This window comes from Roseivivax lentus (assembly GCF_900156805.1).
Taxonomy (GTDB): Bacteria; Pseudomonadota; Alphaproteobacteria; order Rhodobacterales; family Rhodobacteraceae; genus Roseivivax; species Roseivivax lentus.
Map to the genome: position 1 here is coordinate 615,797 of NZ_FTOQ01000002.1, position 54,868 is coordinate 670,664.

Below are 54,868 nucleotides of genomic sequence, written 5' to 3' on the forward strand. Positions count from 1 at the left end.
CGCGGGACGGCCCGGCTGGGATACGACCTTGCCCGAAAGCATGCTGGTCTCCAATGTCTTTGGAGAACCAGTTACGCCTCAGAGGGTTAATGAGCGCTTAACGTTAACCGGGTTTTAAGCCGTCGCGGCCTTGCGCGCGGCCATGCCCTCGGCGAAGCGCTCGAACAGGTAGTAGCTGTCCATCGGGCCGGGGCTCGCCTCGGGGTGCTGCTGCACCGAGAAGACCGGCTTGCCCTCGACCCGCAGGCCGCAATTGGACCCGTCGAAGAGCGAGACATGCGTCTCGAGCACGCCCTTGGGCAGGGTCTGGCTGTCCACCGCGAAGCCGTGATTCATCGAGGTGATCTCGACCTTGCCGGTTTCGGTGTCCTTCACCGGGTGGTTGGCACCGTGATGCCCGTGGTTCATCTTGACCGTCTTCGCACCGAGCGCGAGGGCCAGCATCTGGTGGCCGAGGCAGATGCCGAAGACCGGCAGGTCGCGGGCCAGCACCTCTCGGATCATCGGCACCGCATATTCCCCGGTCGCCGCCGGATCGCCGGGCCCGTTCGACAGGAAGACCCCGTCGGGGTTGAGCGCGAGCACGTCCTCGGCGGTGGCGGTCGCGGGCAGCACGGTCACGTCGCACCCCGCCGAGGCGAGGCAGCGCAGGATGTTGCGCTTGGCGCCGTAATCGATGGCGACGACTTTGTGCACCGGGTCCGTCTGCCGGGTATAGCCCTCGGGCCAGGCCCAACGCATCTCGTCCCAGCGGTAGCTCTGCGCGCAGGTGACGTCCTTGGCGAGGTCGAGCCCTTCGAGCCCGGCGAAGTCGCGCGCCTTGGCGACCAATGCCGCGGTGTCGAACACGCCGTCCGGGGCATGGGCGAGGGCGGCGTGCGGCGCGCCCTGCTGGCGGATCGCGCGGGTCAGGCGCCGCGTGTCGATGCCGCCGATGGCGATGCGGCCCCGGCTCGCCAGCCAATCCGACAGTTCAGAGACCGCGCGCCAGTTCGAGCTTTGCGTCGGCATCCACTTGACGACCATGCCCGCGGCGACCGGATCCTGCGTCTCGTCGTCCTCCGGGTTCACCCCGGTATTGCCGATATGCGGAAAGGTGAAGGTCACGATCTGGCCCGCATAGGAGGGGTCGGTCATGATCTCCTGGTAGCCGGTCATCGCGGTGTTGAAGCAAAGCTCGGCCACCGTCTCTCCGGTGGCGCCGAAGCCCATGCCGTAGAACAACGTGCCGTCGGCCAGGGCGAGGCATGCGGTAGGGGCGGTCATGGGCGAGCCTCCGGTGTTTTCGGGTGTCGCGCCTGTCTAAGTCCGGCGGCTTTCCGGGTCAAGACCGGCTGATTTTGGAAATTCGTATGTATATCAATGCCTTGACGGATTCTCGTCAAGGCTTGCGCCCGTCCCGGCAACGCCCTACCTATCGGTCTCTATCCAATCGAGGGATGAGAGGCCATGGAATTGCGCTCGCGGATCACCACCGCCATGAAACAGGCGATGAAAGACAAGGATGCCGACCGGCTGTCGACGCTCCGTCTGATCAACGCCGCCATCAAGGATCGCGACATCGCCGCACGGGGCGAAGGCCGCGAAGACGGCGTCGGCGACGACGAAGTGCTGGCCATCCTGTCGAAGATGGTCAAGCAGCGGATCGAGAGCGTGAAGACCTACGAAGAGGGTGGACGGCTCGACCTCGCCGCGCGGGAAGAGGCCGAGATCGCGGTGATCGAGGAATACCTGCCCAAGAAGCTGTCCGATGCCGAGGTGACCCAAGCCATCGACAAGGCCGTGGCCGAGGTCGGCGCGGATTCGATCCGCGACATGGGCCGGGTCATGGGCGTGCTGAAGTCGAGATACCAGGGCCAGATGGATTTCGGCGCCGCCGGCGCACGGGTGAAGGACCGCCTCGCAGGCTAGGGCCCGGTCGCTGCGACCGAAGGATGAAAGGTCATCCTCGGGCGCGACCCGAGGACCTCCAGCCAGATGCGCATCCCCTGAGGGCCTTGTGCTGACCCGCGGAGCAATCGCGGTGCTTTAGATCCCGCGCCAGCGCCGCCCCGCTGCATGCACCCTTGAACACCCCGGGCCTTCGCGCCGCGCGCGTCAGCAGGAAATCACAACCGCCCGTCGTGCAAAGAACCCGCAGCGCGGAAAAAGGCTGCCCGCGGCCGCCGCGCTCCACGCATCCTGCGCGCGGGCGAAACGAGAAGGCACTTCCCGACGCCCACCGCCAGCGCCCTTCCGCAGACAGGGGCTGCACCGCGTGGCGCATGTGGTTCCGCCGCATGCGCGTGGTTCAACCCGGGTGAGCGCCGCCGCAAACCTAACCCGGAAACTCCCGCGCCACCTCTTCCAGCACCTGCGCATTCGTCACCCGGAACCGTTCCACGAAGCGGGTCTTGAACGACACCCGCCCGCGCCGGGCGCCGAAATTCTCGCCGTGGTTCAGCTCGTACATGACCGACGGCCGGGGCAGGGCGCGCAATCGCAGCCCGGCGAGACGGGCGAGATAGGGAAACATCCGGTGCTCGTGCTGGGTCATCTCGCGCAGGAAGGCGGCACTTTCGGGCAAGGTCGGGTCGTGCCGCACCGCCATGCAGGAGCCGCAGAGCTTCCAGAACGCCCGCTGCCGCGGCGCGCTGAGCGATGCGGGGGCCGCCAGCGCCACCTGCCCGGTCGCGACGTCCCGCACGAAGCCGCGCTCGACCAGCCAGCCATCGCCGCCGCCCACCAGCATCTCGGCCACGACGCCCTGCCGCAGCAGGTCATCGGCGTCGAAGGACATCACGTAGGCGGGCGGGCCGTCCCGCGCCGCGAGGTCGTCGCAAAGTGCCGCCAGCTTGCGCCACTTGTCGTTGCCGGGGGCAGGATCGTCGAAGGGCAGGTGCCGGATGCGCGCATCCTGCGGCAGCGGCGGGGCCGCCTGGCAGCAGATCACCGCCTCCCAGTTCGGGTTGTCCTGCGCGCGGAAGCTTTCGAGCGTGCGGGCAAGCCGGGCCGTGACCGCCTCCCAGTCGCCCACATGGTCGGGCGAGACGAGCGGCATGAGAAAGACGACCTTTTCCGCCGCTGGACCGGGCCCGCGCCGCGCCGCCCGCAAGGCCAGTGCCGCTGTTTCGGAGCGCTGCAGATCCGCCCGTGCCGAGGCCCGGTCCGAGCCGAGAAGGGCCGCCCGCAGAAGATGCGCCCAGCGGCGAGGCTTCGGCGTGGCGGGAACCTGCGCCATCAGGCGGGGCTGTGCCGTGCCAGCCGGTCGCACAATTCCCCGTAGAGCGCCTTGCGCTCGTCCTCGGACAGGAAGGCGCCGATCTCGACCTCGCGGCCCGATCCGTTCAGGGTGACGTAATTCGGCACGGGGCCTCCGGTCTGGTGCAGGGCGACCTTGGCCCAGTAGGGATTGCAATGCCAGTCCTGCGCGTCGCCCTTGGGGTTGTAGCGCGTCAGGTGCACGTCCTCGGGGCCGATCTTCAGGATCTCGAGGATCCGGCGATCCGCCTCGTTCTTGCGCAAGGCCGCGTACATGCCGCCGAGCGCCAGCAGCAGGAAGGGCAGCATCCCCCACAGAAGCGCCGTGCCGAGCAACCCGTATAGCGGGATCGTCGCAAGGGTGAAGGTGCCGAGGATGAAGGCGGCGAAGCCCTTCGGCGGCAGCGAATTATGCGGCCAGAGCGTCAGCTCCTGATCGGGGCGGGTCGGGTCGTCGGGGGTCCAGCGGTAGGGCATGGGATGGGTCCGGTCGTCACTCTGTTCAGGCGGGTCGGGATCGGTCGATGATGCGCCGCGGGACTCGTGCCGCCGGCGCGTGTCTTGTCTCAATGCAAAAGGCCCCGGACGCTGATCCGGGGCCTCTCGTCATGTCAGGTCGGAAACCCGGGGATCAATGGGCGTGGCCCTTGTCCCAATCCTCGCGCTTCGGCAGCTGCTCGAACGTGTGCTCGGGCGGCGGCGAGGGCAGGGTCCATTCCAGGGTGTCCGCATATTCGTTCCAGGGGTTCTCGCGGGTCTCGGGCTTGCCCTTGAACAGCGCGTAGAACATCACGCCGAAGAAGAACAGGAACGAGGCGAAGGAGATGAACGCACCCCAGCTCGACACGTAGTTCCAGAGGGCATAGGCCTCGGGATAGTCGATATAGCGGCGCGGCATGCCCTGACGGCCCAGGAAGTGCTGCGGGAAGAAGGTGATGTTGGCCCCGATGAAGAAGGTCCAGAAATGCACCTTGCCGGCCCATTCGGGATACATCTTGCCGGTCATCTTGGGGAAGTAGAAGTAGATCCCCGCGAAGATGGCGAAGACGGCGCCGAGCGACATCACGTAGTGGAAATGCGCGACCACGTAATAGGTGTCATGGTAGGCGCGGTCCACGGCGGCCTGGCTCAGCACGATCCCGGTGACGCCACCGAGGGTGAAGAGGAACAGGAAGCCGAAGGCCCAGAGCATCGGCGTCTTGAACTCGATCGAGCCGCCCCACATCGTCGCGATCCAGGAGAAGATCTTCACGCCCGTCGGCACCGCGATGACCATCGTGGCCAGCATGAAGTAGCTCTGCTGGGTCAGCGACATGCCCACCGTGTACATGTGGTGCGCCCAGACGACGAAGCCGAGGGCCCCGATCGCGATGATCGCCCAGACCATCGGCAGGTAGCCGAAGACCGGCTTGCGCGAGAAGGTCGCGATCACATGGCTGATGATGCCGAAGCCCGGGAGGACCACGATGTAGACTTCCGGATGCCCGAAGAACCACAAGATGTGCTGGTAGAGCACAGGGTCCCCGCCACCGGCCGGATCGAAGAAGGTCGTGCCGAAGTTGCGGTCGGTCAGCAGCATGGTGATCGCGCCCGCCAGAACCGGCAGCGCCAGGAGGATCAGCCAGGCGGTGACGAAGATCGACCAGGCGAAAAGCGGCACCTTGAAGAGCGTCATGCCCGGGGCGCGCATGTTGAGGAACGTCGTGATGACGTTGATCGCACCGAGGATCGACGAGGCACCCGAGACGTGGACCGCGAAGATCGCGAGGTCCATCGACAGGCCGCCTTCCCGCACCGAGAGCGGCGGATACAGCACCCAGCCCACACCGGAGCCCAACTGACCGTTGCCGCCCGGCGAATAGACCGAGCAGATCGCGAGCGTCGTGCCCGCCACATACAGCCAGTAGGACAGGTTGTTCAGGCGCGGGAACGCCATGTCCGGCGCACCGATCTGCAGCGGCATGAAATAGTTGCCGAAGCCGCCGAAGAGCGCCGGAATGACCACGAAGAACATCATCAGGATGCCGTGGCCGGTGATCAGAACGTTCCAGAGATGGCCGTTCGGGGTACATTCGCCCGGGGCCGCGGCGAACATCCGCGCGCCTTCCAGACACATGTACTGAACGCCCGGCTCCATGAGCTCGAGACGCATGTAAACGGTGAAGGCGACCGAGATGAAACCTGCCAGGGCCGACGTGACCAGGTACAGGATCCCGATATCCTTGTGGTTGGTGGACATGAACCACCGGGTGAAGAACCCCCGGTTGTCTTCGTGCTCATGGCCGTGGATGGCGGCGTCTGCCATGTAAGCCTCCTCAAGGTGTTATCCGATCGGACGGGACAGACTCGCCCGCCGCGTCAAAGGCCTGTTTAGGCAAAGCGATCCGCACGGGCAATGACCGCTTTCGTCGCAGGCCGGTCATTTTTGTCGCAGATGTCCGGTTTCCCGGAAAGCTGTCACTCTCGCCTGACAGTTTCGGGCCGCGCGCTGTCAAGGCCGCCCGGCCGGGCCGGGGCAGATTGCGCGAAACCCCGGGGCGCGCCCGCCGCGCGCTTCCGGCCCGCCGCTTCGTCGCGCCAACGCCCCGACCGCGCCGCCCGGGGTGTCCCGAACCCGGCAGGGCGCGCCCCCTGTCACGATCGGACCGAAAATACCTCCGGAGGTCTGGAGGCAGCGCCTCCAGCGGATCGGCGCGGGCAGGGCCCGCGTCGATCCGATCAGCTTTCGAGAATGCGCGCGCCAAGCGAGGTCAGCCCAGCGACAACCGCCCCGCCCCCGGCGCCAGCGGCCCGTCCTCCACGTCGTCGGTGGCCAGCACCACCGAGCCGGGCAGGGGCGCGTCCACCGGTGCGTCGCCCCAGTTGATCGCCACATGGGCGATCTCCTCGCCCGCGCGGCGGGAATAGTAAAGCACGCCGTCCTCGGCGCGCAGGCCCTCCAGATCGCCCCGGCGCAAGGCGTCGCGTTCGCGGCGCAGCGCCAGAAGCCGGCGGTAGAAGGCCAGCATGGAGCCCGGGTCGTTGCTTTGCCGGGCGACGATCCGTTCCGGCGCGAGGTCCATGGGCAGCCAGGGCGTCACGTCCGAGAAGCCGCCATGGGGGGCGTCTTCCCAGGCGATGGGCGTGCGCACCGGATCGCGGCCAAGCCCTTGCCCGGGCACGTTCTTTTCCCAGGGGTCCTGCACGCGGTCGGCGGGGACGGGGACGTTCTCCATGCCCAGCTCCTCGCCCTGGTAGATGGTGGGCGTGCCGCGCAGGGTCAGCAGCATGAGCGCGGCGGCGCGGGCGCGGTCGGGGCCGATGCGGCTGGCGATGCGCGCGCGGTCATGGTTGCCGAGCACCCAGTTGGGCCAGGCGCCCTCGGGCAGGGCGGCCTCGTATTCGGCGATCAGCGTGGCGAGGTTGTCGGCCTCCCATTCGGTCTCGATCAGCATGAAGTTGAAGGGCTGCTGGAAGGCGTCGAGCTTCTCGCCGTAATAGCGCATGACCTGTTCGGTCTCGCCGTAGGCTTCGCCCACCAACAGGCGCGGCGGGTCGTATTCCTCGGCCACTTCGCGCATTTCGCGGGCGATCTCGAAGATCTCCGGCTGGTGCTTGGTGTTCGTGCCGAGATGGCTGCGCGCCGGTCCCATGCTCTCCACCCATTCGGGATTGGGCGGATTGTCCCCGGCCTCGGGGTTCGGGACCATGTTCTCCACCGCATCGACGCGGAACCCGTCCACACCCCGGTCGAACCAGGTGCGCATCACGTCGTACATGGCCGCGCGCAGCTCGGGATTGTGCCAGTTGAGGCTCGGCTGCTCGGTCAGGAAGATATGCATGTAAAATTGCCCGGTCGCCTCGTGAAAGGTCCAGGCGGGGCCGGCGAACTCGCTGATCCAGTTGGTGGGCGGGCTGCCGTCGGGCTTCGGGTCGCGCCAGACATACCAGTCGCGCTTGGGGCTGTCCTTCGACGCGCAGGCATCGAGGAACCAGGGATGCTGGTCCGAGGTGTGGCTCGGCACGAAATCCAGGAGCACCTTGAGTCCGCGCCCATGGGCGGCGGCGATCAGGTCCTCGAAATCCTCGAGCGTGCCGAAGGTCGGGTCGATGCCGGTGTAATCCGACACGTCGTAGCCCGCATCCTTCATCGGCGAGGGGTAGATGGGCGAGATCCAGGCCGCATCGACGCCCAGATCGACGAGGTGGTCGAGCCGCGCTGCGATGCCCTTCAGATCGCCGACGCCGTCGCCGTTCGTGTCCTGGAAGCTGCGCGGATAGATCTGGTAGATGACGCCGTCTTTCCACCATTCGGACATCGGACTCTCCTTGGTCGCCGGGGGGTCGTTCGCGCTAACATGCGGCTCGATGCTGCGGGTGCAAGGTGAAATCCGTGCATGACCGGGGTTTCGTGCCTGGAACGAAGGCAGGTGCAGGACCAGGTGTCGCATTTTGCGGCGCGCGGCGCGCTAGTCCGGGGGCGCGTCCCCGAAGACCGCGTCGAAGGATCGCCGCAGCGCCACGTCCACATCGTCCATCGTTACCGGCAGGCCCAGATCGACGAGGCTCGTCACGCCGTATTCGGTGATGCCGCAGGGAACGATGCCGTCGAAATGGCTCAAGTCCGGCTCCACGTTGATCGACACGCCGTGAAAGCTGACCCAGCGGCGCAGGCGGATGCCGATGGCCGCGATCTTGTCCTCTGCCAGAGCGCCGGTGACGGTCCGGGGCTTTTCTGGCCGCTCGATCCAGACGCCGACGCGGCCCTCGCGGATATGGCCCGTGAGCCCGAACTCGCCCAGAGCACCGATCACCCAGGCCTCGAGATCGGCCACGAAGCGGCGCACGTCGCGGCCCCGGCGGCCCACATCGAGCATGGTATAGGCCACGCGCTGGCCCGGCCCGTGATAGGTGTATTGCCCGCCGCGCTTGCTCTCATAGACCGGAAAGCGGTCGGCATCCTTCAGGTCTTCGCGCCGCGCGGAGGTGCCCGCGGTGTAGAGCGGGGGGTGTTCGACGAGCCAGACCAGCTCCTCGGCCTCACCCGCCGCGATGGCTTCGGCGCGGGCTTCCATGAAAGCCACGGCCTCGGCATACCCGGTCAGTCCATCCGCGATGCGCCACTCCACCATGGCCGTCTCCCTGCCTGCTGGCCCGCTCATATCCTGCCGCGCGGGCGGAGGAAAGCCGCCCCCCGGGCCCGCCGTCCCCTCCGCATCCAAGCCCGTCCGGCGGCTGTCCGGGAGGCCCCGAAAAAATCGCCAAAAGACCCCTTCACAAGGTCAGACGCCTCATCTATACGCACGCCACCAAGTCACAGACAGTGCGGTCGTGGCGGAATTGGTAGACGCGCAGCGTTGAGGTCGCTGTGGGGTAACTCCCGTGGAAGTTCGAGTCTTCTCGACCGCACCATTCTTTCCCTGAGCCCGAGACGGGCGGCGCTTCGGCAGATGGGATCGGACTGGGTTTTCGTTTGAAATCATCAGGCTAAAAGCCGCTTCGGTATGCGCGTGCGGCAGCTGTGCGCGCGTCGCACGCCCCGGCAGATGACCCCGCGTCCGCGCATGAAAAAACCGCCGGAGCGCAGGCTCCGGCGGTCGTCGTCTTGTCAGTTCCAGCTGAGATTATTCGCGATTGCCGAACAGCTGCAGCAGGAACATGAACATGTTGATGAAGTCGAGGTAGAGACGCAGCGCGCCCATGATCGCCGACTTGCCGAGCCATTCCTGATCGGCGTGGCGGGCATGCTCGACATACTCGTTCTTGATCGACTGCGTGTCATACGCGGTCAGACCCGCGAAAATCAGCACGCCGAGGATCGAGACCGCGAACATGATCGCCGGGCTCTGCAGGAAGATGTTGATGATCGAGGCCACGACGAGGCCGATCACGCCCATCATCAGGAAGGTGCCCCAACCTGACAGATCCTTCTTGGTGGTGTAGCCGAAGAGCGACAGACCCGCGAAGGAGATCGAGGTCACCAGGAACACCTGCGCGATCGAGACGCCGGTGAAGGCCACGAAGATCCACGACAGCGACAGACCCATCACCGCGGCGAAGACGTAGAAGAAGGTCTGCGCACCGGCTGCGGAGAGCCGGTTGATCGCGGCACCGAAGGCGAACACCATGATGAGGGGTGCGAACATCACGATCCAGCCCAGGATATTGGGCTGCAGGGTGGCGGGGTCGCGGAAGATACCCAGCAATTGCGGGCTGGAGCCGACGGCCCAAGCCACAAGGAAGGTCAGGAACATGCCCACGGACATGGTGCCGTAGACCTTGTTCATATGGGCGCGAAGGCCCTCATCAATCTGAGCCGTACGCGCGCCGGCGGCGGCGCCAGTCCGAACGGTTCCGTATTCAGCCATTCTTTCCTCCGAATTGTGCATATCCGGCAGGGCGCCGGAACTCTGACGAAATATCGGGGCTCCAAACAGGCTTTTCAAGAATTTCCGGTGCATTTGCGGGAAACAATCGTGTCATTGCCCGCGCGGTCAGCCGAAACGGTCAGCCGTGCCAATGCGCGGGCGCATCCCAGGGCAGGCGCGCAGCCTCTTCGAGCGCCTCGTCGCGGCTCACGCCGATATCGCGCAGCAGATGCGGATCGAGATCGCCCAGGGCGCGGCGCTGGCGGGCCAGCGCGGTCATCCGCGCAAGGCGTTCGCCCAGCGGACGGGGACGGCGGGACAGGGCGCGGGGCAGGATATCGGTGAGGGCCATGGGGCAACCTTTCAGGATTCGTGATCGGATCGTATCTATTGATCTGTATGGGTGATATATGAGGGTCCGGTGTTCATTTGTGAAACGAATGTTTTTGAGGTATTGCATCACGAAACGTGATGAATTGGAGGGGTCATGCGCAATCTCGATCTGACCGCCCTGCGCTCCTTCGCGGCCGTGGCCGATCATGGCGGCGTCACCCGGGCCGCGCGGATGCTCAACCTGACGCAATCGGCAGTGTCGATGCAGCTCAAGCGCCTCGAGGAGACGCTGAATGTCCCGCTGCTGGAGCGCGCCGGGCGGGGCGTGGCACTGACCGCGGCGGGCGAGCAGCTTCTGAGTTACGCGCGGCGCATGATCGGCCTCAATGACGAGGTCTACGCGCTCTTGACCGCCGATGCGCTGGAAGGCGAGATCACCCTCGGCGTGCCCGAGGACATTCTCTATCCGGTGGTGCCCCGCGCCATGCAGGATTTCGCAGTCCGCTTCCCGCGCATGCGCCTGCAGCTCGTCACGCATCCGACGGTCAAGCTGCTGGACATGTACGACAAAGGTGAGCTCGATCTGATTCTCACCACCCAGGAAGAGCGGCGCGCCGAGACGCTGACCGAGGCGCCGCTGCGATGGTACGGCGCGCCGGGGGGCAATGCCTGGCGCCAGCGCCCCTTGCCCTATGCGCAGACCCGGAACTGCGCCTTCCGCGGCACGGTGATCCGCGCCCTCGACGCCTCGGAGATTGCGTGGTTTCAGGTGATCGAAAGCGAAAGCGACCGCTCGATCGAGGCGGCGGTGTCCGCCGATCTGGGGGTCGTCGCGCTGATCGAGGGGCATGCGCCCCCGCAACTGGCCGAAATCGAGGCGGGCGGCGCGCTGCCCGATCTCGGCACGACCAAGATCAACCTCTATGCCGAGCGCGCGGTCGAGGCGCCCGCCGCCGCCCTCGCGGAACTGCTGCGCGCGGGCTTCGCCGCGCTCTAGCCCGCGATCTTCAGGGCGCGCGCCTTCATGCGCGTATAATAGGGCATCGCCGCCTCCGCGACCGCATCATAGGGTGGCGCGAGCACCGGCAGGGCCGCTTCACCGCGCTGAAACCCGGTGGAGCGATGGACCTGCCCGTACCAGACCGGCGCCCAGACCCCGTCATAGGGTTTCGCACCGGCGGGCCAGCGCAGCATGGACTTGCTGTATTCGATCCCCAGCGCGCCACAAAGCGCGCGCAGGCTCGCATCAGGATCTGCCAGTATGTCGCTGGAATCGATGACGATTGGCGCTTCGCGCCCCATCTCCGCCGCGGCATCGTAAAGCGCGTCCTGTTGCACGAATCCGATATCGTCGAGCCGCGCCGCCTCGTATTTCGACGCAAAGCTCGCCAGCACCCGGGCAGGATGGCGGATCAGAAAGACGTTGCGCACCGCTCCGAGCCAGTCCCGTGGCACGCCCGGCACCATGTGCTGACACATATGTTTTTGATAAAACAATGGCTTGTCGGACGTATTTCGCGTGCAGTCCCGCGCCACGACCTCGGCATCCGTCTCGCCCGCGGCGATGATCGCGTCGCGCATCGGATGATCCAGCCCGGTGCAGGCGAGGTAGGCGGCGTAGAACGGCTCGTCCCAGACCGCGCAATCGCCCCGCGCCGCGAAGGCGTACATCAGCGCCGTCGAGAGGTTGCGCGGCCCCGACCACATCGCGATGTTCATGCGCCGACCCGCTGCATGTAGGCCGCGCGGATACGCGCGGTCACCGGGCCGAGCGTGCCGTCGCCGATCCGCCGCCCGTCGATTTCGGAGACCGGGGTCTGGGCGCCGAAAGAGCCGGTGAGAAAGGCCTCTTCCGCGCTGTAAGTCTCTGTCAGGGAATAATTCTTCTCGAATACCGGGATGCCTTCGCTGCGGCAGATATCGATCACCTGCGCCCGCGTGATGCCGTTCATGCAATAATCTCCGGTCGAGGTCCAAACCTCGCCCCGGCGCACGATGAAGAAATTGCAGGCATTGGTGGTGTTCACGAAGCCATGCACGTCGAGCATCAGCGCCTCGTCCGCGCCCGCCTTCTCGGCGGCGATGCAGGCGAGGACGCAGTTGAGCTTGGAATGGGAATTGAGCTTGGGGTCCTGGCTCATTGGCAGGCCGCGGATATGCGGCACGGTGGCCAGCCGGATGGGACGCGGCAGATGCGGGCGCGAATGCTCCATGATGATCGCGACGGTGGGGCCGGAACGCGACAGCCCGGGATGCTGGAACGGCCGCGCCTTCACCCCGCGGGTCACCATCAGCCGCGCATGAGCATCGGTCTGCATCTCGTTGGCAATGCGCGTCTTTTCCAGCGCGTCGACGATGCCCTCCGCGGTCAGCCCGATCTCGAGGTCGATGGCCTTCGCGGCTTCGAAAAGGCGGGCGATATGGGCGTCGAGAAAGGCCCATCTGCCGTTGTAGAGGCGCAGCCCCTCCCACACCCCGTCGCCCAGCATGAAGCCCGAATCATAGATCGACACCCGGGCCTCCGCGCGCGGCACCATCGCGCCGTTCAGCCACAGCAGGAGCGCGTCGTTGCGCGCATCCTCCTCGGCATCATGGGTAAAGGTCGTGTCGGTCATGATGCGTCCTTCGAAGGGGGCGTGCGGGATGTGCGGCACGCGATCCGGCGGATTTCACACGGGCGTTAGGAAAGGCGCAAGGTATTGGCGGTACTCCTGCCGGCAGAGCCGTGAGGAGAGGTCGGTCGTGACGCGATGGCGGGTATGGATGGGCGCGCGGATACCGGCATGGCTGGCCGAGTTGTGGCGGGGCGCGGCTGCGCCGCCCGGATCAGCCAATCTCGATCACCACCTTGCCCGTGGATTTCCGCCGCCGCATCAGTTCGAGCCCGTCTGCGGCCTCCGCAAGCGGGAGGACATGGCTGACATGGGGCTTCAGGCGGCCCTCCGCATACCAGCCCATCAGCGTGGACAGGCTGTCCGTGATGACCTCCGGGCGGAAGGCCAGGTATCCGCCCCAGTAGAGCCCCATGATCGACAGGTTCTTCACCAGAAGGTGGTTCGCCTTGATCTGCGGCACGTCGCCGGAGGCGAAGCCGATGGGCAGAAGCCGCGCCTCGGGATTGCAGGCGCGGAACGCCGCTTCGAACTGCTCGCCGCCGACCGGATCGTAGACCACGTCGGCGCCGCCCAGCGCCTTGACCTCGGCGCGCAGATCGGCGGTCTCGGCGTCGATCAGGTGATCCGCACCGGCCCGTTCGGCCACGGCGAGCTTGTCCGCCCCGCGCGCGCAGGCGATGACCGTGGCACCCATCAGCTTGCCGATCTCGACCGCGGTCAGGCCGACTCCGCCCGCCGCACCGAGCACCAGAAGCGTCTCGCCCGGCTGCAGCCGCGCCCGGTGATCGAGCGCCACGTGACTGGTGCCGTAGGCGATCTGGAAGGCCGCGGCGTCCACGGCGCTCATCGCATCGGGCAGGTGGACCGCCCGGCGCGCCTCGAACACGCCGTATTCGGCCAGCCCGCCCCGTCCGCCGAAGACCGCGACCCGGTCGCCCGGCGCGAAGCCGGTCACATCGGCGCCCACCGCGTCGATTGTGCCCGCGACCTCCATGCCGAGGATGAAGGGCAGGGCCGGCGTGTCCTGGTAGGTGCCCTTCATCATCAGCAGATCCGCGAAGTTCAGACCGCAGGCCGCGATCCGGACGCGGATCTCGGCGGGGCCGGGCTCCGGCATGACCGCGTCGGCCAGATGCGGAGGGGTGTCGTGGCTTTCAACGATCAACGCGCGCATGTTCGGATCCTTCGACAAATGGGCATGCCCGTGATGCGCGTCCGGGTCCCGAGCGTCAAGCGCGCCGGGAGGTGCCGCAAAAATCGGCTTGGGTCGGCACGAATCGGCCTTTCCATGGGCGGTATCGCGACTGCCGCACACGTTCTTGCGTCTTGTATGGTAATAACATTTCGCTATAACCTTGCGGGACTGATTGGCTGGGCAGACCATCGCCTGTGTTAGGTACGAGTGTTCAAACCCGACGCGCCGATAGACGCATATCCGCAAGATGTGCCCTGCGGTCGTCTGGCGCATAACAAAGGGAACAGGTTATGACGCATCCCGTCGATGTTCATGTGGGTAAACGAATTCGCCATCGCCGATGGCTTGTGGGGATGACCCAGCAACAGCTCGCCGAAAAGGTGGGAATCAAGTTCCAGCAGATCCAGAAATACGAAACCGGCGCCAACCGCGTTTCCGCATCGCGTCTTTGGGACATCGCCGATGCGCTCGACGTGCCGGTCAGCTGCTTCTTCGAAGGCATCGACGAGGCGGAAGACAAGGCCGAGGATGCGGCCTCCGGTGCCAAGGTGCCCGCGGATATCCTCGGTGACAAGGAGGCGCTCGATCTCGTGCGATCCTATTATGCGATCCCGGAAAACCAGCGCCGGCGCCTGTTCGAACTGGCGCGGGTGCTTTCCGACGTCGCCTGAAAGCCCCGGTTGGTCGACGAGGCGCGCGGCAAGAGCGCGCCCCGTCCGGCACCGCGTGAGCCCGACACCACGCGCCGCGATCCGGCGCAGCTTCCTGCGGACCAGCCGTCCATGAATTTCGCTCTCACCGACGCGGATCGCGCCGATATTCTCGCCACGGCCGATCTGCTGGCCGATATGGCGCGCGACGTCATCCTGCCGCATTTCCGCAGCCGGGAGCTTGGCGCGGACAACAAGGATGCGGCGGGGTTCGATCCGGTCACCGAGGCCGACCGCGCAGCCGAGCAGGCCATGCGCGACATCCTCGCCACCCGCCGCCCGGCGGATGCGATCCTGGGCGAGGAGTTTGGCCCGCAACCGGGTGAAAGCGGTCTGACCTGGGTGCTCGATCCGATCGACGGCACGCGCGGGTTCCTCTGCGGCACGCCCACCTGGGGTGTGCTCATCGCGCTGTCGACCGCGGACCGGGTGCTTTACGGCGTCATCGATCAGCCCTTCACCGGCGAACGGTTCCGGGGCGGTATGGGGCAGGCCGAGGTTACCGGCCCGCAAGGGTCCTATCCGCTGGCCGCGCGGGCCACGACCGATCTCGCCCGGGCCCGGCTGATGACGACCTTCCCAGAGGTCGGCACGCCAAGCCAGCGCGCCGCCTTCGACCGGGTCGCGGCCAGGGTCGAACTCACCCGCTTCGGCATGGATTGCTACGCCTATGCGCTTCTGGCCTGCGGACAGATCGACCTGGTGATCGAGGCCGGCCTCAACGCCTACGACATCCAGGCGCCGATTGCCGTGATCGAGGCGGCGGGGGGTATCGTCACCGACTGGTCGGGCGGCCCGGCGCTGCAGGGCGGCACGGCGCTGGCCGCGGCCACGCCGGAGCTGCACCGCGCGGCGCTGGTGCTCCTGAAAGGCTGAGCCGATGGCCGAACGGCTCCTGCGCAACGCCGACACGATCCTCACGATGGACGATACCGGCACTGAGCTGAGCGGCAGCGATATTCGCATCCGCGACGGTGTCATCGCAGAGATCGGCCCGAACCTCGAGACCAGCGGTGCCGTGCACGATCTGCGCGGCTGCCTCGTCACGCCCGGCCTCGTGAACACCCATCACCACCTCTACCAGACCCTAACCCGGGCGGTGCCGGGCGCGCAGGATGCGCTCCTGTTCGGCTGGCTCGACCGGCTCTACCCGATCTGGGCGCGGATGGGCCCTGAGGATATGCGCCTCTCGGCGCTGGTCGGACTTGCGGAACTGGCGCTGTCGGGCTGCACGCTGACCTCCGACCATCTCTATCTCTATCCCAACGGCGCCCGGCTCGACGATACGATCGACGCGGCGCGCGACATCGGGCTGCGCTTCCATCCCACGCGCGGCGCGATGTCCATCGGGCGCAGCGCCGGCGGCCTGCCGCCCGACAGCCTGGTGGAGCCCGAAGCGGCGATCCTCGAGGATGCGATCCGCGTCATCGACGCCTTCCACGACCCCCTCCCGGGCGCGATGATCCGCGTCGGCGTCGCGCCCTGTTCGCCCTTCTCGGTCAGCCGCGAATTGATGCGCGACGCCGCGCTTCTGGCGCGCGACAAGGGCGTGATGCTGCACACGCACCTGGCCGAGAACGACGAGGATGTGGCCTACAGTCTCGCCCATTTCGGCTGCCGGCCCGGCCAATATGCCGAGGATCTGGGCTGGACCGGCGACGATGTCTGGCACGCCCATTGCGTGAAGCTCGACGCGCAGGAGATCGACCTCTTCGCGCGGACCCGCACCGGCATCGCCCATTGCCCCTGTTCGAATTGCCGCCTCGGCTCGGGCATCGCGCCGGTGCGGGCCATGCGCGATGCGGGCGTCCGGGTCGGGCTCGGCGTCGACGGCTCGGCCTCGAACGACGCGGGCAACCTCGTCGCCGAGGCGCGGATGGCGATGCTGCTGCAGCGCGTCGACCGCGGCGCCGATGCGATGAGCGCGCGCGAGGCGCTTCGGATCGCGACGCGCGGCGGGGCAGAGGTGCTGGGCCGCCCGGAATGCGGCCGGATCGCATTGGGCGCGCGCGCCGATATCGCGGTCTGGGACATGACCGGCATCGAGGCCGCGGGCAGCTGGGACAAGGCCGCGCTTCTGCTCGCAGGCCCCATGCGCGTGCGCGACCTCTTCGTGGAGGGCCGACCGGTCGTCACCGGCGGCACGTTGGTCACGATCGATCTGCCCGCCGCCATCGCCGCGCAGAACCGCCGCGCGATGGCGCTCGCCGCACAGAGCTGACGGCGCGGCGCGCCCGCCTTGACCGCCCTCGGCTCCCGCGGCATCGACCGCGCGGCGCGCTCCGGCAGGCCGCGCCACCCCCCCCGGGTTCACCTTTCCAGAAAACGCATGGCTCCGGCGGACAGGGCGCGCGCCGCGCGGTCAGCCGCGCCGTCCGCCGATCCAGGTGTCGCGCACCGCGCGGTCGTCGCCCAGCATGATCGTCGCGAAGACCTCCTCCCAGGCATCTTCGGCGCGGGCCGCGCGCTGGGCGATGGCCGGGGTCGAGGCGAGGTCGAGCACGCAAAGGTCGGCCTCCGCCCCGGGCGCCAGCGTCCCGATCTTGCCCGCCATGCCCAGGGTTTCCGCCGACCCGGCCGTCGCCAGCCACATCAGCTCCGCCGCGTGCAGCGCGTGGCCGCGCAACTGCCCGATCTCGTAGGCCGCGGCCATGGTGCGCAGCATCGAGAAGGACGACCCCCCGCCGGTATCGGTGGCGAGCCCCAAGCGCAGGCCGCGCGCCACGAGCCCCGCCATGTCGAACAGCCCCGATCCGATGAAGGTGTTGGAGGTCGGACAATGGATCACTGCGGCGCCCACCTCCGCCAGCCGGTCCACCTCGCGCGGGGTGAGGTGGATCGCGTGGCCGTAAAGCCCGCCGGCACCCAGCAGGCCGAAGCGCTCATAGGTGTCGAGATAGTCGCGCGCCTCGGGGAAGAGCTGCGCCACCCAGGCGATCTCGTCGGTCTGCTCGGATAGGTGCGTCTGCATCAGGCAATCGGGATGCTGCGCCCAGAGCGCTCCCAGCGCTTCGAGCTGTTCGGGCGAGGAGGTGGGCGAGAAGCGCGGCGTGATCACATACGACGCCCGACCGCGGCCATGCCAGCGCGCCAGCAGCGCCGCGCTGTCGTCCAAAGCGCTTTGGGCGGTGTCGCAAAGCGCTTCGGGCGCGTTCCGGTCCATGCAGGTCTTGCCCGCGAAGACCCGCTGGCCGCGCGCCTCGGCGGCCTCGAAGAAGGCATCGACGGAAGCGGGATGCGACGTGCAATAGCTCGCGACGCACGTGGTGCCTGCCGCGCGGGTCAGGTCGAGATAGCTGTCGGCCACGGCGCGGGCATAGGCCGGGTCGTCAAAGCGCATCTCCTCGGGGAAGGTGTAGGTCTCCAGCCAGTCGATCAGGCGTTTGCCCCAGCTCGCGATGATGCGGGTCTGGGGATAATGCACATGGGCATCGACGAAGCCCGGGCAGATCAGGTCGCGGCCATAGCGGGTTTCGGGCAGGTCCGGATGGGCGCGGCGCAGCTCGCCCGCAGGACCGAGCGCGGCGATCCGGCCGTCCCGGATCGCGACGGCCCAGTCGTCCTCGATCCGGGCGGCACCCGGCCCCTCGCGCAGCGGCGCGCCGTCCCAGATCAGCACCCGCCCGCTCAGCAATGCCGCGTCCTGCATCTCGCCTGTCTCCCTGCCCATGGCCGTCCTGCGGGCCGCGCCCGCGCGGTCCCGGCGGCCCGCACCGGCCGCCTCTGAATGCGCGCAAATCCCCGCCGCGCGGCCCGTTTCCAGTCTCCGCCGCGCGCGACCCTACGCGCCTCCGCGGCCATGGTAAATTGTCGATCCGCCCTGTTGCTTTCCCGGGCGCTGCCCTAGTCTCCGACGAAATGCGCACGAGGACCCCGCCATGGTGCAAGAGCCCGATATCGCCCCCGAACCCGAGACCGAGGATGACGACGCCTACGCGTTGTCGCCGCGCACCATCGCCGCCATCCTCGAGGCGGTCGAGGCCGGGGCACGCGAGACGCTGGTTGCGCTCATGGAGCCGCTGCATGCCGCCGACATCGCCGACATGCTGGAACAGATCGACGCCGCCGACCGGGCCGCGCTGATCCGGCTATACGACCGCGAATTCGACGGCGAGATCCTGACCGAGCTCGACGAGGGCATCCGCGAGGAGGTCATCCGCATCCTCAAGCCCGAGGTGCTGGCCGAGGCGGTGCGCGAGCTTGATTCCGACGATGTGGTCGACCTGCTGGAGGATCTCGAGGCCGAGCAGCGCGACTCGATCCTCGGTGCGCTGACCGACCGCGACCGCCTCGCCATCGAGCAATCGCTGGAATTCCCGGATTATTCCGCCGGCCGCCTGATGCAGCGCGAGGTCGTCATGGCGCCCGAGCACTGGACCGTGGGCGAGGCCATCGACTACATGCGCGCGACCGAGGACCTGCCGGACCAGTTCTACCACGTCATCCTGGTCGATCCGCGGATGAAACCCGTGGGCAAGGTGGCGCTGGGCAAGCTCATGTCCTCGCCGCGCCCGGTCAAGCTGTCTGACATCACCGATGCGAGCTTCCACGTCATCCCGGTGACCCGGCCCGAGGCCGATGTCGCCTATGCGTTCAACCAGTATCACCTGATCTCGGCCCCGGTGGTGGACGAGAACGAGCGGCTGGTCGGCGTGATCACCATCGACGACGCGATGATGGTCCTCGACGAGGAACACGAAGAGGACATCCTGCGCCTGGCCGGTGTGGGCGAGGAAAGCTCGCTGTCGGACACGGCGCTCGAGACCACCCGGCAGCGGTTTCCCTGGCTCGCGGTGAACCTCGCCACCGCGATCCTCGCCTCGCTGGTGATCGCGCAATTCGAGGCGGCCATCGCCCAGATCACCGCGCTCGCGGTGCTGATGCCCATCGTCGCCTCGATGGGCGGCAATGCGGGCACGCAATCGCTGACCGTGGCGGTGCGGGCGCTGGCGACGCGCGACCTCACCGGCTCCAACGCCTGGCGGGTGATCCGGCGCGAGGCGGCTGTGGGCCTCATCATGGGGGTCGCCTTCGCCGTGGTCATGGGCATCGTCGGGCTGATCTGGTTCGGCTCGACGACGCTGGGCTGGGTGATCTTCGCGGCGATGATCATCAACATGCTGGCCGCGGCGCTGGCGGGGATCGGCATCCCGATCGTGCTGGAAAAGCTGCGCGTCGATCCCGCGCTCGCCTCCGGCACCTTCGTGACCACCGTGACCGATGTGGTGGGCTTCTTCGCCTTTCTCGGCCTCGCCTCGGCCGTGCTGCTGTGAGCCTCGCCGAGGCCAAGGCCGCCGCCCGCGAGGCCGCCTTCGCCGCCCGGGCCGCGGCCCATGCGGCGCATGGGCCGGGCCGCGCCGGGCATCTTTCTGAGGTGCTGGCGGGCTATCGCGGCGTGCCGCTTTCGGGCTATTGGCCGATCCGCACCGAGATCGATCCGCGCCCCGCGATGGAGGAGGCCGCGGCCCACGGCCCCGTCGCCCTGCCGGTGATCGAAGGCGCGGGCCGCCCGCTGCGCTTTGCCCGCTGGGAGCCGGGCTGCGCCATGGTCCCGGGCCCCTTCGGCGCGCAGGTGCCCGAGGTTCAGGACTTTCTCGTGCCCGAGATCCTGATCGTGCCGCTCCTGGCCTTCACCCGCGACGGCGCGCGGCTGGGCTATGGCGGCGGCTTCTACGACCGCACGCTTGCGGAACTGCGCGCCGCGCGCGCCACGCTGGCGGTTGGCTTTGCCTATGCCGCGCAGGAGGTCGCGCGGCTGCCGCTCGAGCCCACCGACGCGCCGCTCGACATGATCGTGACCGAGCGCGAGGTGATCGGCCTGCGGGCGGGCTGAGCGACGGCAGGCTGCGGGGGCTTTTGGCTCTGCTTTCGTCGAGTAGGGCGAGGGGCGCGCGCAGAAGGCGAGGGGGCTGTCTGCCCCACCGCCATTATCCTTGGATCAATGGCGCGCGTTGAAGGCGAGGGGGCTGTCTGCCCCACCGCCATTTTCCTTGGATCAATGGCGCGCGCAGAAGGCGAGAGGGCTGTCTGCCCCACCGCCATTATCCTTGGATCAATGGCGCGCGCAGAAAGCGAGGGGGCTGTCTGCCCCCTCGCGCTCCCCCGAGAGGTATTTTCGGTCCGGCCGTGACAGGGCGGCGGCGCGCCTGCCCGATCAGGGACACGCGGATGTCGGCGGGGCGGAGACGCTTGCGGCGGGCAAGTGACGGGGCGCGGGGCGGGCGCCGCCTGGTGGCGCGGCGCATCGGAAAGGTGCGCGCCGCTCAGGTGGTGGCGCGGGCAGGCGATTGCGCGGGATGCGCCGCCGGGCGTCCTGCCCGGGCGGCTTACTTCATCGCGACGCTGGCGGCGCTTTCGGGGAGTTCCTCGTCGAAGCAGCGCTGGTAGAATTCCGCCACGGTCTGGCGCTCCAGCTCGTCGCACTTGTTGAGGAACGAGACGCGGAAGGCATAGCCGGTATTGCCGAAGATCTGCGTGTTCTGCGCCCAGGCGATCACCGTGCGCGGGCTCATCACCGTGGACAGGTCGCCGTTCATGAAGGCGGTGCGGGTCAGTTCCGCAACGGTCACCATCTGGCGCACCTGGCGGCGGCCCTTCTCGGTGTCGTAGGCGGGGTTTTTCGAGATCACGATCTCGACCTCGGCATCGACCGGCAGGTAGTTCAGCGTGGCAACCAGCGACCAGCGGTCCATCTGGCCCTGGTTGATCTGCTGGGTGCCGTGATAGAGCCCGGTCGTATCCCCGAGACCCACGGTGTTCGAGGTCGCGAAGATGCGGAAATAGGGATGCGGGTGGATCACCTCGTTCTGATCGAGAAGCGTCAGCTTGCCGTCCACCTCGAGCACGCGCTGGATCACAAACATCACGTCGGCGCGGCCCGCATCGTATTCGTCGAAGACGATGGCGGTCGGGTTGCGCAGCGCCCAGGGCAGGATGCCTTCCTGGAATTGCGTGGTCTGCTTGCCGTCCACCAGGCGGATCGCGTCCTTGCCGATGAGGTCGATCCGGCTGATATGGCTGTCGAGATTGACGCGCACCGCGGGCCAGTTCAGCCGGGCCGCGACCTGCTCGATATGGGTCGACTTGCCGGTGCCGTGATACCCCTGGATCATCACCCGGCGGTTGTGCTCGAACCCTGCGAGAATCGCCAGCGTGGTGTCGGGGTCGAACTTGTAGGTCGAATCGATATCGGGCACCCGGTCGCTCGCTTCGGGGAAGCCGTGCACCACCATATCGGTGTCGATGCCGAAGACCTCGCGCACCGAATGTTCGACCGTCGGTTTGGCATTGATATCCATCGATCCGTCCGCCATGCTTTTCCGTGTCCTTTCGGTCGATCCTCGTGTCGCGCCTCTGGTGCAACATATCGCGCGGAGGGGCAAGGGAAAGCCCGGGCCTGCGGCACTGCGATCCGGGAAAAAAAGGGCGAATGCCGCATCGTGAGACAGGCCAGCCAAGCGCAGCCGGGCGCCAGCCGCACAGCGCAGGACGAGATCGAAGCGCTTCTGGCGCGGATCGCCATGGGCGACCGCCAGGCGTTTTCCGCGCTTTATGATCGCACCTCCGCGAAACTCTTCTCGATCTGCCTGCGTGTCTTGGGGGACCGCGCCGAGGCGGAGGAAGCCTTGCAGGAGGCCTTCCTGCGCATCTGGGGGCGGGCCGACATGTACCGCGCCAACGGTTTCTCGCCGATGACCTGGCTCATCACCCTGTCGCGCAACGTCGCCATCGACCGGCGGCGGCGGCGCGTGCCCGAACCGGGCGCAGGGCTCGATGCGGCCGATCTGGTGGCCGATGCCGCCCCGGGCCCCGAGGCCCAGGCGGAGATGAGTTCCGAGGCGCGGGCCTTGCATGCCTGTCTCGACGGGCTGGCACCGGACCGGGCGGACATGGTCGCCCGCGTCTATCTCGACGGCTGGAGCTATGCGGATCTGTCCGCGGCGACGGGCGTGAAACTGAACACGGTCCGGACCTGGCTGCGCCGGTCCCTGATCGAACTGAAGGAGTGCCTGTCGCGATGAGCGGGCCGCAGACAGATCGGCCGGACGGGCCCGGAGAGGACGACGCGCTGGCCGCGGAATACGTCCTCGGCCTGATGTCGCCCGAGGAGGTCGCGGCCTTCGAGGCGCGGCTCGATGTCGAGCCCCGTCTCGTGGCGCGCGTCGTCGGCTGGACCGAGGATTTCGCCGCGCTGACCGAAAGCCTGCCCGAAACAGCGCCCGCGCCGCAGCTCAAACGCCGCATCGAGGTGCTGGCCTTCGGCGACGCGCCGCGGCGCAGCTGGTGGCGGAGCCTGCTGCCCTACGCGCTGGGCGCCGTGGCCGCGGCGGTCTTCGGCTGGGCGGTGATGATCTCGGGCTTCCTCGTGCCCGACCTGCCGGAGCCGCTTTACGTGGCCGATCTCGAGGCTGCGGAAGGCCCGCCGCTGCTGGTGCATGCGGGCTATATCGCCGAGACGAACGAGCTTCTCATTCGCCGCGATGCGGGGCTCGTGCCCGAGGGGCGGGACAACGAATTGTGGCTCGTGCCGGGCGAGGGCGCGCCCATCTCGCTGGGCCTCGTGCCGCGCGAAACGGGCGTGATCTCGCGCCGGGTCCTGCCGCCGGCGCTGGTCGCGGCACTCGAGGGCGGCACGCTTGCGGTGTCCGAAGAGCCCGCGGGCGGCGCCCCGGACGGCGTGCCGTCGGATGTGCGCGCGATCGGTCCGGTCCTGCCCTTCACGGAGACGTGAGGCAGAAAAAAGACCCCTTCCTGAAACTCCGCGCCCGCGCGCCGCGTGGCTTCGGGCAACTCCACCGCAGACGGGCGGCGGAGATGACCCAGAACGGAGAGATGAAGATGAACACGACTTTCACCCTCGGCGCCCTCGCAACCGCAACCGCGATCCTGGTCGCGGGCAATTCCGCCGCGCAGGACAACCCCATGGTGGGCGGTGCCGCGATGTTCCCCTCGAAGACCATCGTCGAGAACGCGGTGAACTCCGCTGATCACACCACGCTCGTCGCCGCCGTGCAGGCCGCCGACCTCGTGGACACGCTGAATTCCGCCGGCCCCTTCACCGTCTTCGCGCCGACGAACGACGCCTTCGGCATGATCTCCGAGGCGAGCCTCAACGCGCTTCTGGATCCCGCGAACAAGGGCCAGCTGCAGCAGATCCTGACCTGCCATGTGGTCGCGGCCAACGCCATGTCGGACGCCATCGCGGGCATGATCGCCGATGACGGCGGCACCCATCCGGTCGAGACCGTGGGCGGCTGCACGCTGCAGGCGAAGATGCAGGGCTCCGAGATCGTGCTGACCGACGAGAATGGCCGCTCGGCCAGCGTCACCATCTCCGATGTGCGCCAGTCGAACGGCGTCATCCACGTGATCGACCGCGTGATGCTGCCCGCGGGCCAGGCGGGCTGAACCCTTAAAAAGCGCCCCTTGGGCACTTACCTTGATGAAAGCAGGGGCCCGGCCGGTCGTCGGCCGGGCCTCCACCCATCCGCCACGCAGCCGGGAGATGCCAGATGAACCGCCGTACCTTTCTTGGAACCACCGCCGCGGCCCTGGGCCTCGGCAGCCGCGCGAGCGCCGTTGAGGGCAATTTCGAAGTGACCCGCAGCGAGGCCGAATGGCGCGCCATGCTGAGCGACCTCGAATACCGCGTCATGCGCGAGGAGGGAACCGAGCGCGCCTTCACCTCGCCGCTGAACGACGTGACCGCCGAGGGGACCTATGTCTGCCGCGGCTGCGATCTGCCGCTCTATTCCTCGGCGCACAAATACGACAGCGGCACCGGCTGGCCGAGCTTCTGGCGCGCGGTGTCGGACAGCGCGATTGGCACCAAGCCCGACCGGTCGCTCTTCATGACCCGCACCGAGTGCCATTGCGCGCGCTGCGGCTCCCATCTGGGCCACATCTTCGACGACGGGCCGCAGCCCACGGGCAAGCGGCATTGCATCAACGGGGTGTCGCTGACCTTCGTCGCGGCGTAACGGGCGGCTGATCTTGCCGGATCGACGCGTGACCGCGCCGATCCGCTGGGGGCGCTGCCCCCAGACCCCCGGAGAGGATTCTGCGTTGTTTGGGGGCGCTGGTTAAGCACAAGTTTTCACTTGAGAATCTGGCTCCTTGCCCCCACGTCTCTCCTTGAAGGGGGCGCATTGGGGGCGAGTTGAGTTGGTGTCGCATTCAAAGCTCCTACTGTTGATGCCGGAACTTCTTGCCGTAACTCAAGAACAATCGCTGCTAGAAAAGTACGGTTGGACAGAAGTTCTTGAAGCGGGTCTGGCTGTCCCATTTGCGAAGGAAGGTCGCCCGCCCGTTATCAAAATATGCGACGCAGATTCTGCCGCTACCGCGTTAAGCGATTAGCAAGTCCTGTTCGCTCTTCCCTGCCTTAAGAGCCTCTTCGAACCACTTTGGCTTCCGGCCACGTCCCGTCCAAGTAAGCTCTGGGTTTTCAGGGTGCTGATACTTAGGAACAGATACGGTCTTCGCGTTAGTCCCGCCAGACAACTCGTTCAGTGAGAATCCGAATTCCTTTGCAGCAGCCTCAGCAGCGGCCATGGCCTCAGCCTTCTTGCGGGCTTCGAAGCTCTTGATCGCTTTAGCAACGTCTTTCTCCAGTTGCTTCAAGTCTTCCAGCGACATTTTTGAAAGGTCGACGCTCATTGGGTTTCTCCATAACTTGTTTTTGGTTGACGGGGTCGGCAGTTACGCCAATTGGACAACCGCTGCAACTGGATCTCCAGTTGACCCTGCCTAGATTATAATTTTGTCTGCGCCTACGGCTAGTTAGGAAATACTTAAATGAACGATGATGACGGCTCGCAGGACAGTCTTGCAAACAATTTGTCTCCGATTGCCTTAGACGTAGCAAAAGCTGCAACTGGCGGTCTGCTTGCTGGGATAAGCGATAGTTCAGGTGACGTCTGGGGGGCATTAATCGGGGACAGGCTTAAGGCGTGGAGGTATCGAAATTGGGTCAATGGGCTTGAGAAGACCGCAGATCATATACGCCAAAAAGGAGTCAATTTGAATGACGCGCGGCAACTCCCAAATGGTGATATGTTGGTATTGTTCGATGGAATATCTAAAGAGGAAGACGAAGACCTGTCTGACATGTGGGCACGCTTGATTGCAGAGGAAATGACCGAAGGCGAAACTGCGTCTTTATCTGCTAGATCTGTAGCTTCGGTTATAGAGCAAATGAGTCCTGCTTCTGCAAGGGTCTTCCTCTTGCTATCCAAGGAAGAAAAACTAGAGAATATTACAAGAAAGCTTAACGCATTCGGTGCGAAGGAATTGTTTCCTCTGAGCGCCGAGGAAGAAAAGATCGACGAAGAAGCGTTGAAAAAAGAATTAACGGGCCTCAAGCTTGAATTAAAGAACAAGTGGGATAGAATCCATGAATCCAGTGAGCTCGTAGAGGCAAATTTAGAAATTGCCAAAGCAGAACTAATGCGCTTGAACTTAATTGAACGAAAAGAAATCCCTGTCTACTTTGACAGCAACCCATTTCACGATGGATTTAAATTGGACGCGCCCAGCCTAGATTCGGTAATTGAAAAGCTGCAAGAGCAAGTAAAAGAGTTGGTTGATAGCCGAACGCTATCTGGGAAACATCCATTCCTAGATAAACTTTATGGAGGCAAAGGTACTAATTTTCGTCTGAGCATTTCTGGGAAGGTGATCGCTAAGAAGCTAGCCCTTATCTAAGAGGACTGCTTGATAAAGATTTACAATGAGCTTGCATTGCTTACCAAATTGTGGAGTTCAAAGATGCCAGACCGAGACAATTTTCGACGCTATGACCTGGCAGAGAGCCATGCTTATAATGCACTTGATTGCTTGAGGAGATACCAAGAATTAATCAAAAAAGCCGCGCCCGTTCACTCAGATGAAGAAGCTTGGAAGACTGATGAAGGCGTGCAGGGCGCCATGCAGGCAGCTAGATATGGCAAGCTTGCACACAGAGAGCTCTATGCCGCGGTCATCTCCTTCCAAGCAAGCATGGAAATAATGCTGTCAAATCTCAAGCATATGGATGCAGCAACATTGGCAGCAATTGAAGCCGGGGGTGGCGGCTTCAAAAACGAGTGGCTATCCGCGCTTTCTCACTTGGGCATTGCGGATGCAGATTTCCAAAAATACCACAATGATATATACATAAATATGCGGAATCCTTTGATACACGGTGATGAGCCGTCGGACTTAGATGCTGTCGATAATATTAAATATGAAGATGTTATAGTAGGCATTAAGCACGGCTGGTTTGCGATTGCAGACGTGACTCACAGTATTGGCCTTGAAAGCTTAGGAAAGGAAGATAGCTGGAAGCGCCTTCTAAGTATCGCGGGCCTGAAATAGGATTTCATACAGATCGTGAAGCCATCACTCCGCACTCTTGAGTTCAGCGATCTGTTGAAGAAGCGGCTTGTACTTCTTGCCCTTGGCGCTGAGGTCTGCCGCAATCGCCTTCGGGTCCTCGCAGAGCATCCAACGTCTATGGCCTTCCGCACACATCGACAACAATTCTGCAACAATCGCCGCATAGTCGTATTCTGGGAATCTCTCTTTAATACTCCTCTCCCAGCGATCAAGGTTTCGCGGCTTATTCTGCTTCCATTGCATTGACAGGTTTGAATACTTTCCAAATCCCTTCCCATAGATAATCTTATCGATTTTGTAATCCTTTCTGTCGCGGACCATGACAATGAAGAATGTAAACTTGTCTTCGTTCGACTTGCAGACGATCCTTATCGTTGGAAGCGGTAGTGGCATTGGGTGCTCCTTGGGAATGACTCATTGTTCAGTGTTTGCCGCCCCCCGGATCAGGGGGAGGTTACCTAATTTTAACTCGGTTCGAATTAATTGGTGAATTATTACTGAATGAAGCTGGGCGATTGAGCGCGAATTGGTCGCCGATGTCGCGGTCGCAGTTGGCGCGGCCCGGTTGGCGCGGTCGGCGTTGCGCGGTTGGCCGATCTCGGCGGCCCGGTTGCGCCGATAACGTTGACCAATCCCGTTCAACGGAAGCCAATTCAAATGGTCCCACTGAACGAGATCGTGTGAACTGTCTTCACATTCACCTTTGCGTAACTTCCAACTCCCGTCAACCCATTGAATTACAATGAGAACTGGCGGCTGCTTGAGGTTGCTGGCGTTGGCGAGCGAGGACGGGGGAGGGATGGAGTGAGTGATCGCCGTCCCAGTTGACTGCCCCACAGAATCATGGCTTGATTGAGCCATAGCCTTGCGCTGGACGAGTCTCGTAGCACGAAAGACCACCTCGAAGGCATCCCATTGAAAATCAACGCCCTATTGGGCGAGAGGATGCATCATGTCTTGCTGCGAAACACACGCCCCCTGGCTTTCCCGTTCTGAGCTTGCCGAACGTATCAGTGCTGAACTGATCGACGTTACGCCAAGATCAATCGAGCGTATCCCCATTCCTTCACGTCTAGTCCTCGGCAAGCGGCGCTACTGCTATTCGTGCGCCGCAGCACTGTTCAAAGGATTGCTAGAGCAATCGGAGACGGTAGTTGGCACTCCCGGCGCTGCGCCGCTTAAAGCTTTCGAGCAATAGAGCTGCAGCAATCCCATTTGTGTGTTCCGCAGCGATAGTTCACTCAATGTGTCGAATGCAGCCGATAATGATCGGGCGCGTTTATGTGCGCAATCAGTGTGAACTGCGACCGGGTTACCAAAGTGCAATGGGCCTAGGCGTGGCGGCTGATTTATCAATGGCAAAACAAATAGACAACCCATGCCTTCATTTCACAGCATACCCGCCCCCTGCGCCAAGAATGTTTTCCGTTATGCGGGGAATGTTTTGCTGCGTCCGTTGTCAAAGGTGACAGCATTGGACGGGGGTTGGATTCATTATCCGTCAAACAACTTGCCCCCAGTTTTTACACCGGGGGCAAGTCTGACTTGGAAAGGCAAAACAAGTAGAACCCGAAGATTCAAAGACTATCCGATCCTCGAGTGTGCAGCTCTACTGGACAGTCAAAGAAGTCTTCAACCTTATTATGCCCCGAAACAGCGGTCGAACGTGAACTATTTTTCACGTGAGATTGCTATTCGGCTGCCCAAACAAAGAAAGGAATACCAATGTTTAAAAAATCAGATATGGAAGCTTACTCCGAGGCCATCGACGCCTACGAGAAGCTTGCAGACTGCATGGATGCGCTGAACGTCCCGCTACCGAAGCTGTTCACCGAATGGCGGCAAGGGAACTTCATTCCCGCAGGGAAGTGGTCGCGCCACAAGTGGCGACATTACTGCCGAACGCGCGAGGTAATCAAGCCTGTTGAAGACCTGGGCATCAACTACATTCGGGCGATCACAGAGACGTTGGAGTATCGGCTGGTCGTTGCTACGGGTGACCAAGGCCGGTTCACTATTCACAATGAAGAAGCAGAAGCCGTCACCCCCTACGACAAATTCCGCAGTGCCTATCGCCTAGGGCTGTGTCGGCCGCTCAATCCGCTTGTCGTCGCCCAGCTGCGCCACGAGCATGACCTCATGTACTACGTCCTGCGCTTGCACGGCCACATGGTCGCAGAGTTGGGCGAACCTACCACAGGCGAAAATCCCTCTCACTGCTTCGATCCTGATCTCCGTCACTTCTGGGAGCAGTTCGGAAGGTTCCCGTTCGATGTTGGCATCGGGGGGATGGCATCGCTGGATCAAGCCATTGCAGCCTCGGACTTCCTCAACAGTCGAACCTTGTTCGAGGTCCCACAGCACTACGCCAACACCTTCCCCTGTGACCAACGCATCGTTGATGAGGGGGAGATGCCACATGAGTTTCTGCTCAAGCAGATGGACGAGACCATGTTCGGAAGCAAAGGGGATCTGCAATGAACTTTATGAAACAAAGCGTGAACGAAAATGAGGGCCAGAGTGGGCTGGTGAGACGGAAGGAGGCAGGGACGTGAGCGACAACACCAAAAAGAAATCGTCTATCGACATTCGGGCGCTCGAAGTTTTCTGGGCTAATGCGCCTGATGAACTTCTGATTGAGGCAGCCAAGACGCAGTTCGATGCCGACACCGTCAATTATGAGCGTGGCAGTAAGGACGCCCGAGTGGGAACACGTGAATCTGTCCAGATCATTATGGAAACTGAAAAGTACAAGCGCGGCACTTGGTATTCGTACGAGACAGATGAGCATGGGTGGTTGCCTCTGCCAGAAGGCCACGCCCTGCCGGACGTTGATAGGCCAGAAGTGACGCCCCAGAGGGGGTCCGCTCTTAGAAAGTGGAACAGCAGGGAAGAAGAGATAAAAATCAATCAACCTCCGGTCAAATACCTAATGGCCCGTGGTATCAGTATCTCGGCTATGAAGGCATGCAGGGATTTGGGCGTACTAAAGCCCGGCGACGAGAAAGACTGGCAGCTTCTGTTCCGATACGGGCTCATTGCTCACGGTGACTTTATGGGCGTTCAGCGTTCCTTGATTGGTCTGAACAATGAAAGGCTGCTGATTGATCGCAAACATAACAGTCCGCCGTTGAAGAAGCAGGCTTTGGGCGGCTTCGGTCACAATGGACAACAAGCTTACTTCACTGCGCACCGAGGCAGAGACAATCTTCCGGTGTTCGTTTTCGATGGTGCCGAGGACGCGCTAACTCTCCTCACCGTCTATTTAAGAGACGGGAGAGAGGACATACCCACGATCATCTCTACGCTTGGAACAGGCCGATTTAAGGGTGCTGCGAGGCAGTTCAGGAACGCAGTGCTTGTTCCCGACATCGATGGCGAAGAGCCAAGCCAGGACGGCAAGCCTGAATGGCTGAAGCGAGCAGAGAAGGCTGCAAGGCTCGGCTCTGGCCTCGTCTCAAATTGGTTCAGCATTCTGAAGGGCGCTAAGGACCTCAACGCATGGTGGGTTGCCAACAAGGACGATGAAACGGCCATCAGGCGTCTCATTGAGGCTGTAGAAACAACTTATGACGTTGGGCAAACAGCAATTAGCGGGACGGTGTCTAGACACCCAAACTCGTTTGAACCCATCGATGGTCTTGCGTCGTTCCAATCAAATTCATCAAGGCACACCGAAATCTTCTTTGGGTTCTCTGCCATGTTGAACGAGACCAGAACTTTGTTCCGCTACGCAGACATGCCTGTGATGGTCATCGAGAATGAAACCAGTGCTGTGATCGCGTACGAAGACGGTACGCAGGAAAAGGAGACGATGTTCTCCCCAGTAGAGCTCAACGAAACCTTCGCCACTTTCGCCTTGGAGAAGGTAACCCAGTGGTACTCCGTCAACGCTGAAGGTGAAGAGATACAGAAGCCGGTCCCTCAGTGGGCCAAGAAGCACCTAATCAATGGCAGGGGGGTGGGTCTGCCAAGCCTGATGGGCATAGCTCGTTATCCAATGATGACGTCCCAAGGCATACGTTCAGGCAATGAAGGCTATGACCCGAAAACCAAGATGTACTGGCGAACGGGTGAACTCGACGTCTCTTTCGATGGCACCGCAGAGGAAGCTTTAGACCTGCTGGAGAATGAACTGCTCGGTCCCTTCCCCTTCACGTCTAGAAGGGATCGCTTGAGGGCGCTCGCCTTACCAATGACATTGCTGGTCCGGCGCATCATGTTGACGGATGGATACAGCCCAGCGTTCCTCTTCAGAGCATCCGTCGCTGGTTCGTTTAAGACGCACTTGGCAACGATGCTGTGCCAAATCGTTCTGGATCGTAAGATCGGATCACTGGCTTACACGAAGAACGAAGAAGAGTTCAGGAAGCAACTGTTCGCTTACGCGCTCGGTGATCCGGACATTCTGTTCTACGACAACGTTGCCAATGGCACTAGCTGGAACCAACCGGACCTCGACAAATACATCACGTCTGGCTCAATCACTGACCGCATCTTGGGCAAGTCGGAAACCAAAGACATTCGGGCTTCGTTCGTTCCAGTTCTTACGGGCAACAAGATCACGTTCTCGCAGGACGACGCCGCTACAAGGTTCTGCGTTATTGAACTCTTTCAAGAGTCCAAGACGGACATGGAGGCAGTGGCCGCCACTACACGTCTCGTCAGCGAACATAGAGGACGGTTGATAGGGGCTATGGCTAAAATCCTGTCTGTGGAAGCTACGAAGAAGCCGGCAGAGTTCAGATTTGATCGATGGTGGGAACTTGTAGGGGGGCCATTGTCCAAGGTAAGCGGCGACGACAACCTTTTCGAAGGTATGTATGCCGGTGCCGACCGATACGATCCGCTGATTGAAGTGCGCAAGGACTTGGTCAACGCCATGACCGACTTCCTTGAGTACGAGCAAGTGGATGCTGAATTGGAGGACTTGCGCCTGCTTGTTAAAGAGCAGAACGGCTACTTTACTTGGTCGCAACTTGTGCAGGCGTGTGGGCCTGAACTAAGGGAAGCGATTGATTTGGCGGAGCACGTTTCCATGAATCCGAAGCATTCAAGAAGTCTGCAAAAGCTTCATGGTGATCAACGCTGCACGACTGAATTGGGAGTAGTGAAGATAGTTAGTGAACAGAGTCAATTCCGGGAAAAGAACGGGAAAAGCCGGAACAAGGTTGGTTTCAGGGTGGTCGTTGTTCAGGGTAACGATGAAATTCCTCTGTGAAGAAAGAAGACGGAGAGGAGACCTTCGTCGTGTTCGCGCAGTATTTCGGCCCATGGAAGCCCCATAGAAGCCCATGGAACCGTTTTTTCTATGGGCGACCCTATGTCGCTGTAATTGCTCAACTTTTCACTGATTGATAACCCAGTTCCCATAGAACCCATGGAAAACCCCTTACCCCGGTGGTTGACGTTCCCGCCGTTGAGAATTGAGGATTGAGGCGCTCAACGCTCAACGCTTGAAAACGCCTCCAAGCGGCAAGAACGGGTCGGTTTCCATGGGAACCATGGGCGGTCCATGGGTCAAGTTCGCTTTTCATCGGGTTTTACACGTTACTTTCCCGTCTTCTTCTCTTTTTTGGAAGAAGTTCCGTTGCTCAACCGGTTTTTGGCCGTTTTGAGGCGTTCCCGTTGAGCTTCTGTTAAGCGGCAAGAATTCACACCAAAACTTTACGGAACTCAAAAAATCCACCGTTAACGATATCGCGCTCTGCTTTCTGTCAACTGGTGGCGCTGGTTACGGTCTTCGGTGCAACTGGGAGACCTTTCGCTCCGCCTACACCTCCCGTCTTTCTTCCACGGCACAGCCTGCACTGCGTTCAATACCGGGGGGCGGTCCTCCGCAGCCACAGCGCCACAGGCACGGCCACAGCGCCACCACAGCGCCACAGCCCCAGCCGTATCTTCACCCCCGTCTCTCTGCCACGGCACCACCTGCCTTTTACAGGGGGGAGGGGTTATACTATTCCCCGGCGGACACCACTCCAATTTTTCAACACTTCCAACCGCAACTACTTCTGCAACTTAATTAATAAATTTATGAAGAAAAGTTCTGGTGGATTCTTATTCAAAAGTTAGTGGACAGTAGGGCTGCAATCTCATTTCTTAATTGATTCACTTCTCGCGGACGGAACGCGCGATAATCATTGCTATCATAATGCCCGCCCTGCGCCTTCTTTCAATTCTGTTGGGTACGGGCCGGAACTTCGAATGCAACCGCAGACTGCCACGGAAGCTTTGACCAATGCTTGAGATACTTCTTCTCGCAACTTTCGTTCTGCTATTAGCTGCACTCGCAACATTCTCTGAAGCTTTCCCCAAAACATTCCCCTACCGTACCACAGGTACCCCCTACGGTAGTTGTGGGAAGCAGAGCCCCGACCCACAGCATCGCACACAGAACATTCACGTTGGTTCTTTCCTTCGGCTATCGTTCAATTCCTTGCGGCATTGCGTTTGTCGAAGAGCGAATTTGTGTCACACATCTCGGTTGGGTCCCGCACATTCAGAGCCAGCGTTCGGCCAAGCGTTTGCCTTCACCAATCGCGAAGACACAACAGTATTCCCTAGCGATTCCAAAATGTTGCGCCTCATTGGGGCGGGGGGCGTATGTTCCGCGTCAGTGTTGGGGGTCAGGCCGCTCGGGGGACTGAATTTTCAATGGCCGACCTCAAATTTTAACCAAAACGAGGCAGTAAAACAGCATGGCTAAGGACGATTTTTTCGCCTCGGATACTCCGTATCCAGATGCTCCTCCGCATCTTGAGGAAGATGAAAAGTTTACCTTCGAACAAATCCTGCAGAAGCGCGGTCCTCTAGACTGGAGTTTCGTAGATTTGGAACTCGTCGCGCAGATGGCCACTCTCATATGCATGAATAGGCGGCTCCAAGTGGAATGGACCATGGACGGTATGGGTGAGACCGTCAACCTCAGCAATGGTGGAGAAGCCATCCGCGCATCCGTCCGTCTCTACCACAATAACCTCCGTCAAATCATGGCGTTGGCAAAGACGCTATCTCTGACCGCTTCGAAGAACAAAGAGCTTACAAAGTTCCGCGAAGAGCTCAATGCGATCAGACAAGAAACCAAGCACATTCAAGATAATCGAGTTTTCAATAGCCCCGCTGGCGGCCTGCTCGCAAAGCCACCCTCATACAAAACCCAGTAGCACAAAGATGCTAAACAAAAGAGAAGGAACCGAAAATGAAAAGCCTCAAAGCAAAGAATAGCGGGAAGCCGATGCAGGGGGAGGGCAAAACAAATCTACGATCCTCTGTTGAGCTGGCGCACCTTTCCGAAGTCATCACTCGTCGCATGGCAATGATCCCAGACGGTTTGGATTCAGATTCATTCATGAAGCTATCCCAAGAGTTCATTGACGTGGTTGATGAATACAAGACCGTCCGCGATCTGGAGATCAAGAAGTGAAAAACGATCCCTCTCAATATCCGTCTACGAAGAATGCCAAGATGTGGGGTGGACCAGCAGAAGGCCAATCAAACGCATCGTATGAAATCTGTCGTGCCCGCAGATTGAAAGCCGATTTCCGCGAAATCACCGGTCTGTCTGGCAAGAAATGCGACGGCACATCAGAACAACACATCCGAGCAATCGCAGCTATGTTCATTCGCTACGAGATTCCGGAGATCGATAAGTATAGATTCTTGGGTTGGGCATTTTTCCGCATGAAGCAGAGCCAACGCGTGAGCTACATTCAGAAGAAAGTTTTCGACGAGGAAGTCGATATTCTGCGCCGGAAGGAAGCTGCATAAATGTCGCTTTCTCGCCGCATCCCCTTTGGTGGAATCCAATCCATTGCGAGCCTCTGGGGGTGCGGCAAATCATTTCATCCATCCGTCTCCTTCGCGGCGATTGATGGTGGAGAAGCCACAGCAACTAAGGCCCCCATTTTGGTGCCTCTGCACGCTTTTGCGCCCCTCAACGCCCGTTGCCTTACCGGGGCCCACGAACGGCCCTACCAGCAAGGAAAAGCCAGCTTACGCGCTCTTCCGACCCTCAACGACCCGTTCCCGGCCCGCCCCGCCGCCGCCCGCCGCGCCGCCCGCCGCCAACGGCCCCTTAGCGCCCCGGAGCAGGGTGCTAAGGGCGCGTTAAGCCCGTCCGCCGCCCATGGCAACGCCCGCTTTGATTCCGTGATTCTCGATCACCGTAACGCCCCTAAACCCTATCCACTAATTCATCACCCCACCGCAGTCCTCGCCCGCAGGCAGGCACCAGAAGAAAGGAACGCAGAATGTTAGCTCGTAAGTTACCTCCCTCCCAAATCCACTTGGGGGGTGGCGCAATCACCCTCTCCAAGAAAGTCTGTTCATTCGTAGCGCAAGCAGCAATCGATAAGAGCATTGCCACGATCAAGGCATTCCATAACGAGGATGATCCCCTCGCATCCGTCGAGGAAATTCACAAAGATTGGGATGAGCTTCGATCTCTCCAAAAGCAGCTTGAGGACGAGGCCAAAGACTTCAGCGCCGCTGCCGATGCCTTGGAAGGCACTGTCGTAGAGGGCACGTCTCCATTGATCGAATTGGCAGTCGTCACTCGCGCTTCCTTCGACACGCTATCGGCAATCGACAATGAATACGACACATCCGTACTCCAAGACACAGCCAAGACTTTGCGCGAGGTTGCGGATGCGCTTTATGCCGACCTATCCGTCTTGAAGTCCCGCAGGATCAAGCACGACAACCAGTGCAGACGTGCAGTATTGAAGGCTATGGCTGAAGGTGTCGATCCGCTCGAACTTCATCAATATGAACTCCCAGAAGACTTTGAACTGCCAATTCAAGGGAAGCTGAACATCCTTGGCGAAGGCAAATCTTCAACGCAGCAATGGCGCGAAGACTGCCAGAAAGCAGCCGCCAAATACTTCCAAGATGAAGCCGACGCAGCAACAGCTAACAAGCGAGCACAGAAGGCAGAAAGCCGGAAGAAAGTCCGCCGTGAGATCAAGGAGCTGTGGACATGAAACCAGAGGCAATAATGGATGCACTTGCCAAAATCCTGAAGGACGAGCGGCAACGTAACGATGGCAAGCTTCAGGAAGTTCAGGGCGATCTTCAATCAAACCTGAAGACCATCAGCGATAACCTTCAGAAGATCGACGGGAATGTGTTGATCAAATCGGCAGCCTTTGCTGTAGCTGATGCGAACTTGGCTGCACTGAAGAACCATGCAGAGAATGTCCTATTGCGCAAATCCAAGCACCTTCATGGCACGCTACCCAATTTTGCTAAGGGCTTGCAGTCTGGGGGTGGACAATGACTCCTGCACAGATTTCCCAACATGAGACCCGCCACATATTCGGTGCAGCTATCGCATTGATAGCGCTTGATGAATCTGAATACGACAGCGCGAAGGTGTTGTTCAGTATCGATGGTAAAGGAGGTGAAGTGGCCGTGCTTACGAGCAAGTCAAAATTATCGCATGAAGTCGCGCATCTCTCATCCGCCGCACCCGTCTCAAAAGCTGGTGACTTTGTCGCCATTCACCGGGCATTCATGAGCATGGGGGAGGACTCCATTAAATCCCTTGGTGACCTTTCAGATAAAGATGTTCAGCTGCACGAAAGCTGGCTCGGTCCCAACACCACACCTGTACTAATCGCATTCGGTGCACTGGTTCTTGAGCAGAAGCTTGGCATCAGCCGCTTCAGGAAGTTGTCCAAGCGTCTACGCGATTCCAGCAATCAGGGTCTCGTCCCAGAGGACGGCTGGCCATTGGAGGACATCGTCCAAAAGGCAATGGCAGTGTCGGCGTACAAGAAAGCCAAGGCAGAGCTTCAGCAAATCCTTTCGCCAACGCCCCCTGAACTTTCGGAGCGGGATCGTGAACGATTGCCCGCTAAGGCGCTGGCTGATCGTGCCCATAATCGCAGCTGAATTGGATAAGTAAAATGAATGCCACAACCCTTTCAATGAAAACTTTGCTTGCCCACGAGGTGTGTCACCAAATTGGATACGTGACCAACATCAAGCTACAGGGGCAGGAACCAAATTGGCCTGACGAAGCACAGCTTCTAATGTCCGTCTCTGAAGAAACAGGATTTGCGCTTGATGCAAATGGAGACATCTCCACATTGTTGCCAATCTTCCATGAACTTGCCGAAAACAAAGGCAAGCTAACCAGTACAGAAGCAAGCCCAGAAGACACCAAAGCTTTCGAACGCGTTATGCGTAGCAATCAACAAGCCGATAAGATAACAGCGGTCGTTTGCTATGTAGTCGCTAATTGGCTGCACAGGAATAAAGTATTGGAACAAATCGTTGCTGACGCTGATCCGAATCAAGAAGGCACCTATGCCATAAACTGCAAGCAACTTGCAGATGTTATTGGCGTTCCTGCGTCTCTGGTCGCTAAAGCTTCATTGTCCGGTGTCAAAGGTGATTTGCTGGAGAAGATGATCTCCAATCTACAGCCAGCAGGTGACTTGCCGACGCCTGTTCGCATTGGTCCACCGGAAGAAATTTATCGATGCGCTGCTTCAAGGGAATTGGAGAAAGTAGCGTCCCAGCCTTCAGAATCGATGCGGAGCTAGGGGGGGCGGCAGGATGCTTAAAAACATTTCACCCGAGGCTATCGCTTATCTGGAAGAAGCTGTAGAGGCGCGAAATTCATCTATGTCAATGCTTGGACTTTGTCGGACTGTAAGCCCTGACAGTGCCAAGGAGCTAGTGTTCGCCACCTGACAAAAGGTTCCCACTGTGCTTGTCGTCTTGCTTCCGTTGCTCGGGTGATGTGTCGAGAGATCGGTGTGCCCCCGACTGCCATGAGCGTCGGCTGTGCGTAGATAGCGGAGTCTGCAAAGTTTGGGCGGTTTGCCGACAACGGACCTTCAAGCCAAAAGCAGCGAATGCCGGCTTAGAGTCCAGAGCGGAAGTCCAGGAGGCTTTCGGCAACTGTTCCAGCATTACAATTGAAGCAAGTGCCTATGCATCTCTGTCAATGGCCTACTGCGTTTTTTACGTTCGCGTCTTCGGTAATTTTGAGTCGATCTCTATGACCCGCCCGAGAGCAATCAAATCTTCGTACCATGAGTGCGTTTTCTTAAGTGCTTGCGTGCTTAGGTGCTTTTCATCCTGACGCCAAGTGTAGTAATAACTCCCAACATCCATCTTCCATATGTGGTCAATCAACAAATCAAAACCTGCTTGTTGTATGGCAATTTTGGCAGCCCTTTTTGTGATAACACCCTCCCGGCGGAGTAGAGCGATGCTCTTGAAGTGTGACTTGATCGGCCTTGCCTTCTCCCATATCTCATCTGGAGGAAACCGTTTCGACGTAAACTCCGAGTAATCGTCCAATATTCTATCCGTTGGAATTCTGGTGAGTACCGCTTGGTTTTCTGGTTTTTTTGTCCAATCACCAATATCTCGTAGATTTTCAAATAGCTGCCCGTACTCTCTTTCGCTAGAAAAAATGAACTCTGCATCATACTGATGTATGCTCCTTTGGTGCTGGAGAAATGTGAAGATAACCGCTGCTAGCGCAATGATTGCAGAAGCGAATGCAATAACATCATTGGCTTCTACTACTGTAGTACCAAGCATCTCAAAGACGAATGCCAAGCTGCCAGCAACGATAAATCCTAAGAAAAAGCCTAGAGCAAAGTTGCCCCTGTCGAGCGGATTCATTTCTCGGTCTCCTGTTAACACTAGTCCAAGACAAATAGCACTTAGAAATCACTCCCTTGATTTCTCGACAGCCTTTTAACGCTTAGACTTCAAAAAAGCATGGTCTTTGAGTTTCACTACACTTAAGTCGACGAAGCGATAGGGTCTTTCCTCACGTTGTTTAGCGCGGTCCTCTGGGTTTGTGGCATCACCAGAGGGCCGCGCTTCATACTTGACGATCAGTTGAAGCAGATTCACGCGATATCGCGCGCTTTCCTTTTCACGTTGTCTCCCGCTATCAGCTTGGCCCAATGTTCGACCATCCGTCTCCTGTCTTCCATTCTGTTGCTTCGGTTATACGTGGCTCCGACAGGACCCAGAATGGACGCAGGGGAGTGGCTTAACGCCAGCTCTATGCAGTGCGCATCCCAACCCGCATCGGCCAACCCGCTGGCGAATGCTCTCCGCAGATCATGGAATGTATGCCGCCTGTGGTAAGGGTCTAATCGTTGCGCAGCCTTTGTCCATTGTTTGTTGAACTCGCCCATGTGTCCTATGGCTCTGTCGTCTGGTCGTCGGAAGACAAGCCCCCTGATGTCCGGCCCTTGGGTATGGATCACCTCAAGCGCCGCATCGTTCAGGGGGTGGGTCACTTCCATTTTCGTCTTGGACACCGAGGCCGGGATCGTCGCGGTACCGTCCCGCAGGTTCACGTACTCCCATCGCAACGTACGCGCCTCGTTCATGCGAAATGCTGTGAGCATTAAGAACTTCACCATCGGCACTGAATAGTGTTCCATCGCCCCCAGCGCCTCCCAGCTGGTCCGCATCTCATCAACGGTGGGCACGTGTTCCCGCGAAGGCATTCGTTTCACCCGCACAGCCTGCAACGTGCCAGACGGACACAAACGCCGCTCCGCCCCCCATCGCAAGATGGCCTTCAGGTTCTTAGTAACCGTCACACCTTGCGAGGGGGTTGCAGAAAGGACCCGGTCGAGGACGCGTAGGTAGTCTGCGTCATCTAAGGTTGAAGCATCCCGCCCAAGCAGCGGTTCAAGGCACCGGCGCACACCTTGTGCCCGAATCTCGGTCGCTCTCAGGTGTTGATGGGCCTTGGCCCACTCTTCCACCAGATCGGCGAGCGTTACGGTGGTCCCCGTTGTCGGCGCGGCCCCCGTCGCGCGCCAAGCGGCAACGGCCGACGCGGCGTTGGCCCGCGCCGCGTCAACGTTTACAGTCGGCCACTCGCCAAGACTAACTCGCTGGCGCTTGCCCTTCACCGTCCTTCTCAATACCCACTGGGCGTTCCTGCGCGATCCGCGGATGAAAAGTCCCTTGGTCTGTCCGTCCGCGACCTCTATGCGATCTGGGTACTGGGGGAGGATCGCTTTCAACTTCCGATCTGACAGTTTCTCAGCCATTGTTGCATTCTCCAAGGGGGCGTTGCAGGGGCGCTAGACGTTCCATTCGTGGCGACCGTCTGCGTTGCCGGTGGCCTTCTAGAGAGACCTTGGAGAAAGTGGCGTCAATCCATAAGGTGTTGAAGTTGCTTCGGTATTCATTGAGAATGAGACGTGGCGAGAAGCAGAGAGGATTTTGTGGACCGTTCACAAATGGGTTACAAATACCCCCGGAGGTATTTTTGGTCCGATCGTGATCCCGCGGCGGGCGCCTCCGCCCGGCTTGGGACGCGCATCGGCAAACGGCAAAGGAAACGGCGCGCTCCGGGGTTGGAGCGCGCCGTTTCTTTCGTCTTTCCGGGCCGTTACTTGAAGTTGCGGCTGTCCTTGATCTGGTCCCAGGCCCAGACGACCTGCTGCAGCTGTTCCTCCTGGCTGCGGTCGCCGCCGTTCATGTCCGGGTGCAGCACCTTGATCAGCGCCTTGTAGGCCGCGCGCACATCCGCCTTCGTGGCATCCGCGCGCACTTCGAGGATATCGGCGGCGCGCTGTTCGGTGGGCGGCAGCCGGCGCGCGGCGGTCTGGCCGTTGCGGCCCGGGTTGCGCGTCGCGTTGTCGCCCAGCACCTGGTGCGGATCCTCGATGCCGAGCCGCGCCCAGGCGCGGGTTTCGGGGTCGCGCCAATCCTTGGTGCGCCGTTCCCAGACCTTGTCGGCGGTGTTCTGGGCGTTCATCTCGGCCTCGGTCTTGCCGTCGAAGAAGCTCCACTTGGCATTGTATTCGCGCACATGGTCCTTGCAGAACCAGTAGAAATCATCGAGCACGTCCGGCGCTTTCGGCGCGCGGAACTTGCCCGGCTCCTCGCAGCCCTCGTGGTCGCAGACGCGCGTCGAGGTCTCGCTCTCGCCGGACATACCCCGCCGTCCACGCGGATTCTTCTTCTTCGACGATTTGACGGACATGTCGAAACCGAAGGGATCGGGTTTGCTCATGATCGGACACCTTTTCGACTCGGACGCCAGAGTTTAGACAAAACCCCAGCGGTTTGTAGGGGGAGAGGCAGGAAAAATGTCCCGGACTGAAATGATCGAGACACGTCTGCGCGAGGCCTTCGCGCCGCGCGAACTGGTGGTACGGGATGACAGCGAACGGCATCGCGGTCATGCAGGGTTCCAGGAAGGCGGCGAAAGCCACTTCCACGTGGTGTTGCGCTCCGAGGCCTTCAAGGGCCAGAGCCGGATCGCGCGGCACCGGGCGGTGCATGGCGCGCTCGGCCCCGAGCTGGTGGCGGCGATCCACGCGCTGTCGCTGGATCTCGGGGAATAGCTAGTCGCCCGCGGCGGGCCGGCCCGGTGACGTTTTGTCGCCGTCCGCCGCGTGGCTGTCGGCGGGGTTGTCGGGGCCACCCAGATCAGCGGGCATCGCCACGAGGCTTTCCGCGCGGTCCTGCAGGAGCCTGTCGAGCGCGTCCTCCCGGGGCGCGTCTTCCCGGAGCGCCTCGGGCGGGGTGCCGGGCGCGCTGTCGGGCATCGCGCTGGCCTGAGCGCTTGCGGGCGCAGACGCGGCGTCGGGCGCGGGCAGCTCCTTCGGCTGGAAGGCTTCGGCGTGATCGAGCCGCACCCGGCGGAACACCAAAAGCGTGCGCCATTCGGTGGTGGTGGAGGTCAGCCCCGCCCGTTCCACCGAGGGCAGCGTGTCGGCGCGCAGGTATTCCCAGCCCTCGGCCCCCATCTCGTTTATCAGCGCCTCGATGCCATGGGCGAACCGCGCGGCGGGCCCCTTGACCCCCTTGGCCTTCTGGCCCTTTTCGGGGGCGGGCAGGACGCGGTATTCGTAATGCGGCATGGGGCGGGATCCGGCGCTTGATTGGGTCAGGCGCCGGACCCTATCACGCCGGGCGGCGGTGACCAGCCCCCGCGGGCAACGGGGCTGACGGTCCTGCGGGATTTCGAGAAGGTGGATGTCGGCGCCGGGGCCTCGATCTCGAGCGCGCCCCGCCGAGGTGGGAGGTGCCTGCGCGGCGGGGCGGGGGGCCGCGAAGGTTGCGCCTTGCAGGGGGGCGGGCGGGACCTTTGCGGCCTTTCCGGTCGGCAGGCCACGATCGCTCCGACCCGCCGGCGCCTGCCGCCCATAAGGATCAGGCGGCAGTGATATCTCGCAGCGCGTGGCGCACGAAGCCGCGCGCTCACCGCCCCCGAGGCACTGCGCGCCGCGCGGAGCCGCGCCTCAGAGGCCCAGCTTCGCCGTCACGATCTCGTTCACCGCCTTGGGGTTGGCCTTGCCGCCCGTGGCCTTCATGACCTGACCCACGAACCAGCCTGCGAGCTTGGGGTTGGCCTGCGCCTTCTCCACCTGCGCGGGGTTGGCGGCGATCACCTCGTCCACGGCGGCCTCGATGGCGCCGGTATCGGTGACCTGTTTCAGACCCTTCTCCTCGACGATCTTTGCCGGGTCGCCGCCCTCGGTATAGACGATCTCGAAGACGTCCTTGGCGATCTTGCCCGAGATGTCGCCCTTCTTGATGAGTCCCACCAGCGCGGCCAGCTGACCGGGTGCCACGGGGCTGTCCTCGATGCCGCGGTCGTCCTTCTTCAGCCGTCCGAAAAGCTCGTTGATCACCCAGTTCGCGGCCATCTTGCCGTCGCCCGCCTCGGCGGCCACGGCCTCGAAATAGGCGGCATTGGCGAGGTCCGCCGTCAGTACCGAGGCGTCGTATTCCGACAGGCCGAACTCGGTCACGAAGCGCGCCTTCTTGGCGTCGGGCAGCTCGGGCAGGTTGGCGGCGATGTCGTCCACCCAGGCCTGCTCGATCTCGAGCGGCAGCAGGTCGGGATCGGGGAAGTAGCGGTAGTCATGCGCCTCTTCCTTGGAGCGCATCGAGCGGGTCTCGCCCTTGTCCGGGTCGTAGAGCCGGGTTTCCTGAACGATCTCGCCGCCCGCCTCGAGGATGCCGATCTGGCGCCGCGCCTCGTAGTCGATGGCGGCCTGGATGAACCGCATGGAATTCATGTTCTTGATCTCGCAGCGCGTGCCGAGATGCGAGAAATCCTGCGTTTCCATGTACTTCTCGTAGGCGCCGGGCCGGCAGACCGAGACGTTCACGTCCGCGCGCAGGTTGCCGTTCTGCATGTTGCCGTCGCAGGTGCCGAGATAGCGCAGGATCTGGCGCAGCTTCGCGACATAGGCCGCCGCTTCCTCCGGCCCGCGAATATCGGGGCGCGAGACGATCTCCATCAGCGCGACGCCGGTGCGGTTGAGGTCCACGAAGGACATCGCCGGGTCCATGTCGTGGATCGACTTGCCCGCATCCTGCTCCATGTGAATGCGCTCGATCCGGACGCGACGGGCGATGCCGGGCTCCATATCCACGAGCACTTCGCCTTCGCCCACGAGCGGGTGGTAGAGCTGGGAAATCTGGTAGCCCTGCGGCAGGTCGGGATAGAAGTAGTTCTTCCGGTCGAAGGCCGAGCGCAGGTTGATCTTGGCCTTCAGGCCGAGCCCGGTGCGCACCGCCTGCTCGACGCAGAACTCGTTGATGACGGGCAGCATGCCGGGCATGGCTGCATCGACGAAGGCGACGTTGGAATTGGGCTCGGCGCCGAATTGCGTGGACGCGCCCGAGAAGAGCTTGGCCTTGGAGGCGACCTGGGCATGGACCTCCATGCCGATCACCAGCTCCCAATCGTGCTTCGCGCCCGCGATGACCTTGGGCTTCGGGGCCTCGAACGTCAGATCCAGCATGCGCCCGTGTCCTTTATGCGTGTCGGTTTGCCCCCGCGGTTTAGGCGAGCGGCGGGGACGGGGCAAGAGGGTGGCGCCGGTCGGCGGCCGGTTCCGGGCTGTGCGCGGCGGGTGGTGCGAGGGGCGGGGTTGCGGAGACGTGAGGTTTGACCGGACAGGTGGTCCGCGCCCGGCCCGAACAGCACCGCAGGTGCCGGGCCAGCGCCAGATCGGCCCGACCGGTCTGGCGCATTGGTGACGCAAGCGCGTCGCCCGGGCGGTGTCATGGCGTGACGAAATAAAACGCAGACCGCAATCGGTGCAGCGCCCGCCCGCCGATCCGGCGCTGGCCCGGCATGCCGACCGTGTCGCTCTGAACTTGGCCCTCTCCCGGTCTCGCCTCGAACAAAATCCACCATGGGTCCCGAGAACACTGGCGCGTTCAGGCCGAGCCATGCCGATGGAATGCTTCTCGATCAAATGCTGACCCGGCACCTGCGGTGCTGTTCGGGCCGGGCGCGGACCTTTTGCGGCGGCGACGTCGCGCAGACCAAAGTCTCGTGCGTCTGCAAGACCATGCAGCTCAAATAACCGCCCCAGCCACCGCAAAAACGCGCCACCGACCCTGCGCCCCATGGGCGGCAAGCCGCCCGAATACCCCCGGTACCAAAGCCCGACTTGCGCGGCGGGTCAGGCTTCGCGCATCCTGTCGGGCATGCTTTTCCGTGCTGCCGCACTCGCCCTCATCTGCCTGGCCTCGCCCCTCGCGGCGGAGCGCGATGCCGCGTCGGCCTTGCATCCCGTGGCCCGTTCCCTTCCGCTCGATCTGGCGGCGCTCGACAGCCCGCAGGCGGTGACACGCTCCCTGCGTCCCAAGCCGCGCTTCGACGTGCTGCCGCCCGCGCGCTGGGGCGCCACCGGGCGGCCCGCGCTCTGGACCCGGGCGGCGGTCTCGGCGCTGCGCGGCCATGCCGATGCGCTGCCCGAGATGGTCCCCGCCGATATCACCGACTGGTGCCCCGCCTATCCCGAGGCGCCGCGCGCGGATCGCGAGGCGTTCTGGGTCGGGCTTGTCTCGGCGCTCGCCAAGCACGAAAGCACCTATCGCCCGGCCGTGGTGGGCGGCGGCGGGCGCTGGTACGGGCTCTTGCAGATCCTGCCCTCCACCGCGCGCGGCTATGGCTGCAAGGCGGGCTCGGGGGAGGCGCTGAAGCACGGGCCGTCCAACCTTGCCTGCGGGCTGAGGATCATGGCGCGCACGGTCTCGCGCGACGGGGTGGTCAGCCGCGGCATGCGCGGGGTGGCCGCCGATTGGGGGCCGTTTCATTCCCGCGCCAAGCGCGACGACATGAAATCCTGGATTCAGGCGCAGAGCTATTGCAAGCCGCTGATCTCCACCCGGCCCAAGCCGCGTCCGCGCGATTTCGGCTGATCCCGGCCCGCGCGCGCGGAACACCCGCAGGTCATCCCGATCCGCCCCGAATGGCGCGCGTCAGGTCGCCTTCAGCGCCTTGAGCCACGAGGGCCTGCGCGAATTGTCCAGAAGCGACACGGCGGGCGCGCGATGGCCGCCCAGCTCCAGCGTCGCGCGGCGCAGCATCTCGATCCCGTCCTCGGATTTCTGCGGCAGCGCGCTGGCCGAGATCGGCTCGCCGATGCTCACCCGGTAGGGCTGGCGCGCCTTGTTCAGCGTCTCGTGGAACAGCGTGATGTCGCGCAGCGTCGGGTGGATGAAATCGAACAGGTAGAACAGCACCGAATTGCGCGCTCGGATGTTGAGCGGCACCACCGGCAGCTCGAACTTGCGCGCCAGCATCGCCGCCGAGGGCATCCATTCGCGTTCATGCAGGCTGAGCCCGCGCCGCTTGGCCAGCCGCCCCGAGGGGAAGATGATGCCGAGGCGGTTCTCGTCGACCGCGCGGCGGGTATAGGCCATCGTCTCACGGGTCTTGCCGTGGCTGCGCTTTTCCTTGCGCCATTCCACCGGGGCGATCATGTCCTCCATCTGCGGCATGACCCGCAGGATGTCGTGGTTGGCGAAGACATAGAGGTCGGGGCGGATATTGTGCAAAAGGTGGAACAGGATGATCCCGTCGGCGATGCCGGTGGGATGGTTCGCCACCACCAGCGCCGGGCCGTTGCGCGGGATGTGTTCGAGGCCCGAAACCTCCACGTCGCGGGCCAGCATCTCACCCAGGATGGTCATGAACTCCGCCGAGGGCATGTCGCGGAACTGCTCGGCCAGCGCGATCGTCTTGCGATAGCCCAGGAGCAAATTGAGGACCCGCCGGGCATGGCGCGTGCCAAGCCGGTCGCTGAAGAGCCAGGGTGCGCGCTCTTCGATCAGGGGGTCGATACGCTCCTTCATGGCGGTAATCTTCCTGTGTTCCCGTACCCGCAGCTTCCCATCGCACGACGCATGCGGGAAGGGAAGACGTCACCCGGCCCGCAAAACGGCAGTTGCTTGCCGATACGTCAACTTAGCACGGTTGAACACGGAATGTCAGGGTGGAGTTCCCTCCAGGCCTCCGGAACGCCCGGCAAGCCCGTGATCTGACAGGGATTCGGCCGGTCCGATAGCCTGCGGACGCGGGAGGTTTTTCACATCGCAAAGGTGCATCCCGGGCGCGGAACCCGGGGTGCCGGACGGGCGGGACGGGCTTGCAGAGCCCCCGCAGAGCTCATGGAAGACAGGGCCACCGCAGCAACGCGCCATGCCGCACGGGGCAGGTCGGGGCACCCAAAAGCAATAGCGGCCCCGCAGGCCGACGGCGGGCCGCCCCGCACCGGCGCGCGACCACCCGCACCCGCCCGCCGTCAGCCCTGCAGCATGCGCGACACCATCTCGGTCGTGTCGCGGCTGAGCGACGGCGTGTCGGCGATCCGCTGCAGCGCCGCGCGCATCTTCTCCTGCCGCCCCGCGTCGTAGCGCCGCCAGGTCTGGAACGGCGCGCACATCCGCGCCGTCGTCTGCGGGTTCTTCGCATCGAGCTTCACCAGCCAGTCCGCCACGAAGTCGTAGCCCTTTCCATCCGCCCGGTGGAAGCCCGCATGGTTCATCGCGAAGGCCCCCAGCACCGCGCGGAAGCGGTTGGGGTTCTTCATGTCGAAGGCCGGATGCGCGGTCAGCGCCTCGGCGCGAGGCAGGGCGTTGTCGGGCGCGGTGGCGGCGATCTGCATGGCGAACCACTTGTCCATGACCAGCCGGTCGTGCCGCCATTGCTCCTCGAACGCGGCCAGCGCCTCGGCATCCTGCCCGGCGCGCACGAGACAGGTCAGCGCGGCAAGCTGCAGCGTCATGTTGTCCGCGCTTTCGAACTGCGCCCGCGCGGTCACGCCGCCGTCGCGCCGCGTCTGCAGGCTCAGCACCGCCGAACCCAGGGCGCGCTTGCCCGATTGCTCCGCATCGGGGGCGTAGGCGCCCTCGACATGGCAGGCCATCGCCAGCGCGTCGAAGATCGGCGCGAGGCGCAGCGCCTTGGCCTCGGCCAGCGCCTCCGCCGCGGCATGGATCGCATCCGGGTCGGGCACCGTGCCGCGCTCGTGAAGGACCTGCGCCATCTCGGATTGCGTGGGCGTGCCGAGCATGAGCGCGCGGAAGGCGGGATCGAGCGTGTCGTCCCGCACCAGCGTCGCGATCCCGTCGAGATAGGCCGCGTCGGGTGCGGCCCCCTTGGTGATCTGCGCCAGGAGGCTTTCGCGGGCCAGTTGCCGCCCGGCCTCCCAGCGGTTGAAGGGATCGGTGTCGTGCGCCAGCAGGAAGGCGCGCTCTTCCGGGCCGGGATCGCGGTCGAGCACCACGGGCGCGGAAAAGCCGCGCAGGATCGACGGCACCGGGCGGCCCGTCAGCCCCTCGAAGGTGAAGCTCTGCTCGGCCTCGGTCATCTCCAGGAGCGTGGTCTCGACGACCTCGTCGCCATTGGCATTCAGCAGCCCCACTGCGATGGGCAGGACCTGCGGCGCCTTGTCGGGCTGGCCCGGGGTGGGCGGCGTGTGCTGGTGGAAGCTCAGCGTGTAGCGGCCCGCCTCCGCGTCCCACTCTTCGTTCACGGACAGGCGCGGCGTGCCCGCCTGCGAATACCACCGCTTGAACTGCGCGAGATCCCGGCCCGTCACGTCCGCGAAGACCGCCAGCCAGTCCTCGATGGTGCAGGCCTGCCCGTCATGGCGGTCGAAATAGAGCGCCAGCGCCTTGGCATAGGCCTCGTCGCCCACCAGCCGCTTGAGCATGCCGATCACCTCGGCGCCCTTCTCGTAGATGGTCGCGGTGTAGAAGTTGTTGATTTCCTGAAAGCTTTCAGGCCGCACCGGATGCGACAGCGGGCCCTGATCCTCGGGGAACTGGCGTGCGCGCAGGTCGATCACGTCCGAGATGCGCTTGACCGGGGCCGACCGCATGTCGGCGGTGAACTCGCTGTCGCGGAAGACCGTGAGACCCTCTTTCAGACAGAGCTGGAACCAGTCGCGGCAGGTGATCCGATTGCCGGTCCAGTTGTGGAAATATTCATGCGCGATGATCGCCTCGATCCGCTCGAAATTGGCATCGGTCGAGGTCTCGGGGCTCGCGAGCACCGCGGCGGAGTTGAAGATGTTCAGCCCCTTGTTTTCCATCGCGCCCATGTTGAAATCGTCCACGGCGACGATGTTGAACACGTCGAGATCGTATTCGCGCCCGTAGACCTCTTCGTCCCAGCGCATGGATTTCTTCAGCGCCTGCATGCCGAAGGCGCATTTGCCCTCGTCGCCGGGCCGCACCCAGAGGTTCAGCGCCACGTCGCGCCCCGAGGCGGTGGTGAATTGATCGGAATGGGCCACCAGGTCCCCCGCGACGAGCGCGAAGAGATAGGCCGGTTTCGGCCAGGGATCGTGCCATTCGGCCCAGCCCTCGCCAGCCTGCTGCGGGTTGCCGTTGGACAGCAGGACCGGCAAGTCGCCTTCGATCCGCACGGTGAAGACGCCCATCACGTCGGGCCGGTCGGGATAATAGGTGATCTTGCGGAAGCCCTCGGCCTCGCATTGCGTGCAATACATGCCGTCCGACATGTAGAGCCCTTCGAGCGCGGTATTGGCGTCGGGCGCGATCTCGACCTCGGCCTCCCAGGTGAAGGGCCCGTCGGGCACGTCGCAGGTCAACCCGGCCTCGGTCAGGCTGGGCGTGACCTCCGCGCCGTCGATCCGCGCCGACAGCAGCGTCAGGTCCTCGCCATGCAGGAAGAAGGTGCGGTCCGTGGCGTCGGGGTTCGGCGCAAACGCGATCCGGCTTTTCACCCGCGTCGCGTCGGGATCGAGCGTGAAGGTCAGATGGACCGCCTCCACGACGAAACCGTAGGGGGTGTAATCCTTGAGATAGATGGTTTGCGGGCTCGCATCCTTCACCGGGCATGCTCCTTCAGTTTCACTCGGGCCGAGTATTGTAATGTGTTTCGGGAACCCTCGGCGTCCACGGCTCGTTTGGTCCCTGACGGAGGACGGGCCTGCGCCCGCCCCATAGTACGATTCGAAGGGAAGTAATCAGATGTCCGCACCGGATACCAACGTCGAAAAAGAAGAAAAACGGCACCGCCACGCGCTTCTGGGCATTCGCGCCTCGCTGGCCTACGGCGTGGGCCTGCTGGCGATCTTCACGATCTGGGTGATTTCCGCCTCGAACGAGGATAAAAGCGGCGTCGCCGGGCCCGACACGGCCGGCTCCTCGATGATCTCGGGCGACACCGAGGGCACGGCGCTCGACGGCTACGAGGCCGACGGCTACGAGCCGGGCGGCAATTCGACCGGCACGGTCACGCTTCAGGGCGAATAAGACAGACGGGGCGGCCCTTTGGCCGTCCCTTTTCTTTGCCTTTCTCGGGGTCGGCATGGGCAAGATGCGCAAGAAGGGGGACCTGCCGCAGAAGCTCTGCGCGACCTGCGGCAAGCCGTTCAACTGGCGCAAGAAATGGGCCGATGTCTGGGACGAGGTCCGCTATTGCTCGGATCGCTGCCGCCGCGAGAAGCGACGCGCGGACTGAGCGCTCACAGCTCGCGCATCCAGAACTGCAGCTCGTGCGGCGTCTCGGCCTCCCGGTCGACATCCTTCCAGGAAAATTCGGCGACCACTCCGGGCAGCGGCGCATAGCCGCGCTTGCGCCAGAAGCCATGCAGCGGGCGATAGCCTTCGGGCCTGAGCGGATGGTCGTCGGGCCGGATCACGGCGCAGAAGGCCGCATGGGTGCGGCCCATCGCCCGGGCATGATCCTCGCGCAGATCGAAGAACAGGTGTCCGATCCGCTGGCCGCGATATTCCTTCAGCAGCACCGATTCCGCGCAGTAGAAGATATCGCCCAGATCGTGGCCGGTATTGGAAAAGGCGGCGGCGAAATCGTCCGCGTGATCCTCCATCGCCGTCCCGGTCGCCGCCCCCACCAGCCGGTCGCCGTCGAAGGCGCCGACGACGATGGCGCCCGGATTGCCGCGGTAATGCGCGAGGTAATCGCGCTCATAGGCGGGATTGCCGTCGTAGAGATAGGGATATTCCCGGAACACCTCGATCCGCAGGGCCGCGACATCGTCGAGCACCGCCTCCAGCGCCTCGCCGGTCAGCGCCTTCACCCGCATCACGATACCTGTCGCAGCCAGTCGGAAAGGTTGTAATAGGTCACGACGCGCGTGATCACACCCTGATCGAGCGAAAAGAACGACCCTGCGGGCAGCCGGTAGGTCTGGCCGCGCGCCTCGGGCAGGCCCGGATCGGTCTCGAGATAGGTGCCGTTGACCATGTATTCGGCCGCCCCCCGCGCGCCGTCCTCGGCCTCGAAGATCACCAGTTCGGTCAGCTTCTCGTCGTAGCAGCGCGCCATGTGGCCGCAGAAATCGCGGAAGGCGTCGCGGCCCATGCGCACCTCGCCCTCGTTGACGTAATGCGCCACGTCCTTAGCGAGGCAGTCGATCATCGCATCGGTATCGCCGCGGTTGAACGCGTCGAAATAGCGGGTAAGGGTCGTCTTGCTCATCTTGTGCCCCATTTCTCGGTCATGTGCCGGCGCAGCTGGTCGCGGGTCTGCCGATACGCTTCGAGCTTGACCTCCCGCGTCTCGCCGATCCCGGTCGGGTCCATGATCGGCCAATATTCGACCGACAGGTGAAATTTCCGCGTCAGCTCCAGCGCCTGGCGGTTGGAGGCGGGCGACATGGCGACGATCAGGTCGAAATCCGACAGCGCCTCGCCCATCTCCTCCAGCTCCTCGAAGCTGCGCGACTTGTGGCGCGACAATTCCACGCCCAGCTCCTTGCAGACGGCGATGGTGAAGCCGTCGATATCGAGATCGCCCAGCACGCCCACCGATTGCACGTAGGGCTCCTGGCCATAAAGCTGTTTCATCAGCCCCTCGGCCATGGGCGACCGGACGGCGTTGTGATCGCAGCAGAACAGCACCGATTTTGGCAGCGGCTGCGGCATCTCAGCCGCCGAATTGCAGCACGCAGACCAGCGTGAAGAGCCGCCGCGCGGTGTCGTCGTCGATGCTGGCCTTGCCCTCGAGCCGGTCCTGCAGCAGCCGCGCGCCTTCGTCATGGATGCCGCGCCGGGCCATGTCGATGGTCTCGATCTGGCTCGGCGGCAGCGATTTCACCGCGTCGAAATAGCTTTTGCAGATCTGGAAGTAATCCTTCACCACCTGCCGGAAGGGCGACAGCGACAGGTGAAATTCGCTGGCCTTGGTGCCGTCTTCCGTGGCCACGTCGAAGACCAGCCGCTTGTCGCGGATCGCGAGCGTCAGGATATAGGGGCCGGCCGGTGCCGCCTGCCCGTCGCGATCGGGCAGGGTGAAGGTGTTTTCCTCCATCAGGTCGAACATCGCCACGCGGCGCTCCTGCTCGATCTCGGGCGTGGGCGGCGGCAGGTTCGCGTCGTCGAGCGCGATTTCGGCGATGTAACTCATGTAAAACGGTCCGGGATATCGTGCTTCCTGCCTAGCGGCAAAGCGCGGGCCGGGCAACGGCGCATTGGGCCCGGCGCGTTATCTGTTCAGCTTCTCCAGCCGCGCGGTCACCGACAGGCCGTGCGCCTCGAGGCTTTCGGCGCGCGCCAGCGTCTCGGCGGCGGGTCCGATGGCGCGCAGGGCGTCGGGCGTCATCTTGGCCAGCGTCGTGCGCTTGACGAAATCCATCACCGACAGCCCCGAGGAAAACCGCGCCGAGCGCGCCGTGGGCAGCACGTGATTGGGCCCGCCCACGTAATCGCCGATGGCCTCGGGCGTCCATTGCCCGAGGAAGATGGCGCCCGCATGGGTGATCTGTTCGGAGAGTGCGTCGGGATCGCCGACGCAAAGTTCCAGGTGCTCTGGCGCGATGCGATTGGACAGCGCGGCGGCCTCCTCGAGGTCTTGCGCCACCACGATGGCGCCGAAATCGCGCCAGGAGGCGCCCGCGACTGCGCGGCGTTCCAGCGTCGTGAGCCGCGCCTCCACGGCCTCCGCGACCGCCCGTCCGAAGGCCGCATCGGTGGTGATGAGGATCGACTGCGCGCTCTCGTCGTGCTCCGCCTGGCTCATCAGGTCGAGGGCGATCCAGTCGGGATCGTTATCCGCATCCGCGATCACGAGGATCTCCGACGGGCCCGCGATCATGTCGATGCCCACGCGCCCGAAGACGCGGCGCTTGGCGGCGGCGACATAGGCGTTGCCGGGCCCGGTGATCTTGTCCACGGGCGCGATGGTCTCGGTGCCGTAGGCCAGCGCCGCGATGGCCTGCGCGCCGCCCACGCGGTAGATCTCGTCGACGCCCGCGATGCGCGCGGCCAGCATCACCAGGGGGTTCATCACGCCGTCCGGCGTCGGCACGGTGATGGCGAGCCGCGCCACGCCCGCGACCTTCGCGGGCACCGCGTTCATCAGCACCGAGGACGGGTAGGAGGCGATGCCGCCGGGCACGTAGAGCCCCGCCGCCGAGACGGGCGTCCAGCGCCAGCCAAGCTCGGCGCCGGTCTCGTCCGTCCAGCGCTGATCCTCGGGCAATTGCCGCGCGTGATAGGCGCGGATGCGCTCGGCGGCGGTCTCGAGCGCCATGCGGTCGGCTTCCGGCACCTTGGCGATCTCGGCATCGACCTCGGCGCGGCTGACGGCGATCTTGTCGGCCGTGATCTCCATCCGGTCGAACCGCGCGGTGTAGTCCAGAAGCGCCGCATCGCCCCGCGCCCGCACATCGGCGATGATCGCGGCGACGGTGTCGTCCACATCGGGGCTGTCCTCGCGCTTGGCGGTCAGCAGCGCGGCAAAGGCGGCCTCGAAATCCGGTTGGGTCGTGTTCAGAAAGACGGGCATGACGGCGACCTCTCTAGCCTGTTGCCCGGGGTTCTAGCGGGATGCGCGCCGGGCGCAACCGGGGCAGGGGGCCGCATCGGCCCGCAGGATCACGTCCGCGCCTTCTCGAACGCGGTCCAGGCCGCCTCGAAAGCGTCGAAATCGAAGCCCGGCGCGCGCGCTGCCGAAAGCACGATCTGCTCGGTCTCCTGCATCCTGGCGATGGCCGCGGGCAGTTCTTCCGCGTAGCCCTCGGGGATCACCAGCGCGCCGTGCCGGTCGGCGTGAACGAGCGCGCCGTCGACGATCTCCAGTCCGAAGATGCGCGCCCCGGTCGCCACCTCGGTCACGTGCACGAAGGCGTGGCTCGGCCCGATGCTGCCCGCGATCACCGGAAAGCCCGGCGCCATGTCGCCCAGATCGCGCATCGCGCCGTTGGTCAGCGCGCCTGCAAGGCCGAAGCCCTTGTGGATCGTGGTGTTCACCTCGCCCCAGAAGGCGCCGACCGCCCGCGCGCCGTCGACGTCCTCGACCACGGCGAGGGCGGGGCCGTCGCCCGTGGCCATGTGGCGGTAATAATCCATGCGCCGCGCGCGGATCACCTCCGGGGCTTCCTCGGGCGGGGCCAGGCCCGAGATCTTCGCCGTGCGCGCATAGCCCACGATGGCGCCCGCCCCGGGCGTGTTCATCAGCATCGTGCCGCGCGTGAACGCATTGAAGCCGCGCTTGCCCTCGATCACCTCGATGGCGTTGCAGACGGTCGGCGTGTCTACAGAGCGCAGAAGCTGCAGCAGGTCAGGATTCATGGTCGATCTCCTTCAGCCATGCATCGAGCGCGGCGCTCACGGCCTCGGGCTGTTCCAGCGTCGGCAGGTGGCCCGCGCCCGGCACCACGATCAGCGTCGAACGCGGCATCAGCGCGTGCATCAGCGTGTGTCGCTTGAGCGGGCAGAGCGCGTCGTCCTCTCCGCAGAGGATCAGCGCCGGCCCCGCATAGGCGCGCAGCCTGTCGGTCTGGTCGGGCCGGTCGCGCAGGGCCTCGGACTGGCGCACGAAGACCTCGGGCCCGAGATCCATCGCCATGTCCATGCAGAGATCGAGGATCGCGTCCCGGCACGGCCCGTCGGTCAGGTAATTGGGCTTCATCTCGTCGCGCATGACGGCGCGCAGATGCCCTGCGCGGGCCTTCTCGATCTGGGGTGCGCGCCGGGCCCGGATTGCCTCGGCCTCGGCCAGCGGGTTGGTGTCCATCAGCGCGAGCCCCGCCACCCTGTCGGGTGCCTGCCGCGCGACCTCCATCGCGACGATGCCGCCCATCGAGAGCCCCCCGAGCGCGAAGCGCGGCGGCGCCCCGTCCAGCACCGCCCGGGCCAGCGCGCCCATGTCCGAGGCCGCCCCGATCCCGGGCACCTGCACGTCGCGCGCCCCGGACAGCGCGTCGATCTGCGGCCCGAAGAGCCGCGCATCGCACATCATGCCGGGCAGAAGCACGAGCGGCAGCATCAGACCAAATCCGCCCCCGCGCGCAGGGAGGCGAGCTTGGCATAGGCGATCTCGGGATCGACCGCGCCGAATCCCGCGAAGGTGCCGAAGCCGCAATCGCTGCCTGCGATCACCCGCGCGGCCCCCACGATACCCGTAAACCGTTCGAGGCGCTGGGCCACGAGCTCGGGGTGTTCGACGAAATTCGTCGTGGTGTCGACGACGCCCGGCACCAGCACCTTGTCCTCGGGGATATCGTCCTTGCGGTCGCGGAACACCGTCCATTCATGGCCGTGGCGCGGGTTCGAGGTCTCGAAGAGCACGTAGCGCGCCTTGGCCGACATCAGCGTGTCGAACATCTGCGCCATGGGGATGTCGCAGACATGCGGGCCCTCGTAATTGCCCCAGCATATATGGATGCGCACGCGGTCCTCGGGCACGTCGGACAGCGCGTGGTTCAGCGCCTCTACATGCGCCCCCGCGACCTTCACGAATTCCGCGTCGGTGAGGTCCTGGAACAGCATGTGCCGCGACAGCGCGAGGTC

At 63.3% G+C, this 54,868-nt stretch carries 57 protein-coding genes and 1 tRNA gene (2 of these 58 cut by a window edge); 27 read left to right on the forward strand and 31 right to left on the reverse strand.

All coding sequences use genetic code 11. From position 1 onward, the window contains the following. Positions 1-42, reverse strand: the 5' portion of a protein-coding gene (locus BW990_RS06605; RefSeq protein ID WP_234990176.1) for a glycosyltransferase. Its footprint begins 1,839 nt before the window's first position; 42 of the gene's 1,881 nt are visible here — the first part of the coding sequence; its start codon is at positions 40-42; the stop codon falls past the left edge of the window. Between the two features lie 72 nt (positions 43-114). Then, on the reverse strand, positions 115-1,266 hold the full coding sequence (gene carA, locus BW990_RS06610; protein WP_076446188.1) for a glutamine-hydrolyzing carbamoyl-phosphate synthase small subunit: 1,152 nt from the start codon (positions 1,264-1,266) through the stop codon (positions 115-117). Positions 1,267-1,449: 183 nt separating this feature from the next. Between carA and BW990_RS06615 the strand changes: the two genes are divergently transcribed. Continuing rightward, a complete protein-coding gene (locus BW990_RS06615) occupies positions 1,450-1,911 on the forward strand; it encodes a GatB/YqeY domain-containing protein (RefSeq protein WP_076446190.1) in 462 nt (153 codons plus the stop codon). 406 nt (positions 1,912-2,317) lie between these two features. On the opposite strand, the gene BW990_RS06620 is transcribed toward BW990_RS06615, so the two are convergent. The 5 genes from BW990_RS06620 to lipB form a co-directional block, all read right to left on the reverse strand. Continuing rightward, on the reverse strand, positions 2,318-3,220 hold the full coding sequence (locus tag BW990_RS06620; RefSeq protein ID WP_076446193.1) for a glycosyltransferase family protein: 903 nt from the start codon (positions 3,218-3,220) through the stop codon (positions 2,318-2,320). After that, on the reverse strand, positions 3,220-3,717 hold the full coding sequence (locus tag BW990_RS06625) for a DUF2244 domain-containing protein (protein WP_076446195.1): 498 nt from the start codon (positions 3,715-3,717) through the stop codon (positions 3,220-3,222). Before BW990_RS06625 ends, BW990_RS06620 begins: the two co-directional genes overlap by 1 nt. A 154-nt stretch (positions 3,718-3,871) precedes the next feature. Next, positions 3,872-5,545 (reverse strand): cytochrome c oxidase subunit I, encoded by a 1,674-nt coding sequence (gene ctaD / locus BW990_RS06630; protein WP_076446197.1) that lies wholly within the window; start codon positions 5,543-5,545, stop codon positions 3,872-3,874. A gap of 445 nt (positions 5,546-5,990) precedes the next feature. After that, positions 5,991-7,538, reverse strand: coding sequence for an alpha-amylase family glycosyl hydrolase (locus BW990_RS06635; RefSeq protein WP_076446199.1), 1,548 nt, complete (start codon positions 7,536-7,538; stop codon positions 5,991-5,993). A gap of 150 nt (positions 7,539-7,688) precedes the next feature. Continuing rightward, on the reverse strand, positions 7,689-8,351 hold the full coding sequence (gene lipB / locus BW990_RS06640) for a lipoyl(octanoyl) transferase LipB (RefSeq protein ID WP_076446201.1): 663 nt from the start codon (positions 8,349-8,351) through the stop codon (positions 7,689-7,691). A 193-nt stretch (positions 8,352-8,544) separates the two neighbouring features. Between lipB and BW990_RS06645 the strand changes: the two genes are divergently transcribed. Then, positions 8,545-8,631: transfer RNA gene (locus BW990_RS06645), tRNA-Leu, on the forward strand. Positions 8,632-8,843: 212 nt separating this feature from the next. Here the strand turns inward: BW990_RS06645 and BW990_RS06650 are convergent. Both BW990_RS06650 and BW990_RS06655 read right to left on the reverse strand, forming a co-directional pair. Then, the gene (locus BW990_RS06650) at positions 8,844-9,587 is read right to left on the reverse strand and encodes a Bax inhibitor-1/YccA family protein (RefSeq protein ID WP_076446203.1); all 744 of its coding nucleotides are present in this window, start codon (positions 9,585-9,587) and stop codon (positions 8,844-8,846) included. A gap of 139 nt (positions 9,588-9,726) precedes the next feature. Then, the gene (locus BW990_RS06655; protein WP_076446205.1) at positions 9,727-9,939 is read right to left on the reverse strand and encodes a DUF1127 domain-containing protein; all 213 of its coding nucleotides are present in this window, start codon (positions 9,937-9,939) and stop codon (positions 9,727-9,729) included. A gap of 135 nt (positions 9,940-10,074) precedes the next feature. Here BW990_RS06655 and BW990_RS06660 point away from each other — a divergent pair, with 135 nt between their 5' ends. Continuing rightward, a complete protein-coding gene (locus BW990_RS06660) occupies positions 10,075-10,917 on the forward strand; it encodes a LysR family transcriptional regulator (protein WP_076446207.1) in 843 nt (280 codons plus the stop codon). Here the strand turns inward: BW990_RS06660 and BW990_RS06665 are convergent. The 3 genes from BW990_RS06665 to BW990_RS06675 form a co-directional block, all read right to left on the reverse strand. Next, positions 10,914-11,639 (reverse strand): sulfotransferase-like domain-containing protein, encoded by a 726-nt coding sequence (locus tag BW990_RS06665; protein ID WP_076446209.1) that lies wholly within the window; start codon positions 11,637-11,639, stop codon positions 10,914-10,916. The two genes, BW990_RS06660 and BW990_RS06665, sit on opposite strands and share 4 nt — an antisense overlap. Continuing rightward, positions 11,636-12,535, reverse strand: coding sequence for a D-amino acid aminotransferase (locus BW990_RS06670; protein WP_076446211.1), 900 nt, complete (start codon positions 12,533-12,535; stop codon positions 11,636-11,638). The genes BW990_RS06665 and BW990_RS06670 overlap by 4 nt, the downstream gene beginning before the upstream one ends. Before the next feature lie 211 nt (positions 12,536-12,746). After that, on the reverse strand, positions 12,747-13,709 hold the full coding sequence (locus BW990_RS06675; protein ID WP_076446213.1) for an NADPH:quinone oxidoreductase family protein: 963 nt from the start codon (positions 13,707-13,709) through the stop codon (positions 12,747-12,749). A gap of 311 nt (positions 13,710-14,020) precedes the next feature. Here BW990_RS06675 and BW990_RS06680 point away from each other — a divergent pair, with 311 nt between their 5' ends. The 3 genes from BW990_RS06680 to BW990_RS06690 all read left to right on the forward strand — a co-directional run bounded on the left by BW990_RS06680 (position 14,021) and on the right by BW990_RS06690 (position 16,661). After that, a complete protein-coding gene (locus BW990_RS06680) occupies positions 14,021-14,401 on the forward strand; it encodes a helix-turn-helix domain-containing protein (protein ID WP_076446214.1) in 381 nt (126 codons plus the stop codon). Between the two features lie 111 nt (positions 14,402-14,512). Further along, a complete protein-coding gene (gene hisN / locus BW990_RS06685) occupies positions 14,513-15,316 on the forward strand; it encodes a histidinol-phosphatase (RefSeq protein WP_076446405.1) in 804 nt (267 codons plus the stop codon). A 4-nt stretch (positions 15,317-15,320) separates the two neighbouring features. Beyond that, entirely contained in the window at positions 15,321-16,661 is a 1,341-nt protein-coding gene (locus BW990_RS06690; RefSeq protein ID WP_076446216.1) for an 8-oxoguanine deaminase, read from the forward strand. 141 nt (positions 16,662-16,802) lie between these two features. Here the strand turns inward: BW990_RS06690 and guaD are convergent, their stop codons facing one another. Next, positions 16,803-18,089, reverse strand: a complete 1,287-nt coding sequence (guaD, locus tag BW990_RS06695) for a guanine deaminase (protein ID WP_076446407.1) — start codon at positions 18,087-18,089, stop codon at positions 16,803-16,805. A 229-nt stretch (positions 18,090-18,318) separates the two neighbouring features. Here guaD and mgtE point away from each other — a divergent pair, with 229 nt between their 5' ends. Further along, positions 18,319-19,713 (forward strand): magnesium transporter, encoded by a 1,395-nt coding sequence (mgtE, locus tag BW990_RS06700; protein WP_076446217.1) that lies wholly within the window; start codon positions 18,319-18,321, stop codon positions 19,711-19,713. Next, complete coding sequence (locus BW990_RS06705; RefSeq protein ID WP_076446219.1) at positions 19,710-20,273, forward strand: 5-formyltetrahydrofolate cyclo-ligase; 564 nt, start codon at positions 19,710-19,712, stop codon at positions 20,271-20,273. The genes mgtE and BW990_RS06705 overlap by 4 nt, the downstream gene beginning before the upstream one ends. 493 nt (positions 20,274-20,766) lie before the next feature. On the opposite strand, the gene cobS is transcribed toward BW990_RS06705, so the two are convergent. Beyond that, a complete protein-coding gene (gene cobS, locus BW990_RS06710; protein WP_076446221.1) occupies positions 20,767-21,753 on the reverse strand; it encodes a cobaltochelatase subunit CobS in 987 nt (328 codons plus the stop codon). A 207-nt stretch (positions 21,754-21,960) separates the two neighbouring features. On the opposite strand from cobS, the gene BW990_RS06715 reads away from it, so the two are divergent. From BW990_RS06715 to msrB, 4 genes are all read left to right on the forward strand, one after another. Next, the gene (locus BW990_RS06715; RefSeq protein WP_076446409.1) at positions 21,961-22,461 is read left to right on the forward strand and encodes a sigma-70 family RNA polymerase sigma factor; all 501 of its coding nucleotides are present in this window, start codon (positions 21,961-21,963) and stop codon (positions 22,459-22,461) included. Next, positions 22,458-23,171: an anti-sigma factor gene (locus tag BW990_RS06720; protein ID WP_076446223.1), complete on the forward strand. Its 714-nt coding sequence runs from the start codon at positions 22,458-22,460 to the stop codon at positions 23,169-23,171. The genes BW990_RS06715 and BW990_RS06720 overlap by 4 nt, the downstream gene beginning before the upstream one ends. 101 nt (positions 23,172-23,272) lie before the next feature. Then, a complete protein-coding gene (locus BW990_RS06725; protein ID WP_076446411.1) occupies positions 23,273-23,848 on the forward strand; it encodes a fasciclin domain-containing protein in 576 nt (191 codons plus the stop codon). Positions 23,849-23,952: 104 nt separating this feature from the next. Further along, a complete protein-coding gene (gene msrB / locus BW990_RS06730; protein WP_076446225.1) occupies positions 23,953-24,420 on the forward strand; it encodes a peptide-methionine (R)-S-oxide reductase MsrB in 468 nt (155 codons plus the stop codon). Between the two features lie 367 nt (positions 24,421-24,787). On the opposite strand, the gene BW990_RS06735 is transcribed toward msrB, so the two are convergent. Beyond that, positions 24,788-25,099 carry an H-NS histone family protein gene (locus tag BW990_RS06735; protein ID WP_076446227.1) on the reverse strand — a complete coding sequence of 104 codons (312 nt, stop codon included), beginning with the start codon at positions 25,097-25,099 and terminating at the stop codon, positions 24,788-24,790. A 138-nt stretch (positions 25,100-25,237) separates the two neighbouring features. Here BW990_RS06735 and BW990_RS06740 point away from each other — a divergent pair, with 138 nt between their 5' ends. Continuing rightward, a complete protein-coding gene (locus BW990_RS06740) occupies positions 25,238-26,146 on the forward strand; it encodes an Abi-alpha family protein (protein ID WP_143526095.1) in 909 nt (302 codons plus the stop codon). 9 nt (positions 26,147-26,155) lie between these two features. Then, a complete protein-coding gene (locus BW990_RS06745) occupies positions 26,156-26,797 on the forward strand; it encodes a hypothetical protein (protein ID WP_159441611.1) in 642 nt (213 codons plus the stop codon). A gap of 24 nt (positions 26,798-26,821) precedes the next feature. Here BW990_RS06745 and BW990_RS06750 read toward each other — a convergent pair whose 3' ends face one another. Beyond that, positions 26,822-27,211, reverse strand: coding sequence for a hypothetical protein (locus BW990_RS06750; RefSeq protein WP_076446232.1), 390 nt, complete (start codon positions 27,209-27,211; stop codon positions 26,822-26,824). Positions 27,212-28,543: 1,332 nt separating this feature from the next. Here BW990_RS06750 and BW990_RS06755 point away from each other — a divergent pair. The 9 genes from BW990_RS06755 to BW990_RS21260 all read left to right on the forward strand — a co-directional run bounded on the left by BW990_RS06755 (position 28,544) and on the right by BW990_RS21260 (position 37,371). Then, positions 28,544-29,299: a hypothetical protein gene (locus BW990_RS06755; RefSeq protein WP_076446234.1), complete on the forward strand. Its 756-nt coding sequence runs from the start codon at positions 28,544-28,546 to the stop codon at positions 29,297-29,299. A gap of 70 nt (positions 29,300-29,369) precedes the next feature. Next, the gene (locus BW990_RS06760; RefSeq protein WP_076446235.1) at positions 29,370-32,039 is read left to right on the forward strand and encodes a hypothetical protein; all 2,670 of its coding nucleotides are present in this window, start codon (positions 29,370-29,372) and stop codon (positions 32,037-32,039) included. A gap of 1,480 nt (positions 32,040-33,519) precedes the next feature. Continuing rightward, entirely contained in the window at positions 33,520-33,984 is a 465-nt protein-coding gene (locus BW990_RS06765; protein WP_076446237.1) for a hypothetical protein, read from the forward strand. 35 nt (positions 33,985-34,019) lie between these two features. After that, positions 34,020-34,244: a hypothetical protein gene (locus BW990_RS06770; RefSeq protein WP_076446238.1), complete on the forward strand. Its 225-nt coding sequence runs from the start codon at positions 34,020-34,022 to the stop codon at positions 34,242-34,244. Continuing rightward, positions 34,241-34,588 carry a hypothetical protein gene (locus tag BW990_RS21255; RefSeq protein WP_143526097.1) on the forward strand — a complete coding sequence of 116 codons (348 nt, stop codon included), beginning with the start codon at positions 34,241-34,243 and terminating at the stop codon, positions 34,586-34,588. The genes BW990_RS06770 and BW990_RS21255 overlap by 4 nt, the downstream gene beginning before the upstream one ends. Before the next feature lie 482 nt (positions 34,589-35,070). Then, entirely contained in the window at positions 35,071-35,802 is a 732-nt protein-coding gene (locus BW990_RS06775) for a hypothetical protein (protein ID WP_076446240.1), read from the forward strand. After that, on the forward strand, positions 35,799-36,098 hold the full coding sequence (locus BW990_RS06780; RefSeq protein WP_076446242.1) for a hypothetical protein: 300 nt from the start codon (positions 35,799-35,801) through the stop codon (positions 36,096-36,098). Before BW990_RS06775 ends, BW990_RS06780 begins: the two co-directional genes overlap by 4 nt. After that, a complete protein-coding gene (locus BW990_RS06785; RefSeq protein WP_143526098.1) occupies positions 36,095-36,715 on the forward strand; it encodes a hypothetical protein in 621 nt (206 codons plus the stop codon). The genes BW990_RS06780 and BW990_RS06785 overlap by 4 nt, the downstream gene beginning before the upstream one ends. A gap of 80 nt (positions 36,716-36,795) precedes the next feature. After that, positions 36,796-37,371, forward strand: coding sequence for a hypothetical protein (locus BW990_RS21260; RefSeq protein ID WP_143526099.1), 576 nt, complete (start codon positions 36,796-36,798; stop codon positions 37,369-37,371). Between the two features lie 424 nt (positions 37,372-37,795). On the opposite strand, the gene BW990_RS06790 is transcribed toward BW990_RS21260, so the two are convergent. From BW990_RS06790 to BW990_RS06800, 3 genes are all read right to left on the reverse strand, one after another. Next, entirely contained in the window at positions 37,796-38,467 is a 672-nt protein-coding gene (locus BW990_RS06790) for a hypothetical protein (protein WP_076446245.1), read from the reverse strand. Positions 38,468-38,700: 233 nt separating this feature from the next. Next, the gene (locus BW990_RS06795; protein WP_076446247.1) at positions 38,701-39,867 is read right to left on the reverse strand and encodes a tyrosine-type recombinase/integrase; all 1,167 of its coding nucleotides are present in this window, start codon (positions 39,865-39,867) and stop codon (positions 38,701-38,703) included. 344 nt (positions 39,868-40,211) lie between these two features. Further along, on the reverse strand, positions 40,212-40,838 hold the full coding sequence (locus tag BW990_RS06800) for a J domain-containing protein (protein ID WP_076446248.1): 627 nt from the start codon (positions 40,836-40,838) through the stop codon (positions 40,212-40,214). Between the two features lie 76 nt (positions 40,839-40,914). Between BW990_RS06800 and BW990_RS06805 the strand changes: the two genes are divergently transcribed. Beyond that, entirely contained in the window at positions 40,915-41,172 is a 258-nt protein-coding gene (locus tag BW990_RS06805) for a BolA family protein (RefSeq protein WP_076446250.1), read from the forward strand. On the opposite strand, the gene BW990_RS06810 is transcribed toward BW990_RS06805, so the two are convergent. Both BW990_RS06810 and gatB read right to left on the reverse strand, forming a co-directional pair. Next, positions 41,173-41,691 carry a DUF4177 domain-containing protein gene (locus tag BW990_RS06810; RefSeq protein ID WP_076446252.1) on the reverse strand — a complete coding sequence of 173 codons (519 nt, stop codon included), beginning with the start codon at positions 41,689-41,691 and terminating at the stop codon, positions 41,173-41,175. A gap of 381 nt (positions 41,692-42,072) precedes the next feature. Continuing rightward, complete coding sequence (gene gatB / locus BW990_RS06815) at positions 42,073-43,587, reverse strand: Asp-tRNA(Asn)/Glu-tRNA(Gln) amidotransferase subunit GatB (RefSeq protein ID WP_076446254.1); 1,515 nt, start codon at positions 43,585-43,587, stop codon at positions 42,073-42,075. Between the two features lie 694 nt (positions 43,588-44,281). Here gatB and BW990_RS06820 point away from each other — a divergent pair. Further along, a complete protein-coding gene (locus BW990_RS06820) occupies positions 44,282-44,998 on the forward strand; it encodes a transglycosylase SLT domain-containing protein (RefSeq protein ID WP_076446413.1) in 717 nt (238 codons plus the stop codon). 60 nt (positions 44,999-45,058) lie between these two features. Here BW990_RS06820 and BW990_RS06825 read toward each other — a convergent pair whose 3' ends face one another. Together BW990_RS06825 and pepN are read right to left on the reverse strand one after the other, a co-directional pair. After that, a complete protein-coding gene (locus BW990_RS06825; protein WP_076446256.1) occupies positions 45,059-45,934 on the reverse strand; it encodes a lysophospholipid acyltransferase family protein in 876 nt (291 codons plus the stop codon). 449 nt (positions 45,935-46,383) lie between these two features. Further along, entirely contained in the window at positions 46,384-48,942 is a 2,559-nt protein-coding gene (pepN, locus tag BW990_RS06830; RefSeq protein WP_076446258.1) for an aminopeptidase N, read from the reverse strand. 139 nt (positions 48,943-49,081) lie between these two features. On the opposite strand from pepN, the gene BW990_RS06835 reads away from it, so the two are divergent. Next, entirely contained in the window at positions 49,082-49,366 is a 285-nt protein-coding gene (locus BW990_RS06835) for a hypothetical protein (RefSeq protein WP_076446259.1), read from the forward strand. A gap of 55 nt (positions 49,367-49,421) precedes the next feature. Then, positions 49,422-49,574 (forward strand): DUF2256 domain-containing protein, encoded by a 153-nt coding sequence (locus BW990_RS06840; RefSeq protein WP_200798022.1) that lies wholly within the window; start codon positions 49,422-49,424, stop codon positions 49,572-49,574. Positions 49,575-49,578: 4 nt separating this feature from the next. On the opposite strand, the gene BW990_RS06845 is transcribed toward BW990_RS06840, so the two are convergent. The 8 genes from BW990_RS06845 to BW990_RS06880 form a co-directional block, all read right to left on the reverse strand. Further along, a complete protein-coding gene (locus tag BW990_RS06845) occupies positions 49,579-50,160 on the reverse strand; it encodes a GNAT family N-acetyltransferase (RefSeq protein WP_076446261.1) in 582 nt (193 codons plus the stop codon). Continuing rightward, positions 50,160-50,555: a ketosteroid isomerase-related protein gene (locus BW990_RS06850; RefSeq protein WP_076446415.1), complete on the reverse strand. Its 396-nt coding sequence runs from the start codon at positions 50,553-50,555 to the stop codon at positions 50,160-50,162. Before BW990_RS06850 ends, BW990_RS06845 begins: the two co-directional genes overlap by 1 nt. Further along, entirely contained in the window at positions 50,552-51,001 is a 450-nt protein-coding gene (locus tag BW990_RS06855; RefSeq protein ID WP_076446263.1) for an arsenate-mycothiol transferase ArsC, read from the reverse strand. The genes BW990_RS06850 and BW990_RS06855 overlap by 4 nt, the downstream gene beginning before the upstream one ends. Position 51,002: 1 nt before the next feature. Further along, entirely contained in the window at positions 51,003-51,482 is a 480-nt protein-coding gene (locus BW990_RS06860) for a UPF0262 family protein (RefSeq protein WP_076446265.1), read from the reverse strand. A 78-nt stretch (positions 51,483-51,560) separates the two neighbouring features. Next, complete coding sequence (gene hisD, locus BW990_RS06865) at positions 51,561-52,862, reverse strand: histidinol dehydrogenase (protein WP_076446267.1); 1,302 nt, start codon at positions 52,860-52,862, stop codon at positions 51,561-51,563. 89 nt (positions 52,863-52,951) lie between these two features. After that, positions 52,952-53,647: an RraA family protein gene (locus BW990_RS06870; protein WP_076446269.1), complete on the reverse strand. Its 696-nt coding sequence runs from the start codon at positions 53,645-53,647 to the stop codon at positions 52,952-52,954. Further along, the gene (locus BW990_RS06875) at positions 53,637-54,344 is read right to left on the reverse strand and encodes an alpha/beta fold hydrolase (RefSeq protein ID WP_076446271.1); all 708 of its coding nucleotides are present in this window, start codon (positions 54,342-54,344) and stop codon (positions 53,637-53,639) included. The genes BW990_RS06870 and BW990_RS06875 overlap by 11 nt, the downstream gene beginning before the upstream one ends. Beyond that, a protein-coding gene (locus tag BW990_RS06880; RefSeq protein ID WP_076446273.1) for a cobalamin-independent methionine synthase II family protein crosses the window boundary here: on the reverse strand, positions 54,344-54,868 show its end. 594 nt of this gene lie beyond the right edge of the window; 525 of the gene's 1,119 nt are visible here — the last part of the coding sequence; its start codon lies off the right edge, out of view; it ends in the stop codon at positions 54,344-54,346. Before BW990_RS06880 ends, BW990_RS06875 begins: the two co-directional genes overlap by 1 nt.

What these genes read in the sequence shown, in the direction of transcription:
- carA (WP_076446188.1), bottom strand. Translation starts at nt 1,266, where the DNA reads ATGACCGCCCCTACCGCATGCCTCGCCCTGGCCGACGGCACGTTGTTC.
- BW990_RS06615 (WP_076446190.1), top strand. Translation starts at nt 1,450, where the DNA reads ATGGAATTGCGCTCGCGGATCACCACCGCCATGAAACAGGCGATGAAA.
- BW990_RS06620 (WP_076446193.1), bottom strand. Translation starts at nt 3,220, where the DNA reads ATGGCGCAGGTTCCCGCCACGCCGAAGCCTCGCCGCTGGGCGCATCTT.
- BW990_RS06625 (WP_076446195.1), bottom strand. Translation starts at nt 3,717, where the DNA reads ATGCCCTACCGCTGGACCCCCGACGACCCGACCCGCCCCGATCAGGAG.
- ctaD (WP_076446197.1), bottom strand. Translation starts at nt 5,545, where the DNA reads ATGGCAGACGCCGCCATCCACGGCCATGAGCACGAAGACAACCGGGGG.
- BW990_RS06635 (WP_076446199.1), bottom strand. Translation starts at nt 7,538, where the DNA reads ATGTCCGAATGGTGGAAAGACGGCGTCATCTACCAGATCTATCCGCGC.
- lipB (WP_076446201.1), bottom strand. Translation starts at nt 8,351, where the DNA reads ATGGTGGAGTGGCGCATCGCGGATGGACTGACCGGGTATGCCGAGGCC.
- BW990_RS06650 (WP_076446203.1), bottom strand. Translation starts at nt 9,587, where the DNA reads ATGGCTGAATACGGAACCGTTCGGACTGGCGCCGCCGCCGGCGCGCGT.
- BW990_RS06655 (WP_076446205.1), bottom strand. Translation starts at nt 9,939, where the DNA reads ATGGCCCTCACCGATATCCTGCCCCGCGCCCTGTCCCGCCGTCCCCGT.
- BW990_RS06660 (WP_076446207.1), top strand. Translation starts at nt 10,075, where the DNA reads ATGCGCAATCTCGATCTGACCGCCCTGCGCTCCTTCGCGGCCGTGGCC.
- BW990_RS06665 (WP_076446209.1), bottom strand. Translation starts at nt 11,639, where the DNA reads ATGAACATCGCGATGTGGTCGGGGCCGCGCAACCTCTCGACGGCGCTG.
- BW990_RS06670 (WP_076446211.1), bottom strand. Translation starts at nt 12,535, where the DNA reads ATGACCGACACGACCTTTACCCATGATGCCGAGGAGGATGCGCGCAAC.
- BW990_RS06675 (WP_076446213.1), bottom strand. Translation starts at nt 13,709, where the DNA reads ATGCGCGCGTTGATCGTTGAAAGCCACGACACCCCTCCGCATCTGGCC.
- BW990_RS06680 (WP_076446214.1), top strand. Translation starts at nt 14,021, where the DNA reads ATGACGCATCCCGTCGATGTTCATGTGGGTAAACGAATTCGCCATCGC.
- hisN (WP_076446405.1), top strand. Translation starts at nt 14,513, where the DNA reads ATGAATTTCGCTCTCACCGACGCGGATCGCGCCGATATTCTCGCCACG.
- BW990_RS06690 (WP_076446216.1), top strand. Translation starts at nt 15,321, where the DNA reads ATGGCCGAACGGCTCCTGCGCAACGCCGACACGATCCTCACGATGGAC.
- guaD (WP_076446407.1), bottom strand. Translation starts at nt 18,089, where the DNA reads ATGCAGGACGCGGCATTGCTGAGCGGGCGGGTGCTGATCTGGGACGGC.
- mgtE (WP_076446217.1), top strand. Translation starts at nt 18,319, where the DNA reads ATGGTGCAAGAGCCCGATATCGCCCCCGAACCCGAGACCGAGGATGAC.
- cobS (WP_076446221.1), bottom strand. Translation starts at nt 21,753, where the DNA reads ATGGCGGACGGATCGATGGATATCAATGCCAAACCGACGGTCGAACAT.
- BW990_RS06715 (WP_076446409.1), top strand. Translation starts at nt 21,961, where the DNA reads ATGGGCGACCGCCAGGCGTTTTCCGCGCTTTATGATCGCACCTCCGCG.
- BW990_RS06720 (WP_076446223.1), top strand. Translation starts at nt 22,458, where the DNA reads ATGAGCGGGCCGCAGACAGATCGGCCGGACGGGCCCGGAGAGGACGAC.
- BW990_RS06725 (WP_076446411.1), top strand. Translation starts at nt 23,273, where the DNA reads ATGAAGATGAACACGACTTTCACCCTCGGCGCCCTCGCAACCGCAACC.
- msrB (WP_076446225.1), top strand. Translation starts at nt 23,953, where the DNA reads ATGAACCGCCGTACCTTTCTTGGAACCACCGCCGCGGCCCTGGGCCTC.
- BW990_RS06735 (WP_076446227.1), bottom strand. Translation starts at nt 25,099, where the DNA reads ATGAGCGTCGACCTTTCAAAAATGTCGCTGGAAGACTTGAAGCAACTG.
- BW990_RS06740 (WP_143526095.1), top strand. Translation starts at nt 25,238, where the DNA reads ATGAACGATGATGACGGCTCGCAGGACAGTCTTGCAAACAATTTGTCT.
- BW990_RS06750 (WP_076446232.1), bottom strand. Translation starts at nt 27,211, where the DNA reads ATGCCACTACCGCTTCCAACGATAAGGATCGTCTGCAAGTCGAACGAA.
- BW990_RS06755 (WP_076446234.1), top strand. Translation starts at nt 28,544, where the DNA reads ATGTTTAAAAAATCAGATATGGAAGCTTACTCCGAGGCCATCGACGCC.
- BW990_RS06765 (WP_076446237.1), top strand. Translation starts at nt 33,520, where the DNA reads ATGGCTAAGGACGATTTTTTCGCCTCGGATACTCCGTATCCAGATGCT.
- BW990_RS06770 (WP_076446238.1), top strand. Translation starts at nt 34,020, where the DNA reads ATGAAAAGCCTCAAAGCAAAGAATAGCGGGAAGCCGATGCAGGGGGAG.
- BW990_RS06775 (WP_076446240.1), top strand. Translation starts at nt 35,071, where the DNA reads ATGTTAGCTCGTAAGTTACCTCCCTCCCAAATCCACTTGGGGGGTGGC.
- BW990_RS06780 (WP_076446242.1), top strand. Translation starts at nt 35,799, where the DNA reads ATGAAACCAGAGGCAATAATGGATGCACTTGCCAAAATCCTGAAGGAC.
- BW990_RS06785 (WP_143526098.1), top strand. Translation starts at nt 36,095, where the DNA reads ATGACTCCTGCACAGATTTCCCAACATGAGACCCGCCACATATTCGGT.
- BW990_RS06790 (WP_076446245.1), bottom strand. Translation starts at nt 38,467, where the DNA reads ATGAATCCGCTCGACAGGGGCAACTTTGCTCTAGGCTTTTTCTTAGGA.
- BW990_RS06795 (WP_076446247.1), bottom strand. Translation starts at nt 39,867, where the DNA reads ATGGCTGAGAAACTGTCAGATCGGAAGTTGAAAGCGATCCTCCCCCAG.
- BW990_RS06800 (WP_076446248.1), bottom strand. Translation starts at nt 40,838, where the DNA reads ATGAGCAAACCCGATCCCTTCGGTTTCGACATGTCCGTCAAATCGTCG.
- BW990_RS06805 (WP_076446250.1), top strand. Translation starts at nt 40,915, where the DNA reads ATGTCCCGGACTGAAATGATCGAGACACGTCTGCGCGAGGCCTTCGCG.
- BW990_RS06810 (WP_076446252.1), bottom strand. Translation starts at nt 41,691, where the DNA reads ATGCCGCATTACGAATACCGCGTCCTGCCCGCCCCCGAAAAGGGCCAG.
- gatB (WP_076446254.1), bottom strand. Translation starts at nt 43,587, where the DNA reads ATGCTGGATCTGACGTTCGAGGCCCCGAAGCCCAAGGTCATCGCGGGC.
- BW990_RS06820 (WP_076446413.1), top strand. Translation starts at nt 44,282, where the DNA reads ATGCTTTTCCGTGCTGCCGCACTCGCCCTCATCTGCCTGGCCTCGCCC.
- BW990_RS06825 (WP_076446256.1), bottom strand. Translation starts at nt 45,934, where the DNA reads ATGAAGGAGCGTATCGACCCCCTGATCGAAGAGCGCGCACCCTGGCTC.
- BW990_RS06835 (WP_076446259.1), top strand. Translation starts at nt 49,082, where the DNA reads ATGTCCGCACCGGATACCAACGTCGAAAAAGAAGAAAAACGGCACCGC.
- BW990_RS06840 (WP_200798022.1), top strand. Translation starts at nt 49,422, where the DNA reads ATGGGCAAGATGCGCAAGAAGGGGGACCTGCCGCAGAAGCTCTGCGCG.
- BW990_RS06845 (WP_076446261.1), bottom strand. Translation starts at nt 50,160, where the DNA reads ATGCGGGTGAAGGCGCTGACCGGCGAGGCGCTGGAGGCGGTGCTCGAC.
- BW990_RS06850 (WP_076446415.1), bottom strand. Translation starts at nt 50,555, where the DNA reads ATGAGCAAGACGACCCTTACCCGCTATTTCGACGCGTTCAACCGCGGC.
- BW990_RS06855 (WP_076446263.1), bottom strand. Translation starts at nt 51,001, where the DNA reads ATGCCGCAGCCGCTGCCAAAATCGGTGCTGTTCTGCTGCGATCACAAC.
- BW990_RS06860 (WP_076446265.1), bottom strand. Translation starts at nt 51,482, where the DNA reads ATGAGTTACATCGCCGAAATCGCGCTCGACGACGCGAACCTGCCGCCG.
- hisD (WP_076446267.1), bottom strand. Translation starts at nt 52,862, where the DNA reads ATGCCCGTCTTTCTGAACACGACCCAACCGGATTTCGAGGCCGCCTTT.
- BW990_RS06870 (WP_076446269.1), bottom strand. Translation starts at nt 53,647, where the DNA reads ATGAATCCTGACCTGCTGCAGCTTCTGCGCTCTGTAGACACGCCGACC.
- BW990_RS06875 (WP_076446271.1), bottom strand. Translation starts at nt 54,344, where the DNA reads ATGCTGCCGCTCGTGCTTCTGCCCGGCATGATGTGCGATGCGCGGCTC.